The organism is Hymenobacter wooponensis (assembly GCF_004745865.1).
Lineage (GTDB): Bacteria > Bacteroidota > Bacteroidia > Cytophagales > Hymenobacteraceae > Hymenobacter > Hymenobacter wooponensis.
Map to the genome: position 1 here is coordinate 115,344 of NZ_SRKZ01000009.1, position 47,174 is coordinate 162,517.

General features: G+C 59.9%; 51 protein-coding genes. 26 read left to right on the forward strand and 25 right to left on the reverse strand.

What is annotated here, in order from left to right:
• Positions 1-220: 220 nt before the first annotated feature.
• From EU557_RS23805 to EU557_RS23865, 14 genes are all read right to left on the reverse strand, one after another.
• Positions 221-430 carry a heavy-metal-associated domain-containing protein gene (locus EU557_RS23805; protein WP_044019248.1) on the reverse strand — a complete coding sequence of 70 codons (210 nt, stop codon included), beginning with the start codon at positions 428-430 and terminating at the stop codon, positions 221-223.
• Positions 431-685: 255 nt separating this feature from the next.
• Complete coding sequence (locus tag EU557_RS23810) at positions 686-3,523, reverse strand: alpha-amylase family glycosyl hydrolase (protein ID WP_135532964.1); 2,838 nt, start codon at positions 3,521-3,523, stop codon at positions 686-688.
• 634 nt (positions 3,524-4,157) lie between these two features.
• Positions 4,158-4,493, reverse strand: coding sequence for a four-helix bundle copper-binding protein (locus tag EU557_RS23815; RefSeq protein ID WP_071884653.1), 336 nt, complete (start codon positions 4,491-4,493; stop codon positions 4,158-4,160).
• A gap of 176 nt (positions 4,494-4,669) precedes the next feature.
• Positions 4,670-5,266 carry an AraC family transcriptional regulator gene (locus EU557_RS23820; protein ID WP_071884652.1) on the reverse strand — a complete coding sequence of 199 codons (597 nt, stop codon included), beginning with the start codon at positions 5,264-5,266 and terminating at the stop codon, positions 4,670-4,672.
• A 10-nt stretch (positions 5,267-5,276) separates the two neighbouring features.
• On the reverse strand, positions 5,277-8,498 hold the full coding sequence (locus EU557_RS23825; RefSeq protein WP_135532966.1) for an efflux RND transporter permease subunit: 3,222 nt from the start codon (positions 8,496-8,498) through the stop codon (positions 5,277-5,279).
• Positions 8,499-8,600: 102 nt separating this feature from the next.
• The gene (locus EU557_RS23830) at positions 8,601-9,113 is read right to left on the reverse strand and encodes a YybH family protein (protein ID WP_135437009.1); all 513 of its coding nucleotides are present in this window, start codon (positions 9,111-9,113) and stop codon (positions 8,601-8,603) included.
• A gap of 38 nt (positions 9,114-9,151) precedes the next feature.
• Positions 9,152-10,297 (reverse strand): efflux RND transporter periplasmic adaptor subunit, encoded by a 1,146-nt coding sequence (locus EU557_RS23835; RefSeq protein ID WP_135532968.1) that lies wholly within the window; start codon positions 10,295-10,297, stop codon positions 9,152-9,154.
• 11 nt (positions 10,298-10,308) lie between these two features.
• Positions 10,309-10,938 (reverse strand): hypothetical protein, encoded by a 630-nt coding sequence (locus EU557_RS23840; RefSeq protein WP_044019242.1) that lies wholly within the window; start codon positions 10,936-10,938, stop codon positions 10,309-10,311.
• A gap of 12 nt (positions 10,939-10,950) precedes the next feature.
• Entirely contained in the window at positions 10,951-12,192 is a 1,242-nt protein-coding gene (locus EU557_RS23845; protein ID WP_044019241.1) for a TolC family protein, read from the reverse strand.
• 103 nt (positions 12,193-12,295) lie between these two features.
• Positions 12,296-12,853 (reverse strand): heavy metal-binding domain-containing protein, encoded by a 558-nt coding sequence (locus EU557_RS23850; protein ID WP_135532970.1) that lies wholly within the window; start codon positions 12,851-12,853, stop codon positions 12,296-12,298.
• Between the two features lie 86 nt (positions 12,854-12,939).
• A complete protein-coding gene (locus tag EU557_RS23855; RefSeq protein WP_135532972.1) occupies positions 12,940-13,668 on the reverse strand; it encodes a DUF305 domain-containing protein in 729 nt (242 codons plus the stop codon).
• Between the two features lie 42 nt (positions 13,669-13,710).
• Positions 13,711-14,673 carry a heavy metal-binding domain-containing protein gene (locus EU557_RS23860; RefSeq protein ID WP_135532974.1) on the reverse strand — a complete coding sequence of 321 codons (963 nt, stop codon included), beginning with the start codon at positions 14,671-14,673 and terminating at the stop codon, positions 13,711-13,713.
• 69 nt (positions 14,674-14,742) lie between these two features.
• A complete protein-coding gene (locus EU557_RS26005; protein ID WP_262709687.1) occupies positions 14,743-14,874 on the reverse strand; it encodes a hypothetical protein in 132 nt (43 codons plus the stop codon).
• Positions 14,875-15,004: 130 nt separating this feature from the next.
• Positions 15,005-15,502 (reverse strand): hypothetical protein, encoded by a 498-nt coding sequence (locus EU557_RS23865; protein ID WP_135532975.1) that lies wholly within the window; start codon positions 15,500-15,502, stop codon positions 15,005-15,007.
• 396 nt (positions 15,503-15,898) lie between these two features.
• Between EU557_RS23865 and EU557_RS23870 the strand changes: the two genes are divergently transcribed.
• From EU557_RS23870 to EU557_RS23950, 17 genes are all read left to right on the forward strand, one after another.
• Positions 15,899-18,229, forward strand: coding sequence for a heavy metal translocating P-type ATPase (locus EU557_RS23870; RefSeq protein ID WP_342588278.1), 2,331 nt, complete (start codon positions 15,899-15,901; stop codon positions 18,227-18,229).
• Positions 18,230-18,264: 35 nt separating this feature from the next.
• Positions 18,265-18,642, forward strand: coding sequence for a cupredoxin domain-containing protein (locus tag EU557_RS23875; protein WP_135532977.1), 378 nt, complete (start codon positions 18,265-18,267; stop codon positions 18,640-18,642).
• The gene (locus EU557_RS23880) at positions 18,639-19,274 is read left to right on the forward strand and encodes a helix-turn-helix domain-containing protein (protein WP_135532979.1); all 636 of its coding nucleotides are present in this window, start codon (positions 18,639-18,641) and stop codon (positions 19,272-19,274) included. Before EU557_RS23875 ends, EU557_RS23880 begins: the two co-directional genes overlap by 4 nt.
• A 119-nt stretch (positions 19,275-19,393) precedes the next feature.
• Entirely contained in the window at positions 19,394-20,023 is a 630-nt protein-coding gene (locus EU557_RS23885; protein ID WP_135437014.1) for a DUF305 domain-containing protein, read from the forward strand.
• Positions 20,024-20,109: 86 nt separating this feature from the next.
• Positions 20,110-20,424: a DUF6122 family protein gene (locus EU557_RS23890; protein ID WP_135532980.1), complete on the forward strand. Its 315-nt coding sequence runs from the start codon at positions 20,110-20,112 to the stop codon at positions 20,422-20,424.
• A 34-nt stretch (positions 20,425-20,458) separates the two neighbouring features.
• On the forward strand, positions 20,459-20,767 hold the full coding sequence (locus tag EU557_RS23895) for a phosphoribosylpyrophosphate synthetase (protein WP_135532982.1): 309 nt from the start codon (positions 20,459-20,461) through the stop codon (positions 20,765-20,767).
• A gap of 65 nt (positions 20,768-20,832) precedes the next feature.
• On the forward strand, positions 20,833-21,807 hold the full coding sequence (locus EU557_RS23900) for a DUF4396 domain-containing protein (RefSeq protein ID WP_245326374.1): 975 nt from the start codon (positions 20,833-20,835) through the stop codon (positions 21,805-21,807).
• Positions 21,808-21,906: 99 nt separating this feature from the next.
• Positions 21,907-23,157, forward strand: coding sequence for a hypothetical protein (locus EU557_RS23905; RefSeq protein WP_044019232.1), 1,251 nt, complete (start codon positions 21,907-21,909; stop codon positions 23,155-23,157).
• Positions 23,158-23,210: 53 nt separating this feature from the next.
• Entirely contained in the window at positions 23,211-25,067 is a 1,857-nt protein-coding gene (locus tag EU557_RS23910; protein WP_135532983.1) for a DUF4209 domain-containing protein, read from the forward strand.
• 8 nt (positions 25,068-25,075) lie between these two features.
• A complete protein-coding gene (locus EU557_RS23915) occupies positions 25,076-25,660 on the forward strand; it encodes a hypothetical protein (protein ID WP_135532984.1) in 585 nt (194 codons plus the stop codon).
• Positions 25,661-25,731: 71 nt separating this feature from the next.
• Positions 25,732-26,007, forward strand: a complete 276-nt coding sequence (locus EU557_RS23920) for a hypothetical protein (RefSeq protein ID WP_135532985.1) — start codon at positions 25,732-25,734, stop codon at positions 26,005-26,007.
• Positions 26,008-26,236: 229 nt separating this feature from the next.
• Positions 26,237-26,566: a helix-turn-helix transcriptional regulator gene (locus EU557_RS23925; RefSeq protein ID WP_071884651.1), complete on the forward strand. Its 330-nt coding sequence runs from the start codon at positions 26,237-26,239 to the stop codon at positions 26,564-26,566.
• Entirely contained in the window at positions 26,560-27,855 is a 1,296-nt protein-coding gene (locus EU557_RS23930) for a type II toxin-antitoxin system HipA family toxin (RefSeq protein WP_135532986.1), read from the forward strand. Before EU557_RS23925 ends, EU557_RS23930 begins: the two co-directional genes overlap by 7 nt.
• A 231-nt stretch (positions 27,856-28,086) precedes the next feature.
• Complete coding sequence (locus EU557_RS23935; protein ID WP_135532987.1) at positions 28,087-28,455, forward strand: ArsR/SmtB family transcription factor; 369 nt, start codon at positions 28,087-28,089, stop codon at positions 28,453-28,455.
• Positions 28,452-29,075 carry a mercuric transport protein MerTP gene (merTP, locus tag EU557_RS23940; RefSeq protein WP_052381917.1) on the forward strand — a complete coding sequence of 208 codons (624 nt, stop codon included), beginning with the start codon at positions 28,452-28,454 and terminating at the stop codon, positions 29,073-29,075. Before EU557_RS23935 ends, merTP begins: the two co-directional genes overlap by 4 nt.
• A 12-nt stretch (positions 29,076-29,087) precedes the next feature.
• Positions 29,088-29,336, forward strand: a complete 249-nt coding sequence (locus EU557_RS23945) for a GDCCVxC domain-containing (seleno)protein (protein WP_052381937.1) — start codon at positions 29,088-29,090, stop codon at positions 29,334-29,336.
• 42 nt (positions 29,337-29,378) lie between these two features.
• On the forward strand, positions 29,379-29,591 hold the full coding sequence (locus tag EU557_RS23950; protein ID WP_044019220.1) for a hypothetical protein: 213 nt from the start codon (positions 29,379-29,381) through the stop codon (positions 29,589-29,591).
• 96 nt (positions 29,592-29,687) lie between these two features.
• On the opposite strand, the gene arsB is transcribed toward EU557_RS23950, so the two are convergent.
• The 6 genes from arsB to EU557_RS23980 form a co-directional block, all read right to left on the reverse strand.
• Positions 29,688-30,794 carry an ACR3 family arsenite efflux transporter gene (arsB, locus tag EU557_RS23955; RefSeq protein ID WP_135532988.1) on the reverse strand — a complete coding sequence of 369 codons (1,107 nt, stop codon included), beginning with the start codon at positions 30,792-30,794 and terminating at the stop codon, positions 29,688-29,690.
• Positions 30,795-30,808: 14 nt separating this feature from the next.
• Positions 30,809-31,303 carry a GNAT family N-acetyltransferase gene (locus tag EU557_RS23960; protein WP_135532989.1) on the reverse strand — a complete coding sequence of 165 codons (495 nt, stop codon included), beginning with the start codon at positions 31,301-31,303 and terminating at the stop codon, positions 30,809-30,811.
• A 13-nt stretch (positions 31,304-31,316) separates the two neighbouring features.
• On the reverse strand, positions 31,317-32,090 hold the full coding sequence (locus EU557_RS23965) for a metallophosphoesterase family protein (RefSeq protein ID WP_135532990.1): 774 nt from the start codon (positions 32,088-32,090) through the stop codon (positions 31,317-31,319).
• An 81-nt stretch (positions 32,091-32,171) separates the two neighbouring features.
• Complete coding sequence (locus tag EU557_RS23970) at positions 32,172-32,630, reverse strand: DUF6428 family protein (RefSeq protein WP_135532991.1); 459 nt, start codon at positions 32,628-32,630, stop codon at positions 32,172-32,174.
• A 31-nt stretch (positions 32,631-32,661) separates the two neighbouring features.
• Entirely contained in the window at positions 32,662-33,012 is a 351-nt protein-coding gene (locus tag EU557_RS23975) for an ArsR/SmtB family transcription factor (RefSeq protein ID WP_135532992.1), read from the reverse strand.
• 180 nt (positions 33,013-33,192) lie between these two features.
• Entirely contained in the window at positions 33,193-33,465 is a 273-nt protein-coding gene (locus EU557_RS23980) for a DUF4158 domain-containing protein (RefSeq protein WP_135532993.1), read from the reverse strand.
• A gap of 342 nt (positions 33,466-33,807) precedes the next feature.
• On the opposite strand from EU557_RS23980, the gene EU557_RS23985 reads away from it, so the two are divergent.
• From EU557_RS23985 to EU557_RS24000, 4 genes are all read left to right on the forward strand, one after another.
• Positions 33,808-35,886 carry a GNAT family N-acetyltransferase gene (locus EU557_RS23985; protein ID WP_135532994.1) on the forward strand — a complete coding sequence of 693 codons (2,079 nt, stop codon included), beginning with the start codon at positions 33,808-33,810 and terminating at the stop codon, positions 35,884-35,886.
• A 10-nt stretch (positions 35,887-35,896) separates the two neighbouring features.
• Positions 35,897-36,352, forward strand: a complete 456-nt coding sequence (locus EU557_RS23990) for an ASCH domain-containing protein (RefSeq protein WP_167855342.1) — start codon at positions 35,897-35,899, stop codon at positions 36,350-36,352.
• A 481-nt stretch (positions 36,353-36,833) separates the two neighbouring features.
• Positions 36,834-37,709 (forward strand): NAD-dependent epimerase/dehydratase family protein, encoded by an 876-nt coding sequence (locus EU557_RS23995; RefSeq protein ID WP_135532996.1) that lies wholly within the window; start codon positions 36,834-36,836, stop codon positions 37,707-37,709.
• Between the two features lie 117 nt (positions 37,710-37,826).
• On the forward strand, positions 37,827-38,465 hold the full coding sequence (locus EU557_RS24000; RefSeq protein WP_135532997.1) for a recombinase family protein: 639 nt from the start codon (positions 37,827-37,829) through the stop codon (positions 38,463-38,465).
• Between the two features lie 184 nt (positions 38,466-38,649).
• On the opposite strand, the gene EU557_RS24005 is transcribed toward EU557_RS24000, so the two are convergent.
• Entirely contained in the window at positions 38,650-39,531 is an 882-nt protein-coding gene (locus EU557_RS24005) for a helix-turn-helix domain-containing protein (protein WP_135532998.1), read from the reverse strand.
• 96 nt (positions 39,532-39,627) lie between these two features.
• A complete protein-coding gene (locus EU557_RS24010; protein ID WP_019949546.1) occupies positions 39,628-39,921 on the reverse strand; it encodes a putative quinol monooxygenase in 294 nt (97 codons plus the stop codon).
• A gap of 519 nt (positions 39,922-40,440) precedes the next feature.
• Here EU557_RS24010 and EU557_RS24015 point away from each other — a divergent pair.
• From EU557_RS24015 to EU557_RS24025, 3 genes are all read left to right on the forward strand, one after another.
• Entirely contained in the window at positions 40,441-40,848 is a 408-nt protein-coding gene (locus EU557_RS24015) for a GlcG/HbpS family heme-binding protein (protein WP_089334453.1), read from the forward strand.
• 93 nt (positions 40,849-40,941) lie between these two features.
• Positions 40,942-42,171: a formaldehyde dehydrogenase, glutathione-independent gene (gene fdhA, locus EU557_RS24020; RefSeq protein ID WP_089334450.1), complete on the forward strand. Its 1,230-nt coding sequence runs from the start codon at positions 40,942-40,944 to the stop codon at positions 42,169-42,171.
• Positions 42,172-42,462: 291 nt separating this feature from the next.
• Positions 42,463-43,374, forward strand: coding sequence for an AraC family transcriptional regulator (locus tag EU557_RS24025; RefSeq protein ID WP_167855343.1), 912 nt, complete (start codon positions 42,463-42,465; stop codon positions 43,372-43,374).
• A gap of 53 nt (positions 43,375-43,427) precedes the next feature.
• Here EU557_RS24025 and EU557_RS24030 read toward each other — a convergent pair whose 3' ends face one another.
• The gene (locus EU557_RS24030) at positions 43,428-43,583 is read right to left on the reverse strand and encodes a hypothetical protein (protein WP_183405510.1); all 156 of its coding nucleotides are present in this window, start codon (positions 43,581-43,583) and stop codon (positions 43,428-43,430) included.
• A gap of 433 nt (positions 43,584-44,016) precedes the next feature.
• Between EU557_RS24030 and EU557_RS26175 the strand changes: the two genes are divergently transcribed.
• Both EU557_RS26175 and EU557_RS24040 read left to right on the forward strand, forming a co-directional pair.
• Positions 44,017-44,295 (forward strand): helix-turn-helix domain-containing protein, encoded by a 279-nt coding sequence (locus EU557_RS26175; RefSeq protein ID WP_089334549.1) that lies wholly within the window; start codon positions 44,017-44,019, stop codon positions 44,293-44,295.
• The gene (locus EU557_RS24040; RefSeq protein ID WP_125433834.1) at positions 44,196-45,032 is read left to right on the forward strand and encodes an IS630 family transposase; all 837 of its coding nucleotides are present in this window, start codon (positions 44,196-44,198) and stop codon (positions 45,030-45,032) included. Before EU557_RS26175 ends, EU557_RS24040 begins: the two co-directional genes overlap by 100 nt.
• Positions 45,033-45,234: 202 nt before the next feature.
• Here EU557_RS24040 and EU557_RS24045 read toward each other — a convergent pair whose 3' ends face one another.
• Together EU557_RS24045 and EU557_RS24050 are read right to left on the reverse strand one after the other, a co-directional pair.
• Complete coding sequence (locus tag EU557_RS24045) at positions 45,235-45,741, reverse strand: hypothetical protein (protein WP_089334160.1); 507 nt, start codon at positions 45,739-45,741, stop codon at positions 45,235-45,237.
• 10 nt (positions 45,742-45,751) lie between these two features.
• Positions 45,752-46,909 (reverse strand): zinc-dependent alcohol dehydrogenase, encoded by a 1,158-nt coding sequence (locus EU557_RS24050; protein WP_089334159.1) that lies wholly within the window; start codon positions 46,907-46,909, stop codon positions 45,752-45,754.
• Between the last annotated feature and the right edge of the window lie 265 nt (positions 46,910-47,174).

Genomic DNA, 47,174 nt, shown 5'->3' on the forward strand with positions numbered 1-47,174 from the left:
TTTCCCGGCCACGACGAAGCAAATCAGAGAAGTCGTGTTGCTGTGCCAGCAGGCTAGCAGGACGTGACCGGCGGTTCGCTTTACGCAGAGTGGGTGGGGGCGTGTTTGCTGCTATTGCGCGCGCAGCCTACATAATTTCCATGCTTTCCAGTGCTAGGCACCCTGAAAACCAAAAACGCCCGGCAGAACCGGGCGTTTTACGTGCAGACAACGAAGGCGCTTAAGCAGCCGCAATGTTAAAGCCGGCTTTCTCAACGGCCTGAACCACTTGCTCCGCCGTGAGCTGGTCGGAGGTGACGGTGAGAATCTTGTCGGGGCTAGTCGTGTCCACTTGCCAGTTACCCACGCCAGCTTCTTGGTTCAGGGTCGGCGTAACGGCTTTAATGCAGCCGCCGCAGTTAATGTTGGTCTTGAATTGCAGAGTTTTCATGGGAAGAAGAAGTAAGGTCGCCGAGCTAGTCGGTACTGGGTGTACAACGCACAAAAATAGACCCCAGTGCGGCGCCAGGGGTACAGAATTGCGCTTCGGGCTTATATGATTTGCAGGAGAGTTCATACCATGAACTATTTCGTTAGGATCAAGTAGTTGGAGTCTTTTCAGCCCCGTGAGTCTAGTTTAATCCCCTACGAACAGTGCCACCAAATTGTGATGGTCATTCCATAAGGTAGTAGAAAAGCCTGTTTGTTAGGGTTGGATCAAAAGTCGCGTAGTGGCCGTAAGGTTACCGCTTACCACGTTAACTAAGTATACTCCAGCCGACAAACTATCGAGTTTCAGCGGTATTTCCACGACCGTGCCGGCAGGACGCGGGGACAACTGTACCCGGTGTACTTCACCGCCGAGCAGGTTACGTACGCTCACCGTCACCGGGGCCGTAACAGGCGTAGTCAGTCGCACGGTGGCCCGAGTACCGGCCGGGTTCGGGGCGACGCTCAAGTTCAGCGCGGTGCCTTGTTGCGCCCCCCTGGTGCTGAGCACTATACCGGCACGCCGCACCCGCTGCGTGGTGTACACGCGGTACTCCCCGGGCTGCAGGTTTAGTTGGGCATTCACGTTGGCCACGGTAATACTGTCGCCGCTGAGGTAGTTGTACCACTTGCCGGGCCGTTGAAAGGCTGGGTCAATGGTGATACTGGTCACGTCGAAGTTGCCCAGAACGGTCACTTGCTGCGTGGCATCGCCCAGGTGGATGGATTTGCCCGCGCCGGCCAGCTGTTGGGTATAGCTGGTGGGGTTGTCGAACACGGCCTGACTCTTCTTCAGGGCTATCAGCGCCCGGTAGGTGTCGTAGAGCTTACGGCGGGCGGGTTCCTGGTAGTAGTTCCAGCGGATAGGCTTATTGCCGGTGCGCCCGTTGAAGTCGATGCTCACCTCGTAGCCCAGCTCGCCAAACTGCCACAGCATCTTGGGGCCTGGTACGGTGAAGAAAAACGCGGCCGCGGCCTCGTTGCGGGCCAGAGCAGTGGTGAGGTCGCGCACGTTGTGGGCGGGGTTGGATTGGTTGCCAAAGGTGAGGTTGCGGTACATCAGCCGCTCCTCGTCGTGGCTTTCCATGTAGGTCACCAGGCCCGGCTGCGCCCAGCCGCGGCCACCCTGGGCGGTGCTGCCGTAGTAGCCCCCGCTGAAGTTGGAGTTGGGCAGAAAGCCCATGGTAGCCTCGTTGTAGTTGTAGTTAAGGTTGCCCCACAGCAGCATGCCCGCGTTGGCCAGCACCCGTTCTTCGGTATTATCGGCAAAGTGCTCCAGAATAACGAACGCATTCGGGTCCACTGTTTTAATGAAATTGTTGTACTCCATCCAGATGTTCACCCGGGACTGGTCGTACTGGCTCCACTGACCCACGTTGGTGCCGGAAACGGTCTGGGTGAAGCCTTTGGACAGATCGAAGCGGTATCCATCCAGGTGATATTCCTGCAGCCAGAATTCCATCACCCGTTTGGCGTACGTTTTGGTGAAAGCGCTTTCATGGTTGAAGTCGTACCCCACGTTGAAGGGGTGCGTGGCGTCAGCATTAAACCAGGGTGAGTTCGCGGCCGGCTTGCCGGCTGCCCCGTCGAAGTACAGTTGCACCATCGGGTTCTGGCCAAAGGCGTGGTTGAGCACCATATCCAGCGTCACGGCGATGCCGCGGGCGTGGGCGGAATCGATGAAGCGCTTGAGTTCGTTCTTGGGGCCGTAGTACTTGTCGGGGGCCAGGTGAAAGGAGGGGTTGTAGCCCCACGACTCGTTGCCCTCGAACTCGCCCACCGGCAACAACTCGATGACGTTGACCCCGAGGCGCTGCAGGTAGCCTAACGTGTCCACCAGGGTCTGGTAGTCGTGGCGGGCCATGAAGTCGCGTACCAGCAGCTTATAGATGACCAGCTTGCTTTTTGCCGGCTTCTGAAAGGTAGGCACCTGCCAGGTGTACGCCGGCTGATTGGTTTGCAGCACCGACACGATGCCCGAGGTCTGGCCCGTGGGGTAAGCCTTTAGGTTGGGGAAGGTTACGGCCGGAATGAAGCGGTCGTTATTGGGGTCGAGCACTTTCTCAGCGTACGGGTCGGCCACGCGCAGGCTGCCATCCACCAGGTACTGGTAGGCGTATTCGCGCCCCGGCGTCAGGCCGTTGAGCTGCACCCACCACTGGTTGCCGTCGGGCGTCTGGTTCATGTAGGCCGGCTGGTCGGGCTGCCAGTTGTTGAACTCGCCGAGGGCGTACACGAACTGTTTGCCCGGGGCCGTGAGCACCAGCACGGCGGAAGCTCCCCCAGCCAAGTAGTTGATGCCGTCGCGTACGCCGGCGGGCAGGGCGGCCGTGGTTACAACCGGGCGCACGTACACAATGGCCGAGTCCGACACGGACGTGGTGCCCAGGGTAGCTGTGAGGCGGATGACGTTGCGGCCCGCCCGGGTGGGCGTCACGCTGCCGGTAAAGCTCGTGGCATTGGATTGCTGGCCGACCTGGGTGCCATTAAGACGCAGCGTTAGAGTCGCGGCCTGAGAGGCGACACCCGCCACGTTCACCGGTGCCCCCGAGCTGATAAAGATGGGGTTCTGACCCGTTGCTGGGGCAGTAAGGCGCACGGCCAGGGCGCTGCTCTGGCTTACGTCCACGAAGATATCAGCCCCACCGGTGGCCCGGCCGACCTGGGTGCCGGCGGCGTTGCGAAACACCATGGCCAACTTCAGAACCTGCTCGGCGGCCGGCACGTTGAACCAGGCCCGCACGCTGGGCGTGATGCTTAACGCGTAGGTATTAGGGCCGGTGCGGGTAAGCAGCACCGAGGGGTCAGGAGCGGTAAAATTGGTAAATTTCACATACCTCCAATCCGAAGGTGAAGCGCTAAGGTTAGTGATAACCCCGATGTGAGCGTACACGTCACCGGTAAAGTTGTTCAGGCCCTGGTTGCCTTGCGTGGCATCAAAGGACAGAGTAACTGGGTCAGTCGCCGCAAAGAAAGCCGGAGCGGTTGAGACCACCTGGGCCCGCACAACACCAGTCAGCACCAACAGCCAAGCTAAGAGCAGGAAATTTTTCATGTATCGTGGAGAAAGAGTCGGGGAAACCGCTACACTACTTTTTGTAGAATACCCACACGATTGTCGTGATAAGGGTAAGAGGTAAAAGGCAGTCATCGAAAATCAGTAAGCTTTCAGCCAAGCGTGCGCGCCCCGACATTACCACCTATCGGGCAGTGGCAGGTAAGAGAAGGATAATGCACGGGTCACTACTGCCAGGCATGCCACACCCAAACTCCGAATTATGAGCACAAACCATGGGAGAAGTGGCGTTTACATCTGTAGACCATGCTCTAAGTGGCAAAGCGAGCAGATGAAAAGCGAGCAGATGAAAAGCGAGCAGATGAAAAGCGAGCAGATGAAAAGCGAGCAGATAAGAAGCTGAGCCAGTTGCTGATTCTTGGGAGATCGTCCCATTCAAGTCACCGCACTGGTCTCCGTAAAGAGCTAACAGCGGGGCTGCGCAGTATCGGGCAAGTCTGGGAAGGGGGTGAGCCGCTACAGGTATTAGGGCACCGCGTGATTAGTTCAAAGGTAAAATCCCGTCAAATAGTAAGAAATGTACTATCGGGTTTATTGCTTGCAACATTACACTCATACAAATGCAAAAAGCCAGCTCAATTCACATGAGCTGGCTTTTTTGGTGTCAGGTAGTCTAGGCGTTCAAACCTTGACGGCAGGCCTGCTCGCAGCGGCGGCAGGCTTCCGCGCACTCCCGGCAGTGCTGCATATGCGCGCCGTGCTTTTCGCATTCGTCACCACAGGCCTTGCAGATTTCGGCGCACTCGCGCAGCAGGTGCTGGGCGTGCTCAGAGCCGCGGGCCAGCAGACGAGCGGTGAGGGCGCAGATGTCGGCACAGTCCCGGTCCAGGCTAATACAGCGGACCATCATGCGCACATCCTGCTCTTGCAGGCAGGCGGTAGCGCAGTGTTCGCACGAGGCGATGCAGGCATTGAGGGCGTCGAGCAGGTTCTGGTTTTGAGTGTGCATGATACTGGAAGGTTAAGGATGAATAATTTCCAGTATATACTTGCCGTGCAGCCAGTAGTTGTGCACGATTAAAGCCGATTACCTGCATAATTTACTCGGCTCCACTTTTGCAAGCCGCTTTCTCGGCTTACCCCGTCAAGGTGCTATTTTAGCAAGAACCCGAACCCTACAAGGCCTTAGCCGCTTGCACCCGAATCAGAAAGTGTAGCGACGGAAGCCTGCAGAAGGCACTGGCGGCGGTACTCGCTGGGAGAAAGCCCCGTTGCGCGCTGAAACTGCCTGGAGAGGTGGCCCAGATTGCTAAATCCCAGTACTGTAGCAATGCGCCCCACGGGCAGCGTACCATCCCGCAGCAGGCACCGGGCCTCTTCCACGCGCTGCCGGATGACGTACTGTTCCAGGCTCAGTCCTTCGGTGGCCGAAAACACGTCGCTCAGGTAAGCAAAGCGTCGCTGCAGGCGCTCGCTCAGCAGTCGGGAGAAGTGTCCGCTACGTAGCGCGGCGGGCTCCTTACGCAGCAGCTCGGCAATTACTTCCTTGATTTGCACTACGAGGCGCTGCTGGGGGGAGAGCCGGTCGAGCAAGGCAAAGCCTTCCGCTTCCAGACGCTGCTGCAGTCGGGCCCAGTCAATGACCTGCTGGGTGCCCAGCAGTTCCACTTCCCCCAGTTCCACGCGTAACGGCACCAGGCCCAACTCCACGAGGAGTTCGCGCACTACCAGGATGCACTTTGAGCAGACCATATGCCGGACATACAGGAGCGTGGAGGCCATGGGACAAGGGCTACAGGGCCGGGGACAAATCGGTCTGATCGCCCGGGGGCGTGAGCGGCTGCGCATCCAGTTCCTGCGGGTGCTCATCCAGGCCTACTTCCCGATGGGCGGCGAAATACTGGGTCAAGGCCTTCTCCCCTACCAGCCAGAACACCACGGGCGTGACGATGATGTCGAGAAAGGTGGACGAGAGCAGCCCTCCGAGGATGACGGTGGCCACCGGGTAGAGGATTTCCTTGCCCGGGGCGTCCTTGGCCAGCGTGAGCGGCACCAGGGCCAGGGCCGCTACCAGCGCCGTCATCAGCACGGGCACCAGGCGCTCCAGCGAGCCGCGGACGATCATCTTTTTGCCGAAGGTCTCGCCCTCATGCTCCACGAGGTGGATGTAGTGGGAAATCATCATGATGCCGTTGCGCGAGGCAATGCCGGTGAGCGTGATAAAGCCCACGAGCGAGGCAATGCTGAACGTGCTGCCCGTGAGCAGCACCGCCACCACCGAGCCAATCAGGGCCAGGGGGATGTTAAGCATTATCTGCCCTACCATGTACGTGGACTTGAAGTGCGAGTAGAGCACCAGGAAGATGCCGGCCAGCGAAAACAAGCTCAGCCACAGAATCTTTTGCGAGGCCGACTGCTGGCTCTCGAACTGCCCGCCGTAGGTGAGGTAGTAGCCCGCCGGCAGCTTCACCTGCTGGCTGACTTTGGCTTGAATCTCCTTCACCGTGGAGCCCAGGTCGCGCTCGGCTACGTTAAGCGAGATGGTAATGCGGCGCTGGGTATTTTCGTGGTTGACGGTGTTGGGCCCCGGCTCGTAGATGACATCCGCCACCTGGCTCACGGGAATCATGGCGCCCGTGGGCGTCTCAATGCGGGTCTGGCCAATGGCCGCGATGTCGTTGCGCTGCGCTTCCGGCAGTTTTACCACCAGGTCGAAGCGCTTCTGCCCGTCGAGCATCTGCGAGACCACGGCGCCCTGAAACAGGGTTTCCAGGTCACGCACCACTTCGCCCCGGGCCATGCCGTAGGCTCGTAGGGCGTCGTCCTTAGGCCGGATGAGCAGCTGCGGTATCTGCACCTGCTTCTCGACCTGTAGGTCCACCACGCCCGGCACCGTGCCGGCCGCCGTGCGGATTTCATTGGCGTAGCGGCGCAGCTCCAGCAAATCATTGCCGAACACCTTGATGGCCACCTGGGCACGCACGCCCGACAAGAGGTGATCAAGGCGGTGCGAGATGGGCTGGCCGATGTTCACGTTGACGCCCGTGATCAGACTGAGCTTCTGGCGCATATCGGCCAGAATCTCGTCCCGGCTGCGCATGGTCTTGCCCTCCTTCTCTAGCTCTTCCTCCGTTTTGAAGGCTACCTCGATTTCCGAGTTGTTCACCGACTCGGCGTGCTCATCGAGCTCGGCGCGGCCGGTGCGGCGGGCCGTGTAGGCCACTTCCGGAATCTTGAGCATTTGCTCCTCACCCAGCGTGCCCAACCGGTTGCTTTCCGTTAGCGACGTGCCAGCCGGGGCCGAGAAGTTGACCGTCAGCGAGCCTTCGTTGAAAGGCGGCAGAAACTCCGTGCCGAAGAAAGGCACCATGGCCGCGGCCATGACAAAGAGCAAGGCCGTGGAGGTCAGGATGAGTTTAGGGTGGGTCAGGCCCCAAGTAAGCAGGCGAGTATCCTTCTTTTTCAGCCAGCGTACCAGCGGCCCGTCCGTCTCGGCGTGGTCCATTTGCTTCATCTTGGGCAGCAGGTAGTAGCAGAGCACCGGCGTCACGGTCAGCGACACGAACAGCGAGGCCACGATGCTGGTGATGTAGGCAATGCCCAGCGGGGCGAAAATGCGGCCTTCCATGCCTTCCAGCGCAAACAGGGGCAGGAATACCAGCACCACGATGATGGTGGCGTACACGATGGAGTTGCGCACTTCCGAGGAGGCGGCGTAGATGACCTTGAGCACCGGCTGCGGATCAGGGCGCTGCTTGTTTTCGCGCAGGCGCCGGTACACGTTTTCTACGTCCACGATGGCGTCGTCCACGAGCTCCCCGATGGCAATGGCTAGCCCGCCGAGCGTCATGGTGTTGATGCTAATGCCGGCCAGGCGAAACACCAGGGCCGTGACCAGCAGGGACAAGGGAATAGCTACCAGGGAAATAAAGGTGGTGCGCACGTTCAGCAAAAAGGCAAACAGCACGATGACCACGAGAATGGCCCCGTCGCGCAAGGCCTCCTCCACGTTGGTAATTGAGGAATCAATGAACTCCGACTGCTTAAACAGGCGCGTATTTACCTGCACATCCTTGGGCAAAGAGGGCTTGAGCTCGACCAGGGCCTTCTCCACGGCCTGCGTGAGACCCACGGTGGCGGCCCCCGGCTGCTTCTCAATGCTCAGAATGACGGCGGGCTTACCGTTCACGCTGCCGTCGCCGCGCTTGAAGCGGGCCCCGAACTCCACGTTGGCCACGTCCGCCACGCGGACCGGGGACTGGTCGCGGTAGCCGACGATAATGTTTTCAATGTCCTTGACCGAGCGCAGGCGGCCCAGGTTGCGGATGAGCACCTCCGAGCCGTTGCGATCGAAGAAGTTGCCGGTGGTGTTCAAGTTGGACTGGCGCAAGGCTTCCTCCACCTGGTTTACCGTCAGGCCGGTGGCATTCAGGCGGGGCATGTCCAGCAAGACCTGGTACTGCAGATTGTCGCCGCCGATGGGAATGACCTGGGCCACGCCGGGTATGGAGAGCAGGCGTTGGCGCACGGTGTAGTTGGCCAGCGTGCGCAAATCAGCCGCATTAGTTTCTTTTCCGCCCGACAGCCCCACCAGCATAATCTGGCCCATAACCGAGGAAATGGGCCCCAGCACGGGCGTAACGCCCTGGGGCAGCTGCTCGCCAGTGGTCTGGAGCTTTTCACTCACAATCTGGCGGGCCGTGAAAATATCGGTGCCGTAGTCGAACTCCACGAACACCATGCCCAGGCCGATGGCCGAGTTGGAGCGCACCGCCGACACGCCGGTGGCTCCGTTCAGGGCCGTTTCCACCGGCAGTGTCACCAGGGCCTCCACTTCCTCGGGCGCCATGCCCGGGGCTTCTAAGAATACCGTCACGCGAGGACGGTCCAGGTCGGGCAGCACGTCCACGGGCAGCTGGCCCGCGGTGTAGGTGCCGGCAATGAGCAGGCCCAGGGCGAAGGCCAGCATCAGCAGGCGGTTCTGCAGGGCAAAGCGAATTATCTGATCGAGCATCGGTTGTTAGCGCAAAAAAGGAAGAAGCGAGGGGGCCGGAAGGCCCCTCCCCTCCCGGAATCGGCAGCGTCCCGGACAAGTAGCCCAGGCCCACCGGACTGCTTATTTTTTAGGACGGGGGGTGCGAGCCGAGGAGTGGGTGCTCATAATCTGCCACTGGCCGGCGGCGTTTTTGCGCAGCACCGACGTGGCCACCCCGCGGCGGACAACAGGCGCCTTGGCCTGCTTATCCTGGGGGCCGTTCTTGAGACTGATCGTGTAGGTGTAAGTCTCCGTCGCGAAGGCGTAGGGACCGTCGACCTGCACGGCGGCCTTGTAGTCGCTAAAGGTGAAGGCGCTGAACTCTTTCAACTCCGGCCCCAGATGGTGCTCGGCATAGTGGCGGTAAGTGCCTTCCACCCCGCCCGACTCAAACACCTGGGAGTTAGGTGCGAACAGGCGGTGGGTGCCCGTCGTATCGAGTTTTTGCACGGCCTGCTGGTACTTGGTCAGCACCATTTTCACGGCGGCCTCATCGGCAGCGGAGCCGGCGGCGGGGGCCGTCTGGGCCTGTGCCGTGGCGGCGGTAAGGATCAGCAGGGCAAGCAAAGCGGCAAAGGCAAAGCGATTTTTCATGGCAAGCGGACGGAGCGTGAGGCCACCGGGTAGGGGCACTATTGGTTGAGGTAAATGGACTTGAGCTGGTAAGTGCCGGCGGTCACTACCCGGTCATTTTCGTTGACCTGGCCTTGCAGCAGTACCGTTTGCCGCCCGTTGACCGCTCCCGGCTGCACAAAGCGAATCTTAAAGTGCTCGGGCTCCGTGTGCACGAACACGACGGGTTTGCCATTGAGGTCGGTGATAGCAGAAGTGGGTACTACCAGCTGGGACCGGCCCCCACCCGTCTGACCTACGACCTGCACGTTCACCGCTTGGCCCGCGCGGTAGGCACTACTCTCGGTAGCGTCCAGCTCCAGCACCAATTGGCGGGCCTGGTTCACGGGGTTCACCACGTTGGAGAACACCACGAGCCGGGCCGGTACACCGGCCTGCCCCTGCAGGCCTTCCACGCGGAACTGCGCGCCGGGCGTGATCTTAGCCAGGTCCTGGGCAAACACCTGCGCTTCCACCCGCAGCTTACCCGGGTTCAACACCCGGAATAGCTCGTCGCCCTGGTTTACCTGCTGGCCCACGGCCAGGTTGAATACGTCCACCGTGCCGCTCACCGGCGAGGTAATGGATATTCGGCGCTGCTGCCCCTGCCCGTTGTAAATGCTGGCGTTCTGCCGGGCCTGGCGCAGGCGAAGCTCGGCCGCCACCACGTCCTTGCGGGCCGCGATGTCGGCGATGCTCTGCAGCCGGACATAGTCTTGTTGGGCGGCGCGCAATTCGGCCTGGGCATTAGCCCGCTCGGTGCTGAGTCCAATCTGCTGGGTAGCATCCAGGGTTTGCTCGATAACGGCCAGCGTCTGCCCGGCCCGCACGGATTGGCCCACTTGCGCCGAGAGGCTCACGATGCGCCCCCCCTGGGGCACGACGACTCGCCCTTCGCCCCCGGCTGCCGCCGATACCGTGCCGTAGAGCGTGGCCCGGCTATAGGTGGTGGAGTACTCGGCCAGGTTGGTCCGTACCTGAAACAGAAACTGACTTTCTTTGGGCAGCAATACCTCATCGGTCAAGGCCACGCCGGTGCTGGCTTTGGCTTCGCCACCGTGGTCTTCACCCCCGTGGGCCTGTACCGTACCCGGCGGAGGCAACAGCACGGTCAATCCGAAGCCAGCTGCGGCTGTGGCCGCCAGGAATTTATAGTGGGTCTTCATATCCTGAATGATTAAGAAATGGGCGTGCGGTGGCGGGCAGTCAAAGCCGGCTCCGAAGTGTGCAGCACTGAATCCGGGGATTGGCGCCGGCGGCGCAGCAGCAACGCTGTTAGGGCGATGCCGAGCACGAAGGCGCCCACCACGGCCAGGATGGTTTTCCAGGAGGAAAAAAGCGATGGGGTCGCAGTGGGAGTGGCAGCCGCCACCGGGAGCTTCTCCCCTACCTTGATACCTTCCAGCAGCAGCAAGTCCGCTTTGTCGCCAACCACAATGTTGGCCGCAAAGCTGTAGGTCTTGTTGGCGGGGAACTGGCCTTCCACCAGGTACACCCCCGGCTCCTGTTCGGTCACCGCCCACTTCAGGTTGGCATCTTCCGGGTTGGTAAGCGTGAGCTTGGCGCCTTGGAGAGGGACGTTGGTGGCGTAGTCGGAGAGGAACAGGCGCAGGTCGGCCGGCTTGCCCCCTTCCAGCGGCTCGTAGCGCAGCAGCGCCTCAAACTGTTCCGAGAGCGCGGCGACGGAAAACGACGTGGCCCCGGCTGGCGTCGATGCTTTGGCGCCGTCGCCGTGGTCTTCGCCCCCGTGAGCGGAGGCGGAGGCGCTTAGCAGCAGGCCCAGCAGCAGAATCAGGAGTTGTTTCATGAGGATTGACGGTTATTCGCCCCGCAGGTAGTTAAGCTCGACCAAAGCCTGGCGGTAGTCGCGGATGGTGGTCAGGTAGGTATTCTGAATGGCGAACGCCTGGTTCAGGCTCAAAATCAGCTGTAGGTAGCTGACTTCCCCGGCGCGGAACAGGCGCTGGGATTGGCTGATAATGGCCTGTGACTGGGGCAGACCGGTTTGTTCGTAGTAGCCCAGCGAGGCCGCAAACTTGCGCGAGTCAGCTAGGGCCTGCTGGTACTGTCCACTCAACTCCAGCCGCTGGGCCTGGAGCTGATAGTTGGCGGCCTGGGAGCGAGCCGTAGCCGCCTGCAGCTGCGAGCGGTAGGTCCAGAACCAGATGGGAACCGATACCCCAAACTGGAAGCGGTAGCGAGTAGGCGAATAATCGTACCCCTGATTCTGATAGCCCACCGTCAGAGCCGGTGTGCGCCGGGCTCGAACTAAGCTGATGCCCGACTGGCTCAAGGCCACGTTCTGGGTGGCAGCCGCCAGCGTAGGGCTGCGTACCAGGGCGGTGCTGTCTTCGGTGGGCAGACTGCTGAGCAGCGCCCCACCCACCTGCCCCAGTTCGGGGCCGGTGCGGCGCAGGTCGGTGGTAGTGGTCAGGGCCGCAGTGGGTTGGCCCAACAGCAAGCCCAGGCGGCGCTGGGCGGCGCGCTGGTCGGCAGTCGCCTGCTGCAGCTGCACGGTCACCTGCCGCGCCTCGGCGTCGGTGCTGATGCGCTGCAGGGAGGTGACTTCGCCGGCGGCGAACAGGCGCTCGGTGGCCACGCGCAGGGCGCGAAACAGGCTGTCCTGATAGGTAAGCTGTCGCACCTGCGCCTCGGCAAACTGCAGGCTGAGGTAGGCCAGGCGGGTATCGCGCAGCACGCTGGCCCGGCTCACCTCGCGGTTGCGTTCGGCCAGGGTAACACCTGCCTGGGCCACCTGGCGCTGGCGCCGGTAGACGTTAGGCAAGTCGATGGTTTGTACTACGCCGGGGGCCCACATTTCCCCCGTGGGCGCCGAGAACAGAAAGTCCGGGTTGGCGGGTGCGAAGGAGCCCCGTTTGAGCGCGCGCTGCTCCTCGATTTCGCGATCAGACTGCCGCAGCCGTGGGTGCCGCCGCAACGTGAGGGCTTCGGCGCTGTCGAGGCTGATGGCGGTTTGGGCCCGCGCGTCTTCTAGGAGCAACCCAATCAGCGCCAGCACCAGCAGCCCTTGCGCTGCCCATTTCAGGTTTAGAAACTTCATATTGTCAGGTTAGAGCCCGTCATGGGGCCGCCCACCGTTGCAGCGGCGAGCGGCCCGAGACGGAGAGGGTTCGGACGCCGGGCGTCCGAGAAGCAGGCTCCGCCTAGGCCTTTTTCACGAGGGCCATGCCGCACTTTGGGCAGGTGCCAGGCTTCGAGCTGGCGCTGCCTTCGCACTTCATGGGGCACTCGTAAGCGGCGCCAACCGCCTTGCTACCCTGAGCCCCCGCGTCGAGCTTGTCGAAGCGGGTGTTGATGGCTTTGCCATCGGCTTTCAGGCTGACGATGGCCGTGCGCACTTTCGTCCTGGCGGGCAGTTTGGCCACCAGGTGGTCGGTACCACCAGCTACCAGCGTCACGGTCATAGTTTTGTTGTCGGTGGTTTGCACCATCACCGTGCCCGAGAGCGACTTACTGGGCACGGAGGCATTTTTATCGGCCAACAGGTAGATGTGCAACTCACCAGTGTGCTGCACCAGCTCCATGTGGTAGGGGTTGGCCGAGCGTACTACGCCGCCGTGCGGGGCTACGTGGGCGTGGGTTTCGCCAGGTGCGGTGTGGGCATCCGGCTTGCCACCGGCGTGCGAGTGCTGGGCCTGCGAGGCCAGGGGAGCCAGGGCAAACAGAGCGGCGGTCGTCAGGGAAATGCTGAAAAGCTTCATGGAGGAGAAGAATATCGAATGGGCAGTGGGGAGGAGTGAGGTGGTCGGCAACAGGCTTCTTTCGCCAGTGCCGCCGGCCACCCGGATTACATTTTGTCGGCGTTTTTGCCGTGCCAGGCCTTGAATTCGGCGATTTCCTTCTGCTGGGCGTCAATCATCATCTGGGCCATCTCCTTGAGCTTGGTGTCCTTGCCGTGCGCCAGTTCGGCTTTGGCCATGTCCACGGCGCTTTGGTGGTGCACCGTCATCATCATGTTGAAGTTCATGTCCGGGTCGGCCACCATGCTGGGCAGGTTCTGCATCATGCCGTCCATGGAGGCCTTCATCTTGCTGGTGAACGGGTCGGCTGGATCCATCGGCTTATAGTTATTGGGGGCGGAGTCTAGCCGCTCAGCAATGGGCTCCAGCTCACTGATTTCCTTTTGCTGATCAGCCTTGATTTTCTCGGCCATTTGCCGCATGGTGGCGTCCTTGCCGTCGCGCAGCTCGAGGTCAGCCATGGCCAGGGCACCTTTGTGGTGCTCCAGCATCATGTGGGCAAAATCGTGGTCGGTGTTGCCCTTCATCTTCATGGCGTCCATTTTGGCCATCATATCGTTCATGGCCATCAGCATGGGAGATTCACTGGTGGAGGTCTCACTGCTCACCTTTGAATGATCCATGCCTGCCATCGAACCGGAACCCGCCGCAGCATCAGTGGTGGCGGTTTCCATGGTGCTTTCCGTGGCAGTGGTGGCATCAGCTTTCTCATTGTTGCAGCTGCTCAACAGCAACGCGGAACAGAGGGTGGCGAGGAAAAAAGTGGTTTTTTTCATGGGGTTGGATGGTTTGTAAAAAGGGAACTAAACAGGGATGCCTCAGCTAGCGGCCGTGCCCTTCACGTTGATAGTGAAGTCGCCGGTATGGATCTTACCGCCGTGGTTGAACTGCAGGAAAACCCGGTAGAGGCCAGGAGCTTCGAAGTTGGTGTTGAAGCCAATGCGTGGACCTTTATCGGCCTGATCATTAGGATGCACGTGCAGGTAGCGCTCGGTGTCTTCGCTGATGACCACCACGTGGCCCAGGGCGCCGAGATAATTGTCCAGGTCCGTGACGGGCTGGCCGTCCTTCTGAATGGTGATACTCATGCCTAGCAGCTGACCCGTGGTGAGCGGCTTGTCAAAGGAAAGCGTGGCCTGGTAGCCATCCTGCTCCCACTGCATGTCGTCGTTTTTGAACTTTACCGGGGCGTACTTAGGGCCTTGCACCGTGATGGGCTGGCGGCCCAACTGGTGGCCGGCTCCCGTGGGCGTGTAGTCCTGAAACAGCACGTAGTCGCCGCCCTTGGGGAAGGTATAGGTGACCTTATAGTTGCCCTGGGCAGTATAGTCGGGGTGTTCGTGGTAGAACTGGCCCAGGTCCTTGCTGACGATGATCAGGTGAATTTTCTTTTCGTGCACCAGGGCCAGGGGCACGGGCGCGGCCTCGTTGCCGACTTCCTGGGGGGTGAAGACGAGCTGCGAGGGCTGCCCGGCCGTGAGTTGCATGGGCTGCGGCTCAAACTTCATGGCGTAGGCTTTGCCGTTGCCGGCCGCCTGATCGTTGTGTTCGAGCTTCATGCCGCACTTGGGGCAAGTCTCCCCGGCCTTGGTGCTGGTCACCTCGGGGTGCATGGGGCAGGCATAGGTGTGGCCGGCGCCGTGATCCGCCCCGGCGCCGGCTGGCGCATCCGTGGGTGTGGTTACGGTGTTAGTGGCGCTACTCGACTCGGTTTCGGAAGAGCAGCCGGCCACGGTCAGGACGCTGGCCAGGGCCAGCAGCGAAAGGGGTACGCGATGCATGGGGGAGGAAATGAGTGATGAAAAGGGGGGGGGGCGCTTCTCAGGGCGGCCCAGGGCTCCAGCCAGTGCTTAGGCCTGCCACTGCTGCCAGAGCACGAAGCTCAGCGTGGCGGCCAGCACGGCGTAGAGCAAGTAGGAGAGCAGGCGACGGCCCGGCCCTCGGCGGGGCGGCGTACCAGCTTCTTCGCAACAACTCTTCATTGCCGGGAGGAAAAAACCAGGAAGAAAAAGGGGAAGGGGCGCGGCCGGACCACGCGCGACGGGTAAACGAAAAGGCCCGCCCCGGACATAGCACAGCTATGCCGGCGCGAGCCTTAGCGCGTCGGAAAAATCAGACAGTCAGCGACTGGATGAAAATGCGGATATCGGGTATTTTGGGCTTTAATTGCCGCCGCGCCACCAGCAGCACGGGACGCGAACGGTCCCACTGCTGAAAGCGGAACACTACGGTCAGGGGTGCTGGCGGCAGAGCCACCGGCATGAACGCCATTTTCTCAATTCCCGCCTTGGGCGGATGCGCCAGCGAGGCCCATACGGTTGCGGCATCATCCTGGCAGCAGGCACCCTTAGGGCCGTGCTGGTGCGAGGTCCCGGAAGCGGGGGCTTCGCGCTCGTCGTGGTGGTGAGCCGCCTTCGCGTTGAGGCCAGCCCCATGGGAATGGGGCGCTTGGTGCTTGGACGACGCTGACTGCGGGTGCTCATGCGCCGGCGTGCCGGCCGGGTGCTTGTGCGACGTCATGGCTTGAGCCGGGGCCGCTGGCATTACCAACGCACAGAAGACTTGCCCAAAGAACACGTTGAGGAAGACCACCAGTAAGGAGGTCGCCATCGCGCGTCGGGAATGGGTCTGGAGTCGGAACATTGGTACAGGTCAACTGCAAAATTATGGGAAAGGTTTACATAGTATTCTACTGCTACTCTGGCCTCCCTAGCTCGGCGGCTAAGCCCCTTTCCTCCCCTACCGCCCCAGAAATGGCCTTTTCAGCGTCTGCGGGCCTTCCCAGGCCCCGTTCTGGTTTTGACCCGCTGGGAGTACACCCGGGCTATGCTGGAAATCTTATAAGCTCAGCGACTGAATTGTGTACGTGCCAGCACACTGGACGACGGGGTATGCAAATGTTGTAAGCGCAAAGCTCAATTCTGCACATCTATTGGGTACCGAAGCCAGTTTACTTCGTGTTGACCACAACGAGCAACTTACCGCTCCCCACCAACGCTACTACTCGTGGAAACCATACCCGATCATCACCCCACCCCGGCGGCACCCGCCCAGCCGGCGGCGCCCGCTGGCGGCACCGAGACCGCCATGCTTAGCATCGAGGGCATGACCTGCGCGTCCTGCTCCAACTTTGTGGAGAAGGCGCTCAGCCGCACGCCCGGCGTGCAGCGCGCCACCGTAAACCTGGCCAGCGAAAAGGCCACCATCGAGTACCTGCCGGGCCAGATTGACCGCGCCGGCCTGAAGGCGGCCGTGGAGCAGGCCGGCTACGGTGTGCACGAGCCGGTCGCGCCGGCTTCGCCCAACGTGCTGGCTTCCGACCAGGAGCTGGACCAGCGCAAGGCCGAGGCTTACCAGAAGCTCAAACGCCGCTTCCAGGTAGCGGTGGGGCTGGCCGTGGTCATCATGCCGCTGAGCATGCTCATGCTCTGGCCCCGGATGATGAACCTGATCCCGACGCCGGTACTCAACTACGTGCTGCTGGCCCTGACATTGCCCGTGCTGCTCTACAGCGGCCGCGAGTTTTACGTCTCGGCCTGGAACGGCTTCCGGCACCGCACCGCCAGCATGGACACGCTCATCGCCGTGGGCACCGGGGCGGCCTTTCTCTACAGCCTGGCCGCTACGGTGATTCCCCACTGGTTTATGCAGCGCGGCATCATGCCCGAGGTGTACTACGACACCACGGCCACCATCATTGCCTTGATTCTACTGGGCAAGGTGCTCGAAAGCCGGGCCAAGTCCAAGACCTCGGCCGCCATCAAGGCCCTGATGGGGCTGCAGGCCAAAACCGCCCGCGTAGTGCGGGGCGGGCAGGAAGTAGACGTGCCCATCGAGCAGGTCGTGCCCGGCGACGAAGTGGTGGTGCGCCCTGGGGAGAAAGTAGCTACCGACGGCGTGCTGCTCAGCGGCCACTCGGCCGTCGATGAGAGCATGCTCACCGGCGAGAGCCTGCCGGTGGAAAAGAAGCAGGGCGACAACGTGTTCGGGGCCACCCTCAACAAGACCGGCTCCTTTCGCTTTCGCGTCAGCAAAGTGGGCGCCGAAACCATGCTGGCGCAGATTGTGAAGCTGGTGGAGGAAGCGCAGGGCAGCCGCGCCCCCATTCAGCAGCTGGCCGACAAGGTCAGTGCCGTGTTCGTGCCGGTCGTGGTCATGATTGCCATCGTCACCTTCGTGCTCTGGTTTGATTTCGCCCCCGAGGCCACGCGCCTGCCGCTGGCGCTGGTCAACTTTGTGGCCGTGCTCATCATCGCCTGTCCCTGCGCCCTGGGCCTGGCCACGCCCACAGCCATTATGGTGGGCACCGGTAAGGGGGCCGAGCACGGCGTGCTGATTCGCAATGCCGAGGCCCTGGAGAAAGCGGAGAAGGTGACCACCGTGCTGCTCGACAAAACCGGCACTATCACCCGCGGGGAGCCCAGCGTGACGGACTTCTTGCCCGTCAACGGCGAAGCTACTGACCGCCTGCTGCCCCTGCTGGCCGCTGTGGAGCGCCAGTCGGAGCATCCATTGGCCGAAGCTGTGGTGCGCTACGCCGATGCCCAGGGCGCCGCGGCGCTGACGGCCACCGCGTTTCAGGCCTTGGAAGGCCGTGGGGCCAGTGCCACGGTGGACGGGCAGGCCATTTTGCTGGGCAACCGCCGCCTGCTCGACGAGCACCAGGTGCCGATGACGGCCGCGGCCGAGCAGGCTGCCGCGCAGCTGCTGGACCAGGCCAAGACCGTACTGTACGCCGCGATGGGCGGGCAGGTGGTAGCCCTGATTGGGGTAGCCGATACCGTACGCGACACGTCGGTGGCCGCGATTCGCCATTTGCAGCAACAAGGCATTGAGGTGGTGATGATGACCGGCGACAACCCGCAAACCGCCGCCAAGGTAGCCGAACAGGTAGGCATCAAGCGCTACTTTGCCGAGGTGCTGCCCGCCGATAAGGCCGGTAAGGTGAAGGAGCTGCAAGCCGAAGGCCGCGTGGTAGCCATGGTTGGTGACGGTATCAACGACGCGCCCGCGCTGGCCCAGGCCGACATCGGCCTGGCCATGGGTGGCGGCACTGACGTGGCCATGGAAGCGGCTGGTATCACGCTCATGCGCTCGGATTTGCAGGGCGTGGTCACGGCCATTGACCTCTCGCGCCAGACCATGCGCACAATTAAGCAGAACCTGTTCTTTGCCTTCATCTACAACACGCTGGGCATTCCTATTGCTGCCGGCCTGCTCTTCCCGCTCACCGGCTGGCTGCTCTCGCCCATGCTGGCCGCCGGGGCCATGGCCCTGAGCTCGGTATCCGTCCTTACTAACTCACTGCGCCTGCGCGCTTATAAGCGGACCGCATAAGGCGGCCTTTTCTTTCCTTTTATGTACGTCCCCCTATGGATACAACTCAGCTAATCGTAACCCTGGCAGGCGTAGGCCTGCTAGTCTTTGTCGGCTGGTTTTTCTTTCTGGCCCCGCACCGGGTGGCCGCGGCCGTTTCCTCGTCGGCGGGCATCCAGCAGGTCGACATCATGGTGAAGGGCGGCTACTCGCCTGACGTCATTGAGGTGGAACGCGGCAAGCCCGTGCAGCTCAACTTTTACCGCGATGAGGAAAACAGCTGCTCTGAGGAGCTGCTGCTGCCCGACTTTAACATCCGGCGCGACCTGGCCCCGTTTAAAACTACGGCTATTGAGTTTTTGCCCCAGCAAGCCGGTACCTTTGCTTTCACCTGCGGCATGCACATGCTGCGGGGAAGCCTGGTCGTAAAATGAAAATCGTGACACAGTCCGCCACTTCCACCCTACCGCCCCCCGCGGCCGGGGCAGTGCGCCTCTCCATCCGCAACATGGTGTGCCCCCGCTGCCTGCGGGTGGTGCAGCGCGAGCTGGAGAAGGCCGGGCTGGTGGTGGAAGGCGTAGCCCTGGGGGCGGCTAATGTGCGCATGGCTGATGGCAGTCCAATACAGGAGCACGTGGTGCAGGAAGCCCTGCAGGCCTATGGCTTTGCCCTGGTGGAGGATCCCCGCGATCAGCTGGTAGAGCAAGTGAAGGCTCTGGTGGTAGAGCTGATTCACTACACCCCGGTTGAGCTGCAGCCGTTTCACACCTATTCTCACTTCATCAGCCAGCGGATAGGGCGGTCCTACGCCTACTTGTCACACCAGTTCTCGGTGCGCGAGGGCCTGACGCTGGAGAAGTACATCATTCGCCAAAAGGTGGAGCGCGCCAAGGAGTTGCTCAGCTACCAAGATGAAAACGTAGCCAGCGTGGCCAAACTGCTCGGCTATAGCAGCGCCGCCCACCTGACCAATCAGTTCCGGCAGGTAACGGGCATGTCGCCTTCGGACTACCAGCGCTTAGGGCCGGGCAGCGCCGGGCGCGTGAGCCTTTCCAACCTTGTTTAAAGGTTCAGACTGGAAACTTTACAACGTTTTAGGTTCAATTGTGAGCAAACGGAGGCGGTATTCCACCGTTTAGTCAGGGGTGACACTTTCGTTACCTGTGTACCTAAATCCCTCTTACCATGCTCCGTTCTCTTCGACTTCCCCTGCTTGCTTCTATCTTAGCCTTTGGCACGCTGACTGCGTGCAATAAAGATGATTCTGATGGTCTTGAACTCATCAAGCATGATGAGAGCGTTTACATGCGTAATATGCATGAGAGCATGGCCATGATGGAAGCAATGCCCAAAACGCAAGACCCCGATAACGACTATGCCAGCATGATGATTATGCACCATCAGGTGGCTATTAAAAACAGTCAGGAGGAGTTGAAAAGTGGCAAGGACGCCACTATGAAGCAGATGGCCCAGACCATCATCGACAAGCAGCAGGCGGAAATCGCCCAGTTCAATGCCTTTCTGACGGGCCACCCGGCGCATGCCCCGGCCGTGCCAGAGTTCAATGCTTTGCAGATGATGAATATGATGCAAATGATGAAGGCAGTGGACCTTCGCCCGTTAACCGGCGACCCAGACTTTGATTTTGCACAGCTCATGATTGACCACCATCAGGCCGCCGTGGAGAATTCCGATGCGCTGCTCAAGTACGGCCGCGAGAACACGACCAAGGCCCTGGCCCAGCAAATTATCACGGACCAGAAAATGGAAATCAAGATGCTGCAGGACTGGCTGCTGGCCAATAAAAAATACTAGATGGCTGCTCTCCGGCACCGATGAAAAAGAGTGGCCCCGGTGGGGTCGCTCTTTTATTTTCTCCCTCCCCCTCCTTTTCCCCTGCGTTGCTACACATTGTACTGCATGTGCTGGTGCCCGCAATAGTAGCGCTGGTTTTTTACCGGCCGCGTTGGCACCGAGTTTGGCTGGTTCTGGCGGCCGGCCTGCTATTGGATATAGACCATGTGCTGGCCACGCCCATGTTCGACCCCACGCGGTGCCGCATCAACTTTCACCCCCTGCATACTTACTGGGCCATGGGCATTTACGTGCTCTTGCTCTTTTCGCCCCTGACGCGCGTGTGGGCCGTGGGCTTTTTATTGCATATGGCGCTGGATTATGCCGAATGCTGGCAGCTGGGTATCCGCTGGCCACAGTAAGCGGCCTGGTTCTTTACGCTCCACACTGGCTTTTATGAAGCTCTCCGAAACGCTTTCTTTAGCCTTGCAGCAGTTGCGCAGCCGCGGCTATACCGAAGACTTCAGTTTGCAGCCTGATCATTTGTACTGCGCGGCTTACGATTTACCGCTCGGACCCGAGCAGTTTCAGGTCGATGTGATTTTTCGCTTTGAGAGGCATTCCGACCCAGGAGACCAATCCATTCTGTATGCTATCAGGGCAATTGGGTTAGACCTGCGGGGCGTGCTGGTAAATGCCTACGGCGCGTATGCTGACCCACTGACAGCCGCCATGGAGGCTAGGCTGCGCCAGCCGCTCCGCTGAAGATTCTTCTTTTTGGTCTTTTACTTCCTTTCCGTTTTACTTACTCCCCTCCCCTGATGCACCCAATGTCGGAACCACTGTTTCCGCAGTACCTGCTGTGGATTTGGTTTACTTTAACCGCCCTTTCCGTAGCCTACGTGGCCTGGGACCTGTTTACCCGCACCCCGGAAATGAAGGTGATGAAATGGGGCTGGGTGCTGGTGACGCTCTACACCGGGCCGGTGGGCCTGCTCATCTACTGGTTTTCCTGCCGCGAGCCGGCCCCCGGCACCCACGAGCAGTTTGTAGCCCCGCTGTGGAAGCAAACCGTCGGCTCCACTATCCACTGCTTAGCCGGCGACGCCACCGGCATCATTGCGGCAGCCATCATTACCAGCTGGCTGCGCTTGCCCATGGGCATTGACATCTGGGTGGAGTACGCCGCCGGCTTCTTGTTTGGCTTACTTATTTTCCAGGCCTTGTTTATGAAAGACATGCTGGGGGGGAGCTATAGTAAGGCCATACAGGCCTCTTTTTACCCCGAATGGGTGTCCATGAATGCGGTCATGGCTGGCATGATTCCAACTATGGTTATCCTGATGACCCGCGACATGACGGCTATGGAGCCTGCCTCCGTACGCTTCTGGGGGATTATGTCACTGGCCACCCTGGTAGGAGCCCTCACGGCTTACCCCATTAACTGGTGGCTCGTGAAAAAACAGCTTAAGCACGGCATGGGCACCGAGCGTGCTCTTGGCAAAGGTGGCCCGCCACCCGAGCGCGCCACCGACCCCGCCATCACAGCTCACACCGCAGCCCACGCCGCGCACATGCGCGTAGCCGCTGATGCTTCAGCGCCGGGCGGTCAGCACGCTACTGGCCACCACAACATGGGCGGTCAGCATATATCGGCATCCCGCAAGGCTGCGGTAGCCTTGCTCTCCCTGCTCCTGCTGGCCGTGGGATATTACCTGGCAGCGCAGTACGGGGACCTGTCGATGCGGCCGGGTATGCCAATGGATGCAATGCCCGGGATGGACATGCCCGGACACCAGATGTAGCCGCCATTTCGCGAAATGCCGGGACCCGCGCCGGAAGTATGATGATTGGGCCCGGACTTCTGTGCAACTTAGCTACTGTATTGGTTCTACTTCCTTTTTATGTCTGCTGCCCTACCGCCCCTTATTCAATCGTACAAAGCCGATTCCGAATCCGTTTACAATACCTGGTTTATCAACAACGAGGAACGGTTAAAGGCTTTTCGCTCCATCCGGCGCGGGGTACAGCAGGTGGTCAAGGACATTAAGGCCGGTAGCTTCGGCAACGATTTCAAGGGCACGTCGCTTGAATTTGTGCTCAGCGTCATCAGCGAGCAAAAGCAGGTGTTTCAGGGCGCGGCCCACCCCTTCTACTGGAAGCCCAAGCTGCGCATTCCCGACATCTACGAGCACGAGGACAACAAGCGCGCCTTCGGCCAATTTCTGGAAAGCTGTCTGGCCGCCACCACCGAGCAGCAGTTACTACGCGAAATCGATCTGCTGGACCGCCGCAAAATCAAGGGGCTGGGCCCGGCCGTAGCCAGCATCCTGTATTTTTTGCACCCCACCTTGATGCCGCCCTGCAACACGGCCATCGTCAACGGCTTCAACGCCCTGTTCGGGGAGAAAATCAAGCTGGGCTCCTGGGCGGAGTACCTGCGCATGCGCGAGCGGCTACGCGACCTGAACCAGGAGCACCGTCAGCACCTGAGCCTGGACTACGGGGCGCTGGCGGGCTTGCTCTTCGACGTGGGCGTGAAGAAGATGATTGCCGGCGACCAGCAGTTTGCCAGCGACGAGGACCGCGATAAGTACCAGCAGCAAGCCCGCAAGCGCCACCAGGAGGTGCAGACCGAGGCTCAGGAGCAAAACCAGCACACCCAGATGCAGCACCACCTGCTGCGCATCGGCAAGGCCCTGGGCTGCGACGTGACCACGGCCATCAACGACCGCAACCGCTTGTGTCACGGCCAGAAGCTGTCATTTCTCTGCCTCGATCAGCACCCTGAGCTGCCGGTACCGGCCGACGTGGCCACCACTATTCGCCTCATTGATGTGGTGTGGTTCGCACCGGGCACCAACCGGGTGGTGGCTGCTTTCGAGGTGGAGAAGAGTACCAGCATCTACTCGGGCATTTTACGCCTGACGGACTTGGCGTTTTCCATGCCCGAGCACGAAACGGCCCTCTACTTAGTAGTGCCTGACGCCCGCGAGAAGGAAGTGCAGGCCCAACTCTCGCGCCCGGCCATTCGGGCCGCTGGCGCAACCATCCACTACATTCTGTTCTCCGAACTCAGCCAGCACTGTGAGGCTCTGTGCAAGTTTGGCGACACGCCGTCGGCCATGCGCAAGATTGCGCGCAACGTCCTGTAATGGGAGCCAATCTTCCCGCCGCCTTGTTTAGGAAGCACCGGTAAAGCCACTACATGCAAGACCTTCAGAATTACCTGAATTACCTCGATACTGCCAGCGAAGATGTCAAGGACCATCACGCGATTACCTCGCGACTGGGCGAAATGGCTGTGCAGCTTACGGGGGCTGGGGACCTCGAAAACGCCCGGTTAGCCCGAATAGAACAGGAAGTAGTAGCCGCCAGTAAACAACTTGATAAAGGGGTAGGCTATCAGATCAGTGGTACCCGAAAAGACGAGCAGGGCGTGGAGCACGAGTTCGGCTGGCCGGATACAAGCGGGTATGGCGCGGCCGAGTATGCGTATGTGCAGCAGCGGTATCGGGCTTCCCCCAACCTTTATCTGAAGAGCGAATACGGTTTGTTTCTGTATTTGCGCAAGCAACTCCGCACTAATGAGGAAGTTCGGGACTTGGCGGCTACGCTCTTTCGATTAGGAAGCAGTTATATCGACAAACACCGCGTGGCCGGGGAGCGGGCCCATTATGCCCTGCATGCGATTGAGGTGTTGCGGAAAGCCTTTCAACTGGCCAACACGCGAAAAAACGACGCGGGCGTTGCAGAGCTGCTGCGCGCAATCGTCGACTACTTGGTGGACCTGCACACTTCCTGGCCGTTAGAAAGCCGTTCTACCTTGCTGGTCTTGGCCTCCATCACCCGGTTGTTTACCGAGTATTACCGCTCGCTGAACAGTCCGGCGCAGGCCGATGCCTTGCTCGAACAAGATTGGCATGGGGTGCATCAACTGGCGCAAACTTACCGGCATGGCGCCATTGAGCTGGCGGCCGAGGCGGCGGAACTGGCCGTCAAAGCCCGCCGCGAACGGGAGCGGTGGTTGACGTTTCAGGCGCAGCAGCTGGAAGCGCTGGCCCAGGAAGCGGAGGCACAGCACAACATGACAGCCGTCACCTTTACGGAACGAGCCCTGCGCATCTACCGGCAAGTGAAAGACCAGCCTAATAGCCAGCGCCTGGAGCAGGAATATCAGCGCCTGCGGACGCGCTTTGCCTTGACGCAGACCCGCACCCAAATGCCGGACGAGGCCACCCGGGCGTTAATGGAGTACATCGATGAAGTTGTGCGTACCAAGGATGCCGAGGGCATTCTGACGGAATTGTGCCTGACGCCCATGTTCCATAGTTTGGATAAGGTGAGTGAGGCCGCCCAGGCCCAGCGTGACTCTTTCATGGACATGCTGCCCAAGAGCTTAGAAGACAAGCACGGCAACACGGTTCAGACGTTTTACACGGAAGAAGAGAAGGAGCAGTTTCAGTTTTTGAATACCTACAGCCTGCTGGCCCAGCTCTCTACCCAGACGTTGGTTAAACTGATGCTGGAAGCGTTTAAAGCTGGAAAGCTGACGGATACCGCCATTGAAGCGTTCTTGCAGCGCAGTTGGCTGGGTGAGCCCCGTATGGTGGAATCGAGCGGGCAGCAAACCCAGACTTCCCCTTTGCGCCTGATCATGTCGGGCATTCGCCTGCTCTTCCAAGAACTGGAAGCGTGGCGGCAGGACCCTGACTATGAACCCGACTTCATTGCCAGCACGGATTCACTGACGTTGAAAGTCGAGTACCTGCTGCGCTACATCTGCGTACGGTTGAATATGCCGACTTTTAAGATGCGCGAGGGCTCGGAGGTGACCATGGAAAAGCTGTTGGACGAATTGCTGGCCGACTTGAAAGGGAAGCTTGAAGAAGAGGATCGGTTCTTTATCAAGTTTTTCCTCAGTGAGAAAGCCGGCTATAACTTGCGTAACCGCGTGGCCCATGGCTTGATGGACGACGACGAGTACGGCGTAGAAAACGTCTTTCTCGTCCTAACGATGATATTGAAATTAGCCTCGTACGAATTTCGTGCAGTAGTAGTATAAGAAGCGCCATGGAACCACAAGTAATGACGATTCGCAAGTCAATTGCCCGCTCTGACCGCCGGTCGGTGAAAGGCATTGACATGTGGTCGATGGACGCGGACGAATTTGTTCGCAACGAGCAGGCCAGCCGAAAAAATGCGCGGGGTATTAGCAACAAATTCTCCCTGTTCGAGACCCTTGAGTTACTGGCCATCAAGACCAAGCGAAGCCCAGTAACCGGCTTGGGCCTGGTTATCCCGAAGCTCTTGGCGCAGCTGGAGACGTTCCGCAACCTGTCGCCTAATTGGGATTCGTACGGGGCCTTGCCCACCGAGGAGCGCGCCCTGGCCCGTGCCCGCCAGCTCTTAAATTCCCTCTCGCTGCAGTTGGTCTACGCGCCGGCCGTAAGCGTGCATGTATTTCCTATGCGCGATGGTGGCATACAGGTGGAACTGGACCGAGACAATGCCTCGATGGAAATCGAGGTACACCCCGATGGAACCGAGGACTACCTGCTTTTCACGGCGCAAGGCGCTCTCATTGGCACTTACACTAGCCTCTTTGCTGCCTTGCGGCATTTTATTGATCCTCCGCGCCCAGCAAGCAATACATGAGTGTGCATCAGATAACCTCCGAGGATGAATTACTCCGAAGAATCATCTTACAGCCCCAGTTTTTTAAAGTAATGCCGGACGGTGTCCGCCGGCCTACCAGCGCCGCTTTCAAGATGCGCAGCGGAGAAGGCGGCCTATCTGTCGATATCATGGCCCTGACTACATTGGAACAAGCCATTGCCACCCGTAGCACGCACACGGGGGCCTTGCTGGCGGCAAAGGTTCCGCTTGACAATCAGTGTCCTTGCGTCCACGACCCGGTAGCAGGAAATCCTGCCCACGCCCTCATCCGGAATGTAACACCGGCCTTGGCAAAGCTATTCGCCGTTAATGCCCGCCTCCTGTAGCGAACCGGGGCCTAGTTCTCCGTTTCCGTAGGGCCGAAGCCAAACACGCCAGGTATAAAACCAGTGGCAGCCAAGGAACCTATGTGATTTTGTAGTGGCCGCGGTACTAAGCAATTGGGAAGGGCCGGTAAATAAACTACGGATAATTCCGTGCCGCAGACGATTCTTATATGTTGTACAAACGCAACAAACATGGTATATTTGGCCCTGTTTGTTGCGTCTGTACAACATGAATTGGTACTCTCTTTCCGACTTGGCCATCCTGCGCGAACTGGGCAGCAGCCTGCGCCAGATTCGGCTCAATCGCAACCAGTCCCAACAAGCGGTGGCCGAGGCCGCGGGCATCGACCGGGCCACCCTGAGCCAAATTGAGCATGGCCGTCCTACCTCGCTGCTCACCTTTGTGCAGCTGCTACGCACGCTGGAGCAGTTAGACTTGCTGGATACGCTGGTGACCAAAGCGGAAATCAACCCCCTGGCGCTGGCCCGCCTCGCCAAAAAGCAGCGCCGCAACGCCTCGCCGGCTTCATCCACGCCGCCCCCACCCGCTGAATGGTAGACCTCGCTTTTGTTCGCTTGTGGGGCCAGTTGGTCGGCGCCGTGCGCTGGGATGCGGCCCGGTCGCTGGCCACGTTTGCCTATGACCCCGGCTTTGTGAAGTCCGGTCTGAATGTGGCGCCGCTGCAGATGCCGCTGACGGCCCGCGCCGGCCAGGTGTATTCCTTTCCCCGCCTCAACCCCGACACCTACCACGGCCTGCCCGGGCTGCTGGCCGATGCGCTGCCGGACCGGTTCGGCAACCAGCTCATCGACGCCTGGCTGGCCACGCAGGGCCGCGCCGCCGCAGACTTCTCGCCGGTGGAGCGCCTGTGCTACATCGCCAACCGCGGCATGGGCGCCCTGGAATTCGAGCCCCAGGTGGGCAACGTGGCCGGGGCGGGAGCTGAGCCCGTGGAAGTGGCCGACCTGGTCGAGCTGGCGCAGCAGGTCGTGGGCCAGCGCGAGGCCTTCCACGTCAACCTGCGCGACGAGGCCGCCGACAGCCTGGCGGCCCTGCTGGCCGTAGGCACCTCGGCCGGTGGCGCCCGGCCCAAGGCCATCATTGCCTTCAACGAAAACAGCGGCGAGGTACGCTCGGGCCAGGTAAAGGCCCCGCCCGGCTTTGGCTACTGGCTGCTCAAGCTGGATGGCGTGCGCGACCAGGCCCTGGCCGACCCCCAGGATTTCGGGCGGCTGGAGTACGCCTACTACCTCATGGCCACCGCCAGCGGCCTGCAGATGAGCGAGTGCCGCCTCTACGAGGAAGGGCCGCGGGCCCACTTCATGACCCGGCGCTTCGACCGCACGGCCGCGGGCGAAAAACTCCACGCGCAGACCTTGTGCGCGCTGGCCCACTACGACTACAACCAGCCCGCCGCCTACTCCTACGAGCAGGCCTTTCAGGTCATGCGCGACCTGCGCCTGCCCTACACGGCGGCCGAGCAATTCTACCGGCGGATGGTGTTCAACGTGGTGGCCCGCAACCAAGACGACCACACCAAGAACATCTCGTTTTTGATGGACGCCGCCGGGCAGTGGCAGCTCGCCCCGGCCTACGACGTGGCCTACGCCTACCAGCCCGGTAACCGCTGGACCAGCCAGCACCAGATGGCCCTGAACGGCAAGCGGGACGGCTTCACCCGCGCCGACCTGCGGGCCGTGGCCCGGGAGATGAACATCCGCGGGGCCGACGAGCTGATAGACGACGTGCTGCAACAGGTGGCACGGTGGCCAGAGTTTGCCGCCACGGCCGGCATGAGCGAGGACCGTACTGCCGCAATTGCCAGTGCGCACCGGCAAGTAAAGTAGTTGGGAACCGGTCCCTTGTTGGATAAACCAAGGAAGAATTCTGACCCGTAAGGGTAGTCCGGCTTTTCAATGCGGCCGGTTGTGGAAGTAGTCTTGAGTCTTCCTTGCACGCTGAAGCAGCTATTCAATAACGGACGGTGAACTACTCGCTATACCTCGTCTTTGTCTTACGCTAATTATTTAAGCGTTTGCTTAAATAAGAAAACAATAACTTTGTATAAACTCAAAGTTATGGCTGTTTCCTGCATCCGCGTCTTTGCTGACGCTGCCCACATTGAACACAGCAAGCAGCGTCTGGCTGCAGCTGCGCCGGGCATCGAAGCCATGGCGGCCGTGCTCGCGCTGGCCGGCAACGAGGTGCGGTTGAAGATGCTGTTTCTGCTACTCGACCAGCAGCTGTGCGTGTGCGACCTGGCCGATGTGCTGCAGATGAATGTGTCGGCCATCTCCCAGCACCTGCGCAAGCTCAAGGACGGCGGGGTGATTCAGGCCCGCAAAGTGGGCCAGACCGTGTTTTACTCGCTGACCCCCGCGCATCAGCCATTGGTGCAGTCGCTGCTATCATCCGTTTCACCCGCCTTGACTGCCGCTGCCGTATGAACCAGCCCGCTTTCACTTCCTCCAAGTCCCTGGCCAGCACGGGCGTGCTGGCGGCGCTGGCCGCCTCGCTGTGCTGCATCACCCCGCTTCTGGCCATCATTGGTGGGCTGGGCGGCGTCGCCTCCACTTTCTCGTGGCTGGAGCCCCTGCGTCCTTACCTGGTGGCCCTGACGGTGGGCGTGCTCAGTTTTGCTTGGTACCAACAACTCAAGCCCGCGCCCGTGGCAGACGATGACTGTGGCTGCCCCGTGCCGGCTAAACCTTCCTTGATGCAGTCACGCGGCTTTCTGGCCAGCGTGACGGTGCTGGCCGGCCTGCTGTTGACCTTTCCCTACTACAGTGCGCGGTTCTACCCGTCGGCGGCACTCAAACCGGTGACAGCCACCAATACGGCGCCGGTGTGGCAAACGAGCTCCTACCGCATCGGGGGAATGACCTGCGAGGCCTGCGCCCGCCACGTGGAGCACGACGTGCAGCAGCTGCCGGGCGTGCAGAGCGTGCGCGTGTCCTATGACCAGGGCACGGCCCAGGTGCGCTATAATGCCGCCGTGACGCCCGTGGCCCAGATTGAAAAGGCCATCAACGGCACCGGCTATTCGGTGCTGAATCCTTCCCGCTAAATGCTCCCGGCTATGATTTCCCTCACGCCTTCTGCCCCTACCCCCTTGGTCACGCTGACGTCGGTGCTTACCTGTCCGGTTTGCCAGCATGCCCAAGCTGAGCAGATGCCCACCGACGCCTGCCAGTGGTTTTACGAATGCACCAGCTGCCACACCGTGCTCAAGCCCCTGGCCGGCGACTGCTGCGTGTTCTGCTCCTACGGCACGGTGCCTTGCCCGCCCATTCAGGAGCAGGGCACAGGGGCCTGCGGCTGCTGCTAGATGCCTTTCCTTCGCCTACTCACTCCTTTACCTTTCCATCTCATGAAAAATCTCCTGCTTGCCCTGACCCTGTTTGCCACCATCAGCAGCGCCGCGGCCCATGACGGCAAACCCGGCAAAAAGAACAAAAAAGCGGTTAAAGAAGCCACCATGCAGTGCTCGAAGGACGAGAAGCCCGGGGCCAGCTGCTGCGCCAAAAAGCCAACCACGGCCGCCGTGGTGACCCCGGCTGCTGCGGAAGCCGTTAAAAAGTAGGCTTCTTAGGCAGCGGTTACCATGCGGCCGCATGGACGCAAAAAAGCGCCTGACTCGTGAGGTAAGGCGCTTTATTGTTTGGATAGTCTGCCCCCATTACGCCTGCGCAGCCACGCTGTTCCCGTCGTACCAGCGGCGCCGAAACCAGAAGGCTAGGTTGACCAGTGCAATTAGTGCCGGCACTTCAATCAGCGGCCCGATTACGCCCGCAAACGCCTGCCCCGAGTTGAGCCCGAACACGCCAATGGCCACCGCAATGGCCAACTCAAAGTTGTTGCCCGTCGCCGTAAAGGCAATGCTGGCATTCTCGGCGTAATCGGCCCCCAGGTACTTGCCCGCCGCGAAGCTGAGCACGAACATGATGCCGAAGTACAGGGCCAGCGGCAACGCAATGCGCAGCACATCCAGCGGCACCTGCACGATGCTTTCCCCCTTGAGGCTGAACATGACCACGATGGTGAGCAGCAGCGCTACCAGCGTCACGGGACTGATGGCCGGGATGAAGACCTGCTCGTACCACTCATTTCCTTTGAGCCGACGCAACACTAGGCGCGACAGAAAGCCCGCGGCAAACGGAATGCCCAAGTACACCAGCACGCTCTGCGCGATGTTCCCAATGCCAATGTGTACCGCGTACCCTTTCAGCCCGAAGTAAGGCGGCAGCACGGAGATGAACAGCCAGGCCAGCAGGGAGTAAAACAGCACCTGAAAGATGGAGTTGAGTGCTACTAGCCCGGCCGCGTATTCACGTGAGCCGTCGGCCAAATCGTTCCAGACCAAGACCATGGCAATGCAGCGGGCAATGCCAATCAGAATCAGCCCCATCATGTACTCGGGCTTGTCGGGCAGCAGCCAGATGGCCAGAAAGAACATAAGCAGCGGGCCGAGTATCCAATTCAGGAACAGCGAGAGGCCAATGATGCGCGTGTTTTTGAAAACCGTAGGCAGCTGCTCGTACTTGACCTTGGCCAGCGGCGGGTACATCATCAAAATCAGGCCGATGGCCAGCGGTACGTTCACCGTGCCCACCGAGAAGTAGTTGACTGCATCGTTGACGCCGGGCACGAGGTAGCCCAGGGCCACGCCCAGCGCCATGGCTAGGAATATCCACAGGGTCAGGCCCCGGTCGAGACCGGAGAGCTTCTTTTCCGCCAGCGCGGCCGGCGCCGGGGGGGCGGGTGGGGGTTGATTTAGGATGGTCATCAATAGGGGTTGAATTACCCGACGCCGACAGTCAGACTACGACGTTCCATCTGCACCGTGTTGCGCCATACGCCGTGATGCTGGCCAATCCGTTCGCGGTAGCCAATCACCCGGAATCCCGCCTGCGTGTGCAGACCAATGCTGGCCTTGTTCTCTTCAAACGTGCCGGCCTGCAGCGTCCAGATGCCGTGGGCTTCCGACTCGGCAATCAGGGCCTGCAGCAGCTGCCGGCCCACGCCTTGCCCGCGGGCTTCCGCCGCGATGTAGATGCTGATTTCGGCCACCCCGCCATACACGCAGCGCCCCGATACCGGGGAGAGGGCGGCCCAGCCCAGCACCGTGCCGGCCTCGTCCACCGCCACGAGCCGGCTATGGCCCAGGTGGGCTTTATCCCAGGCTTCCCAGGCGGGGGCCTGCGTTTCAAACGTAGCGTTGCCGGTGGCCATGCCGGCTTCGTAAATGGCCTTCACCGCCGGCCAGTGGACTTGGGTGAGCGGAACAATAGTCATGGCAGCAAGTGGGTTAGTAGGCCTTGCGCAGCATGTCGGCGTATTCGTTGGGCAGCGGCGAGGCCTCCACGGCCCGGGCTGCTTTCTCCACATCGTACTCCACGCGAATCAACTCCGAGCGCACGCTGTTGGGGTCCGTCAGTTGGGTGTTCTCGTCCAAGTGTACCAGCTGGTAGGCTGCGCGCGGGTCGCCATCCTTAGGCTTGCCCACCGAGCCGATGTTGAGCGCGTGCCGGTAGCGGGTTTCGCCTTCGTGCTCGTAGGCAAAGGTGCGATGATACGGCTTGTGCGTGTGCCCAAACAGCATAATGTCGGTGTTGGCCTCCTGCAGTACCCGCAGAAAGCTGGTTTCGGGCCGGTCCTCAAACAGGTACTCGTTGATTTTGCGCGGCGAGCCGTGCACCATCAGCAAACTCAGCGTGCAGGGCTCTTCCTGAAAGTCCAGGCGCATGTGCTTGGGCAGGTAGCGCAGGTAGCGCCGCTCCTCCGAGCCTACCACCTGGTTGGTGTAGGCAATGCTTTGCGCGCCCAGGTTTTTCTCCACGTCCGTCTTATAGGCGCAGCCGCAGTTTTCGCTGGCCAGCCCAATGCCCTGGTCGTAGTTGCCGGCCAGCGTGGGGATGCCGCGGCGGCGCACTTCGTTCACCACTTCGTTGGGCCAGGGTGCGTAGCCTACCAAGTCGCCCAGGCAGAAAATCATGTCGGGCCGGCGCTGCTCCATATCGGCCAGCACCGCTTCCAGGGCCGGCAGGTTGCCGTGCACGTCGGAGAAAAAGGCAATCGTCATCAGAAAGAAGTCAGAGAGGGCATCGGGAAAGGGCAATCAGCAAAACGGCGCCACCTGGAAAGGAAGCGCCGCGAAGCGGGGTTAGCAGCAACCGCCGCCGGGGGCGCAGGCGGCCACCTGTAACTGGGGCAGCGCAAACTGGTCGCTGGGAATACCGCAGGCATCCTGGGCCAGGCAGGCCGTCTGTTTCGGCGTCAGCACGAAGTCGGTGCCGTCGAAGGCGAGGCCGAACTTGCCGATGGTGGCCTGCTGGTATTCTACCTCGATGTCCAGGTCGTCACGGCCCAGGATTTTCTCCGAGAGCTTCAGGATGTGCAGGAATTTCTGGGGTGCTAAGCGGTGGTCGTAGTCGCCGGCTTCCCACAGCTGGAAGTTCGCAACCGTCTCGCGGCGCTCGGTGCCGCCGCAATCAATGAAGTGCTTGCTCACCAGGCCCACTTCCGTCACATGGAAGTGCGAAGGCAGGTAGTCGCCCGAGGGCAGGCGGAAATTCACGGCGTCGAGACCCGCGAGGGTCTGCTTCATTTCGGAAATTTTCATCGGTTAGAAAGACTAGGGTTGAAGAGATGAATTAGCAAGCGCAGGCGTCGGCCGGCCCACAGGCCGGGCTGGCAGTTGCTTCGAGAAAGAATCCGGTAAACTGTTGATGCACCTGCTTGAGCAGCTCCGTGTTGAGGCAATAGCAGACCGTCAGCCCGTCAATCTCGCCGCGAATCAAGTCCAGGGCCTTAAGCTCCTGCAGGTGTTGCGAGACAGTCGTGCGAGACAAGGGCAGCTCCGCGGCAATGTCGCCGGAGATGCAGGTTTGCTTGGAGGCCAGAAACTGGATAATGGCCACCCGAGCCGGGTGCGCCAGGGCTTTGGCCACGCGGGCCAGCTGCTGTTGCTCTTCGGTAAACGCGGCGATTTTGGCGTAAGTCATAAGTAATTTTGAAATATGTCGTAAATATACGACATAATATGTCGTATATTTACGACATGAAAATTTTAACTTTTGGGATTCTCTCAGAAAACGGAATAAATAGCACGAAAAAGCCTAGAAGGGGCGGTAGGGGCTGAAATTTGCCGGGTGCGCGCTTACTGCGCCACGAATAGTTGCCCGTCAGAAGGCGAGCAGCGCCGGGCCCGGCACTCGGTCCGGTTCCAGCACAACGCCCGTAAAATGCAGGTAGCCGAGTTGTGCAGCAACGCCCAGGCAGCTGGCTGCGCCCCTGTGCTGTTGAATCAGTGATAGGTCTGCTTTACTGAAGATATACTGTCGGATAAATTCCTTGGGGCTTTCGGGCAGTGCAAGCAGATACTCGCGCTCTGTTGCGGATAAGGTGGAACGACGGGGCCTAGGCAGCGGGGCGTGGAGGCAGTTCAACGTGTTCATTCCACGTCAGTAAAACAAGCCCCCCCAACTGCCCCTGCCTATATATTTATTTGTATAACCCTATTTAGCTCGGAGCTAGCACTCGGCTTGCTACCACTTCATAATAACTCGCTAAATCATGTATAGCTGGCAGAGGCGCTGGCAGCCAATCGCTATCACAGATGCTTTCAAGACCAGTCATTACCTCGACCAAACAGAATGTGTAAGTTTGGTGAGGTGGAAACCCCAAATTGGTTTCCCACTGGCAAGCTAGTCGCTAGCTAACCTCACCTGTTAGCACCGTTACGCAACGCTACCTAATGAGGAAGGCGTTGGCAAGTCCCGTGATTCCAATTATCCATTATGCAAACAGAAGTACGCCTACTTCACGCTAGTGACACCACCCTACTAGACCAAGTTATTGATTTGGCCGATGACAACCGGGGCTCGCTGGGCTTTATGCCCGCGCAGGCGTTTGGCCCGTTTGCCCGCAGCGGCAACATCATCGTGGCCGTGCAAGGGGGTAAGCTTCTGGGCTACCTGCTGTTTCGCCGGGTCAAGACCAAATACAGCGCGGCCATCACGCACCTGTGTGTGCAAGAGGCCGCCAGGGGGCAGCAGGTCCCCCGGCAGCTGTTCGATTTCTTGCGAGAACTGGTGAAGGGCGTCTCCGCCATCACGTTGAAGTGCCGGCGCGACTATACGTTCGCCAATAAGCTCTGGCATCGGCTCGGCTTTATTCCGCGCGACGAAGTCACCGGGCGCAGTCTGGACGGCAAGCCGCTCACCCGCTGGTATTATTTGTTTAACACGCAGTTAGAGTTATTTACTGCCCGGGAAGAGGACGAGAGATTGCGCGTCGTGATTGATGCCAATGTCTTCTACGACCTGTGCGGCGCGCAGGACGCTACTGAGTCGAAGGAGGCCTACTCGTTGCTAGCCGACTGGTTGCAGGATGACATATCGCTCTGCGTTACGGACGAAATCTACCACGAGATTCACCGCAACCAGAACAGGGCAGTGCGGGAAGCGAATAGGAAAGCGCTTCGCAAATTCGAGGAGTTGCGCTACGACAAGCCAAGACGAGATGGCATCTTGGCTGATATAAAAACGATCATTCAGCGCTCCGACTCGGAGCGTAATAAATCGGATTTGACTCACTTAGCCAACGCCATCGCCGCGAAGGCGCGCTATTTCATTACGCAGGATGTGGCTGTTATCGAGCAGGGCGAGTCACTGTTTGATAGGTACGGCCTGCTGGTTAGGAGGCCCGTGGATTTGGTAGTGGATATTGACGAACTAAAAAACAACAACAAATACGTTGAATCCCGCTTCGTTGAACACAAGACATCTTTTGCACCCATCAAATCGAGGGATATTACGGCCCTGACGCAAAACTTCATTTACCATGAGGGCCGCGAGAAGCTCAACGAGCTACGCACTAAGTTGCGCACCTTCGTAGCGAGCCCGGAGCTGTATCAAGCCGAAGTCTGGAAGGCCAATAAAAGCGAGATGGTCCAACACGCCATGACGGTGTGGGGCGTCGAGGGCGGCGGGCTGGACGTGGCGCTGCTGCGGTGTAAGCCGAATCACAGCCGGCTGGTGGAGCGCAAACTCAAGGAACTCATCCTAAATGCCGCCGGCCGGGGCCTAACCTACGTAAAGGTATCCGATCCGTACATCTCGGACACGGTCAGAAAAGCGCTGGCCGAGTACCGCTTTTTCCGCGATCCGAGCGATGACTGCTGGTACCGCTTTCTGGCCTCCGGTATCAGAAGCCTAGACGAACTGACCGCGCACCTCGGCGATCAACTTCAACAGGCAGGCGGTCTGCCAGAACCCTTACGCCAAGCATTCTTGGCGGGCGAGACGGATACGCAGAGCCTTTTCCAGGCTGAGAAGTGCCTATGGCCGGTCAAGCTGGCTGGCGCCAAAGTTCCCTGCTACATCGTGCCTATTCAGCACCGGTGGGCCCGTAATCTCTTCGACGAGCGCATGAGCGAAGCCGATATCTTCGGCTTCGACGCCACGCTGCTATTTAGCCGACGCAACGTGTACTACCGCGGGGCCACTCCGCGCCTGCCCCAAGCAGGCCGGATCCTGTGGTACGTTTCCAAGAGCAAGGGTGGCCAGCAGTACGGCGAGCTACGCGCTGCCTCCTACGTGGAGACAGTGACTATTGCCAGTGCCAAAAGCCTATTTCGCAAGTATGAGGGCCTAGGCGTATACAAGTGGAGCGACATTATCGCGTTAGCTAAAGGTAACGCACATGCCCCCATCCTGTGCTTCGAGTTTGCCGATACGGAGCTGCTACCCACGCCGATGAGCTTCGGCGACCTGCAAAAAAATTTAGTAACCGCCGGCCGAAAACCCAACCAGCTAGTAGGCCCTATCGAAATAAGCCACGAGCTGTACCTAAAGCTCTATGCTCAAACCGGCTAACTTTGTTAGTATGCAAGTCATCCTGATGTCTATCAAGCCCAAGTACGCCGAGCAAATCATCCGGGGTAACAAGACAATTGAGCTGCGCCGCGTGGCCCCCAATCTGGACAAGGCCACGGTTATCCTGATTTATGAAAGCACCCCGGTAAAAGCCATCACCGGCTACGCGTTCATCAGCGAGATAACGAAGTTGAGTCCTTCGGAGGCGTGGGCACAGTATGCGGGCAAGGCCCAGATATCAAAGCGGGATTTTGACGAATATTACCAGGGCACTGACCATGCCTTTGCCATTCACCTCAAAGAGGCGGCCCGGTTGTTAGAGCCGATAAGCCTAGCTAACCTGCGAAGCGAGCAAATTCTATTTAATCCACCGCAATCCTACCGCTATCTGCATTTACAAGCGTTCGGCGAGGAAATCGGCCAAGAAATACACGCAGTCAAGCAACGAGCAACTGCTGCTTGCTAGAGCCTTGTATGGTCTGTGGGGGTATGGCAGAGTGAAGTGGCTACCCTAGCGACGTCATAGATATCGGGTGGACGTTTGTCGCCCCATATTTGGCCTTGGTACGGGGAAACGTGCCGCAGTGGCGGCGCACACTACTGGCTCTGTTCAAATTCCTTTGCTATTTGGTCAAAACCGGCTGCGGCTAGCGCTACCTACCCCACGACCTGCCGGCCTGGCCCGCCGTCTATTAGTAGTGGGCCCGCTGGCGCAATAAAATAATGGGTGTTATTAAATAAATAAGGGAAAACCTGCGACTCAGTTCGCCAAAACTTCTGGCAACGGGGCGAAGGATTCTGGAAAGTATCTTGGGAGGCGCTTTACTCATTGGCCCGTGTACAGCCGGATACAGTCCTGATGCCTGGAATCACGCTGCTGCGGGGCTCGGCAGCTTGCGTTAAAGCAGTTCACGCTATCTTGTGCCAACCACCTATGGTTGCTTCTAATGCGATCTTCCTCGTCAGTGCTGGTTACGGGTTCCTCTGGCCGTTTGGGTCGGGAACTGGTCTTCTTACTGCGGGCCCGCGGGTACTCGGTAGTTGGCGTGGACGTCGTAGCGGGCCCCACCACGGACCAGCTGCTTGATATTCGGGATGGGGGAGCGGTGCTCGCCGCAACGCGTGGCGTGGGCGCCATCCTGCACACGGCCGCCCTGCACGGCAAGCACTACGACCTGCACTACCCGCGCCTCGACTTTGTGCGCACCAACGTCGAAGGCACGCTTCACCTGCTCAACGCCTGCGTTACCCACGGCATTTCCAAGTTTCTCTATACCAGCACCACCTCCATCTACGGTCAAGCCATGGTACACCCTGACCAGGCCGTGTGGGTGGATGAAGACTTGGTACCGCAACCACGAGACATATACGACATCACCAAACAAGCCGCCGAGGCCCTGTGCCGGGACTTCTTTGAGAAGGAGGGCGTGCAGGCCACTGTACTACGGGTATCGCGCTTCTTGCCGGAGCCAGACAACCTAGCGCTTAATCACCGCCTCTACCGCGGGCTGGACGAGCGCGACGGGGCCCTGGGGCTTGTGCTGGCCCTGGAACACGACTTGGCCACGTTTGAGGTGTTCAACATCTCGGCCGGCAGCCCCTTTGAGCGCGACGATCTGGTGCAGCTCAAGCGCGACCCCGCCGCCGCCATCCACCGGCGGATGCCAGAAGCAGCGGCCGTGTATGCCCAGCGGGGATGGGCGTTGCCGACCAGCATTGACCGGGTCTACAGCATCGAGAAGGCCCGACGGGTGTTGGGGTACCAGCCCCGCTACACGGCGCAGGCCCTCTTGCAGCAGGCAACCCACTCCCTTAAACAATAGCGTAGACGTTCGTTATCCCCATCCGCCAGCGGTAGCGTTAACGTGCGTGTAAAGGTATCGATTGCCGCTACCTTTACGAGGTCCATTCACCTTTTCGCTAAACAGCCTATTTTGCCTATGATTTTTGGCTACGTCCGCGTCTCCACGAGCGCCCAATCGGCCGAGAGCCAAAAGAGCCTCATCGCCCGCTACCTGGTCGAGCACCGCTGGACCCTGGACGAGTGGATCGAAGTCGAGATGTCCTCCCGCCGGACCGCCGGGCAGCGCCGCCTGCCCGAGTTGCTGGCCAAGGTTGCTGCCGGCGACACGGTCATCGTCTCCGAGCTCTCCCGGCTGGGCCGCTCGCTGCGCGAAGTGCTGGGCCTGATTGAGGAGCTGATTCACCAGAAGCGGTGCCGGCTGATTCTGGTCAAGCAGGGCCTGGACCTGGACCCGCAGAATCACCGCGACATGACCCACAAAATCCTGCTCACCATTTTCGCCATGCTGGCCGAGCTGGAGCGGGACTTCGTTTCCGAGCGCACGAAGGAAGGCTTGCGGGCGCGGCGCGAGCAGGGCATCGTGCTGGGCAAGCCCAAGGGTGTGGTGCAGCCCTCCATGTACGACGCCGACCGCGAGCGGATTCTGCACCTGCATGCGCTGGGCGTACCGCTCACCACCATCGTGGACGTGCACCTGAAGTACGGCAAGTACCTCTCCCTGAAAAACTACCTGGCCAAACTGCAGCGGCAACCGAGCCGAAATGCCGCCCCCTAACCGGACGACTCGGAGGTTTTCCCCTATTTGTTCAAAAACACCTAAATTACCTATATAATTATAATTTTTTTATATACGATGCGCCGTATGGGCACTCTTTGGGAGCCAGCAGCCTACAGAAGGAAGCCCGCGGTCTGGTTGGGAAAAACGATTTCTCCAGCCAACCGCTGGCAGCTCAACAGCGCTAGCTTTCTTCTGCTTTTGCGAACCCAACTGATTCACGAAAAAACTGCGGCGATACGGCCGTATTCTTCTTGAAGAAGCGGCTGAAATAGTGTTCATCCCCGAAGCCCAGCGCGAAGGCGATAGCCTTGACGGATTGACTGGTTAGGTACAGTTCGCGCTTGGCCTCCATAATGATTCGCTCCGTGATGAGTTGGCTGAGCGTCTTCTGATAATGGGACTTGACCAGGCGCGTTAGGCTTCGGGCGGGAACTCGTAACAGGTCGGCATACTCCCCGGCCGTGTGCAGGTGGCGGTAGTGCGTATTAATGGCCTCTTGAAGTTGCTGCAGGAGCCAGGGCTCCCGGCCAGACGGGTTCTGCTCGGTGCCTAACGCGGGCTGTGCCGTACGAATACGGATAGCTTTCAGCAAAAAGAGCTTCAGATATAATACGATGGACTCTTGTTGTGCTACCTCTTGACGCCGTACTTCCTCTTGCATCACAGCTGCCAGGGCGGCAAATTCACGCACCGCCTCTGCTGTAACCGGGAAGAAGGGCGGCTCAAAAATGGTGTTGAACAAGATGCCATTGCTAGCTACCTCCTGCTGATGCCGGTAGATGCAGAAAAAGTCGGCATGAAAATCTAGGACTAGGCCCGCTACAGCGGTGCTGGCTTGGATAGTGTAGGGTTGGTACGGGCCAAAACAACACAGCGTACTGCCAGCAAACCGGTAGGTGGCAAAGTTGGCGCGTAGCTCGCCGCTGCCCTGCGTAAGCAGAATGAGGGAGTAATAATTATTGCGTTGTAAGTAATTAAACGGGGTGTCGTCGCTAAAGGAGTAGCTTCGAAACGCTAGTTCACCCGTGTGCGGATGAGTTAGCAGGAGACAGTCAATCGCCATCGCGTGAGGAGAATAGCAGCTAGCCAACTGGACTACCTGCCCGCCAGCCCCTAAAGCGACCTATGCCCAGGCATAGGTCGCTTTAGGGGCTGGTAATTATTTGGCAGCCAAGATAGCTACTTGTTCAATGACAGGCGGCACGGCCAGCAAGTCGGCCGCATGGGCCATCAACGCAGCGGCAATAGGGCCGTTAAGATGCGCCTGCCGGCCTGCTTCATCCGGAAAGGTATCAAAGATACCGAAGGTGGCCGGCGCCAGCTGAATAGCATACCAGGTTATGGTAGCCGGCTCTTGCTGAGCCAGGGGCAGAGCGCCCGTCAAAAAATCGAGTACTGCCTGCTCTTTACCGGGCTTCGCTTCGAGCCGGACCAGCAATCCTACATTCTTCATGGAAGTGGGGGTTAGGTGAATTGATATAACAAAGGTGCTGCCTCTCCGAAAGGATTAACATGGACGGACGCAACTAGTGGCTGGACAAAAAGACCATATCCTCAGGATTCTCTACTAGCGAGAGAACATGACAAAGGTCCCTCGGCGGCCTACCCCCGTGCATTATCATAGGGGAAGAAGTGCGGGCGGTGAGGCCTGAAAACAAGGTGTTGCCCCAGGGGCTAGCGCTTTATAGCCAGCCAAATGAAATGAGGAGGCCGCCCCTAAACAACTCGGCGAGGTGCCTGCGAATGCCGGGCCAGGGTACGCCACGGCTGCCGCCGCACCCGTCGGCCTCAGCGCCCGGTAACAACCAGCCCCAGACTAGGCGGAGGGGACTAGCACTATCCTCGCAAAGTACTGCATAATCCTAGCAATCTTATGATTTGGCGCAACCGTCCAGTAGGGAGCCTGGTTCATACGGCAGCCTGCTACCCCGGCTGGCCTTGCTACATTCCCACCTTATTCCCCTCCACACCCATGGGTATTTCCCTCGAACAGGCGCAGGCTGCCGTGCAGGCAGCCTACCAAAAATCGCTCGAAATAGGCGTCAAGATGAACATTGCCATCGTCGATGCCGGCGCCAACCTCGTGGCGTTTGCCCGCATGGACGACGCCTGGCTCGGCTCACTCGACATTTCGATTAAGAAGGCTAAGACGGCCCGCTTCTTCGATATGCCCACCGGTGACCTTGGCCAGGCCAGCCAGCCCGGCGGCCCGCTCTTCAATATTGAGGTCTCGAACGGCGGCCTCATCACCTTCCCCGGTGGCCTGCCCATCAAGGACGGCAGCGGCAAAATCATCGGCGCCATTGGCGTCTCGGGCGACACGGTCGAGAACGACCATACCGTAGCCGAAGCGGGCTCAAACGCCGTGGCCGGCCAGTAAGGCAGCGTTCTCCATGTTCAGGAAAAAGCGGCGGGCCTGGCTGGCTGGGCCCGCCGCTTTTTCCTTTTATTCTCTAAAACCACCCAACTCAATATGGCTAGCAACAGAGGCGTTGTTTACCTGGGCCCCGGCAAAGTCGAGGTGCAAAGCATTGATTTTCCTGAGCTGAAAAACCCCAAGGGCAAGAAGATAGTCCACGGCGTGATTCTGAAGGTCGTATCCACCAACATCTGCGGCTCCGACCAGCACATGGTGCGCGGGCGGACCACGGCCCCCGCCGGCCTGGTGCTGGGTCACGAAATCACGGGCGAAGTCATTGAGGTAGGGGCCGACGTGGAATTCCTCCAGGTGGGCGACCTCGTATCGGTACCCTTCAACGTGGCTTGCGGCCGTTGCCGCACCTGCAAAGAGCAGCAAACCGGTATCTGCCTGACCGTGAACGAGGGCCGCGCTGGTGGTGCCTACGGCTACGTGGACATGGGCGGCTGGGTAGGCGGCCAGGCCGAATACGTCATGGTGCCTTACGCCGATTTCAACCTGCTCAAGTTTCCCAATAAGGACCAGGCGATGGAAAAAATCCGCGACCTGACCATGCTAAGCGACATTTTTCCCACCGGCTTCCACGGCGCCGTAAAGGCGGGCGTGGGCCCTGGCCGCACGGTGTACGTGGCCGGCGCGGGCCCGGTGGGCCTGGCTGCCGCCGCGTCGGCGCAGCTGCTAGGGGCCGCAGTGGTGATAGTAGGCGACATGAACAAAGCGCGCCTAGCGCACGCCCGCTCGTTTGGCTGCGAAACGGTAGACCTGAACGAAGACGCCAGTCTGGCCGAGCAAATCACCCAGATTTTGGGCGTGCCCGAAATCGACTGCTCTATCGACTGCGTGGGCTTTGAGGCCAGCGGCCACGGCGCGCAGGCCAAGGTAGAGGTGCCGGCTGCCGTGCTCAACTCGCTCATGGAAATCACCCGCGCGGGCGGTGCCATCGGCATCCCCGGCCTGTACGTCACTGACGACCCCGGCGCCAAGGAAGCCGCTGCCAAAACCGGCAACCTGAGCATTCGCTTCGGCCTAGGCTGGGCCAAGAGCCACTCCTTCCACACTGGCCAAACGCCCGTGATGAGCTATAACCGCCAGCTCATGCAGGCCATTCTCTACGATAAAATCCAGATTGCCAAGGCCGTGAATGTGGAAATTATCAGCCTTGACGACGCGCCGAAAGGCTACGCGGAATTTGATAAAGGCGTGGCGCGCAAGTTTGTGATTAACCCCCACAACCTGATTCCGAGCACCAAACCAAAAGTCAAAACCGAAACGGCCGCTGCCTAGGTAGCTCACCTGCTCAGCTCTCAGCCGGACTGTCTCTAGGGGTGGTCCGGCTGTTTTGGTAAGGCAAAGGACGTTTTTTGGCTGGCGCGGATGGGGGAGGCGTTTGCCAATGGCCGCCCCCGGCCGGCCCAAAAAGCAGGGGCTTGCACAAGGCGCGCAATCGGTGGCAGTCTCCTCGCCAAGAACATTTTTGGCCTGCCGACAGGTTATTAGGGCGCCCGCCGTTGCGTAAGCTTCGCATTGGTCGCTGCCATCCGCCTTCTTTTCCACCTGCTTTTCGCCCCTGGTCCCTTGCTGCCTTCCATCCCGCTCACTGCCCCCCACGAGTTCACCACGCTCATCGACCACCGCCGGGTGCAGACGCTGGAGAAGTACGAGCTGAGCATCCTCGAAACGCTGGCCCCCGGTGACCAGGTAGCGCAGTCGTACAGCGACCTGGTGCTGACCAACATGCTGCGCGGCAAAAAAGTAATGCACCTGCGCGACCAGCAGGCCTTTGCCTACCTGCCCGGCCATACCATGGTCGTGCCCCCAAACCTAAAAATGCTGATTGACTTCCCCGAGGCCTCTGACGAAACGCCAACTCAGTGCGTAGCCCTGGCCATCGACCGGCTGCAAGTCATCGACACGGTCAATTACCTCAACGCGTTTTACCCGCGCACCGACGGCGAGCCGTGGCACCTCAGCCTCAGCCAGCACGCTTTTTATAACAACGAAGAGATTACAGCCCTCATCATCAAGCTAGTACGCATTGGCTTCGATGGTTCCCAGAACAAGGACATGCTGGCTGACTTTGCGGTGAAGGAGCTGCTGCTGCGCCTCATGCAGCTGCAGCGCCTGCACCTGACCGAGCACAACACGGCCGTGCTGGCCTCCTCCAACCGCTTTGCCCACACCCTGCAGTACATCAAGGAGAACCTGGCCCAGAAAATCAGTGTCGAGGAGCTGAGCACGCAGGCCTGCATGAGCCAAGCCAATTTCTTCCGCGCCTTCAAGCAGGAGTTCGGCCTCTCGCCCATCGACTACATCATCAAGGCCCGGATGCGGCTGGCCAAGCGCTGCCTGCAAAACCCTGCCATCAGCATTACCGAGATTTGCTTCAAGGCAGGCTTTAGCAACCTGGCCTACTTCACCCGCATGTTTCGACGGTTGGAGCACATGACGCCCACTGAATACCGGGCAATTAGCCAGGGCCACGCGTAAGGGCAGCCGAGCAGGCGGCGCTGCCAGGGCGAAGCTCAGCCGCTTGGCAATGCTTATAGCTGCCGCCCCACACGGCTCAGCCATTCGGGCGTGCTACCCAGGTAAGAGGCAATAAAATGCTGCGGCACTTGCTGCGCGATACCGAGGTACTTGCGCAAAAAGTGCTGGTAAGGCTGGAAATTCGCAAAGCACTCATCGGTAAGCGGCATGTGAGCCTGCAAGTGTGCCCGCAGAAAGTGATAATCAGCCGGAGAATCCAGGCGCTGGAGGTAGTGAAAGCCATGAGTTTGCCACACTATAAGCCATGCACCACAGAACTACCGCCGTGTCAATGAAGGTGCAAAAAGCTAAAGCTTGGGCGTTGCAAACGAGTCGGAGTAGGTATGGTATTTTAAGATATTATATAGTCATAAATAATTATTAAAAATCGAACTCAAACAGTCAATGAGATTCTGTATTAACTCACCCCAAATAGGTTGCAATGAGTAAACAACGTCGCTACTTTGACCAGTAAAGACCTGATAAGATTCAGTTATCAGGTCCTAATCAAAACAGGGCCAAGGCTCTGTATTCATTACTTATCGCATTGGTTAAGTAGCCATACAGAAGTAAGCGTATAGTGCGCAATTGGTAGCTTGCGGCATGCGACGACCTGCCACCGAGTTGAGTTCGGAAGAAGTGACGTGTTTGGAAGCGTGCAGTCAGCACGGACCGCACCCGCGCATGCGGCGGCGGGCGCTGGCCGTGCTGGGCCACCACCGGGGCCAGACGTTGCCGCAACTGGCCGCGCTGTTTGCCGTGCGTTACGCGACGGTACACGGGTGGGTGCAGGCCTGGCACCGGGCCGGCCTGGCGGGGCTAGCCGAGGGCCGGCGCGCCGGACGGCCGCCCAAACTGGCCCCGGCGGCGCAAAAAAAATAGTCGCCTGGCTCGGGTCGGCCACCCAGCAGCTACGCCGGCTCGTGCCCCGCGTGGCAGCCGACCTGCAGGTGCGCGTAAGCGTGGGCACGCTGCGCCGGCTGGCGCGGCGGGCGGGCTATAGCTGGAAGCGCACCCGGCGTAGTCTCAAGGCGCGGCGCGACGCGGTGCTGTTCGGTTTTTTTCAGCAGGAGGTCCAGGCCCTGCACGCGCTGGAAGCGGCCGGCGCGCTGCGGGTCGTGTACGTAGACGAGTGCCGCTTCTCACGCCTGGCGCCGGTGCCCTATGCCTGGCAGGTGCGCGGGCAGGCGCCGGTCGCGCTGCCGGCCGAGCGCGGCGGCGGGGGCCACACCGTGCTGGGCTTGTGGCAGGCCAAGGCCCCGGGCCAGCCGCTGACCAGCTACGTGCTGCCCGGCGCGCTGACGGCCGACCTATTCGTGGCCGCGCTGGACGAGTACAGCCAAGCGCTGTCCGGTCCGACCGTGCTCGTGCTCGACAACGCCTCGGTGCACCGCGCCGCCTGCGTGCAGGCCCGCCACGGAGTGTGGGCCGCGCGCGGCTTGCGCTTACAATTCCTGCCTGCCTACTGCCCCGAGCTGAACCTGATCGAAATCCTCTGGCACCGCTGCAAGCACTACTGGCTCACCCCGGACGACTATCGCACCGAGCAAACCCTACGCGACAAGCTCGACTACCTCATGCCCAGAGTCGGAACTGAGTATACGGTTACTTTTAGCTGACCACTTAACCCCATTGCCCCACACTTTTTGATGCTCTCCCAAGAGTTCTGCAACAGCCACCCTCGTTTTACTAAACGGATAAACCTGACTTCATGAAAACAGAAGCGCCGGTCCTTTGGGGCCGGCGCTTCTGTTTTCTCACCAATCGCAAGGATTACTATCCACGGTTTCGGTTGTGGTGGTCGCCCGAGCGGACCACGCGCTAGCCCCGCTTTGGCTTTGAACCCTTGTTATTTGAGGTCATTAAGTACACCACGCCGGCCGTCAGGGCGGCCACGGTACCGAGCTTAATGAAAAGACTCTTCTTGTCGTGTTTCCATTCGGAGTTGTACCCCTTCTCGGCCCAGATGTTGGGCACCGTGCCATGCGCCAGGTCATCCAGTAGGCCTTCCACCACATTCACCTTGTCGGCCATTACCAGGGGCAGCCAGTGGAGGTAGCTGTTTTCGCTGTACTTGAAGGCGAAGCGCCGAATCATGCCGCTCAGGCCCGAAGGGGGCACTGAGTTGCCGACCACGGCCGTGTAATCGGGCCGCTCGATGGAGTGCAGCACTTCCCGGTCGAGGACCTGTTGGGTGGGCCGCTCCCAGGAGCGGCCGTCGTGTTCCTCGCCGGTGCGGTGCCGGTTTGGATACGTGGGGTCGTTTTTGGGGTCGGCATCGATGCCCCAGCCGGGGATGTGGGCAAAATCTTGTGCGGTCTTTTTCATGAGGCGCGGCTTAGCGATTAGCAGTGGGGGGGATGAGGACCGTCTTGATGCAATTGTCAAGCCTAGCCGAAAAAATGTGGTAGCCTTCGGCGACTTCCTCCAAGGGAATGCGGTGGGTTATTAACAAGCTGGGCTTGAGGATGCCGTTCATCACGTGGTCAATCATGCGGGGCAGGTGGCGCTTCACCGAGGCCTGGTTAGCCCGAATGGTCAGGCCCTTGTTGAGCACGTTGCCGATGGGGATGAGATTGTCGGTCGGGCCGTACACGCCCACAATGGAAATTACGCCGCCTTTCCGCACCGCGTTGATGGCCCAGTGCAGCGCCGTAGCCGAGCCGCCCTGGAGCAGCAACTTGCGCCCGGTGATGGTTTGCATGACGTTGCCTTCGGCCTCGGCCCCCACGGCATCGATGCAGGCATCGGGGCCAATCCAATCGGTGATTTTCTTCAGGAACATGACCGGGTCGTCCATGTCGGTCCGGAAGTTGTAGGCTTCGCACTTGGCGAAATTCTTGGCAAATTCCAGCCGGTAGTCGTACTGGTCGATGATGATGACGCGGCCTGCGCCGAACAGCCAGCAGCACCGCGCCGCCATAATGCCCACCGGCCCCGCGCCAAACACCACCACCGTATCGCCGGGCTGAATGCCGGCCATTTCGGCGGCCTGGTAGCCGGTTGGCGTGATGTCGGTGAGCAGCACGGCGTCGTCGAGGTCCATGCCCGCCGGAATCACCGTGGGGCCGAAATTGGCGTAGGGTACCCGGGCGTATTCGGCCTGGCCGCCGTTGTGGCCGCCCCCGGTATGCGAATACCCCAAAAAGCCGCCACCGGCCGTAGACTCGGAATTAGATTCGTAGCAGTTGCCGTACATGCCCTGCTTGCAGCAGATACACCGCCCGCAGGCAATGTTGAACGGCACCATCACCCGGTCGCCCACTTTCACCTCGGTCACCTCGGAGCCAATCTCCACGATTTCCCCAATGAATTCATGGCCAAACGTCATGCCGACGCGGGTGTCCGGCACATTGCCGTTGTACAAGTGCAGGTCGGACCCGCAAATGCACGTGCGCAAAACCTTCACAATCGCATCCTCGGGATGCAAAATTTCGGGCATGGGTTTTTGAACGGCGCGGACCCTTCTGGGGCCCCGGAAATCCATTGCTAACATGGGAAGACGCTTTAAAAAGTGGAAAGAATGACTGGTCAGTAGTACTCCCATCGCGTTCTTAAGTTGCCTCCACCGCCCAAATCCGTGGAAAATATCGCGCGTGACGGCTGGACTACTGGCCTTGGTTAAAAGTTTGGTCGACAGGGCGTACGCATCAAAACTAAGACGCTGTCTTGAGGGCTGACCTTTGTCTTGTTAGACATCGTTAAGCACTTCATGCTCAGCCAACTCCTTGTCTCATTCGCTACGCTACCGGACCCACGTT

What these genes read in the sequence shown, in the direction of transcription:
- EU557_RS23845 (WP_044019241.1), bottom strand. Translation starts at nt 12,192, where the DNA reads ATGAAGTTTCTAAACCTGAAATGGGCAGCGCAAGGGCTGCTGGTGCTG.
- EU557_RS23945 (WP_052381937.1), top strand. Translation starts at nt 29,088, where the DNA reads ATGATTTCCCTCACGCCTTCTGCCCCTACCCCCTTGGTCACGCTGACG.
- EU557_RS23860 (WP_135532974.1), bottom strand. Translation starts at nt 14,673, where the DNA reads ATGCATCGCGTACCCCTTTCGCTGCTGGCCCTGGCCAGCGTCCTGACC.
- EU557_RS23855 (WP_135532972.1), bottom strand. Translation starts at nt 13,668, where the DNA reads ATGAAAAAAACCACTTTTTTCCTCGCCACCCTCTGTTCCGCGTTGCTG.
- EU557_RS26005 (WP_262709687.1), bottom strand. Translation starts at nt 14,874, where the DNA reads ATGAAGAGTTGTTGCGAAGAAGCTGGTACGCCGCCCCGCCGAGGGCCG.
- EU557_RS23875 (WP_135532977.1), top strand. Translation starts at nt 18,265, where the DNA reads ATGGATACAACTCAGCTAATCGTAACCCTGGCAGGCGTAGGCCTGCTA.
- fdhA (WP_089334450.1), top strand. Translation starts at nt 40,942, where the DNA reads ATGGCTAGCAACAGAGGCGTTGTTTACCTGGGCCCCGGCAAAGTCGAG.
- EU557_RS23915 (WP_135532984.1), top strand. Translation starts at nt 25,076, where the DNA reads ATGGAACCACAAGTAATGACGATTCGCAAGTCAATTGCCCGCTCTGAC.
- EU557_RS23830 (WP_135437009.1), bottom strand. Translation starts at nt 9,113, where the DNA reads ATGAAAAATCGCTTTGCCTTTGCCGCTTTGCTTGCCCTGCTGATCCTT.
- EU557_RS23930 (WP_135532986.1), top strand. Translation starts at nt 26,560, where the DNA reads ATGGTAGACCTCGCTTTTGTTCGCTTGTGGGGCCAGTTGGTCGGCGCC.
- EU557_RS23970 (WP_135532991.1), bottom strand. Translation starts at nt 32,630, where the DNA reads ATGAAAATTTCCGAAATGAAGCAGACCCTCGCGGGTCTCGACGCCGTG.
- EU557_RS23820 (WP_071884652.1), bottom strand. Translation starts at nt 5,266, where the DNA reads ATGGCCTCCACGCTCCTGTATGTCCGGCATATGGTCTGCTCAAAGTGC.
- EU557_RS23950 (WP_044019220.1), top strand. Translation starts at nt 29,379, where the DNA reads ATGAAAAATCTCCTGCTTGCCCTGACCCTGTTTGCCACCATCAGCAGC.
- EU557_RS23880 (WP_135532979.1), top strand. Translation starts at nt 18,639, where the DNA reads ATGAAAATCGTGACACAGTCCGCCACTTCCACCCTACCGCCCCCCGCG.
- EU557_RS24000 (WP_135532997.1), top strand. Translation starts at nt 37,827, where the DNA reads ATGATTTTTGGCTACGTCCGCGTCTCCACGAGCGCCCAATCGGCCGAG.
- EU557_RS23920 (WP_135532985.1), top strand. Translation starts at nt 25,732, where the DNA reads ATGCCGGACGGTGTCCGCCGGCCTACCAGCGCCGCTTTCAAGATGCGC.
- EU557_RS24015 (WP_089334453.1), top strand. Translation starts at nt 40,441, where the DNA reads ATGGGTATTTCCCTCGAACAGGCGCAGGCTGCCGTGCAGGCAGCCTAC.
- EU557_RS24005 (WP_135532998.1), bottom strand. Translation starts at nt 39,531, where the DNA reads ATGGCGATTGACTGTCTCCTGCTAACTCATCCGCACACGGGTGAACTA.
- EU557_RS23935 (WP_135532987.1), top strand. Translation starts at nt 28,087, where the DNA reads ATGGCTGTTTCCTGCATCCGCGTCTTTGCTGACGCTGCCCACATTGAA.
- EU557_RS24050 (WP_089334159.1), bottom strand. Translation starts at nt 46,909, where the DNA reads ATGTTAGCAATGGATTTCCGGGGCCCCAGAAGGGTCCGCGCCGTTCAA.
- EU557_RS23985 (WP_135532994.1), top strand. Translation starts at nt 33,808, where the DNA reads ATGCAAACAGAAGTACGCCTACTTCACGCTAGTGACACCACCCTACTA.
- merTP (WP_052381917.1), top strand. Translation starts at nt 28,452, where the DNA reads ATGAACCAGCCCGCTTTCACTTCCTCCAAGTCCCTGGCCAGCACGGGC.
- EU557_RS23835 (WP_135532968.1), bottom strand. Translation starts at nt 10,297, where the DNA reads ATGAAGACCCACTATAAATTCCTGGCGGCCACAGCCGCAGCTGGCTTC.
- EU557_RS23975 (WP_135532992.1), bottom strand. Translation starts at nt 33,012, where the DNA reads ATGACTTACGCCAAAATCGCCGCGTTTACCGAAGAGCAACAGCAGCTG.
- EU557_RS23965 (WP_135532990.1), bottom strand. Translation starts at nt 32,090, where the DNA reads ATGACGATTGCCTTTTTCTCCGACGTGCACGGCAACCTGCCGGCCCTG.
- arsB (WP_135532988.1), bottom strand. Translation starts at nt 30,794, where the DNA reads ATGACCATCCTAAATCAACCCCCACCCGCCCCCCCGGCGCCGGCCGCG.
- EU557_RS23980 (WP_135532993.1), bottom strand. Translation starts at nt 33,465, where the DNA reads ATGAACACGTTGAACTGCCTCCACGCCCCGCTGCCTAGGCCCCGTCGT.
- EU557_RS23905 (WP_044019232.1), top strand. Translation starts at nt 21,907, where the DNA reads ATGTCTGCTGCCCTACCGCCCCTTATTCAATCGTACAAAGCCGATTCC.
- EU557_RS24030 (WP_183405510.1), bottom strand. Translation starts at nt 43,583, where the DNA reads ATGCCGCTTACCGATGAGTGCTTTGCGAATTTCCAGCCTTACCAGCAC.
- EU557_RS23900 (WP_245326374.1), top strand. Translation starts at nt 20,833, where the DNA reads ATGTCGGAACCACTGTTTCCGCAGTACCTGCTGTGGATTTGGTTTACT.
- EU557_RS23815 (WP_071884653.1), bottom strand. Translation starts at nt 4,493, where the DNA reads ATGCACACTCAAAACCAGAACCTGCTCGACGCCCTCAATGCCTGCATC.
- EU557_RS23995 (WP_135532996.1), top strand. Translation starts at nt 36,834, where the DNA reads ATGCGATCTTCCTCGTCAGTGCTGGTTACGGGTTCCTCTGGCCGTTTG.
- EU557_RS23840 (WP_044019242.1), bottom strand. Translation starts at nt 10,938, where the DNA reads ATGAAACAACTCCTGATTCTGCTGCTGGGCCTGCTGCTAAGCGCCTCC.
- EU557_RS23805 (WP_044019248.1), bottom strand. Translation starts at nt 430, where the DNA reads ATGAAAACTCTGCAATTCAAGACCAACATTAACTGCGGCGGCTGCATT.
- EU557_RS23910 (WP_135532983.1), top strand. Translation starts at nt 23,211, where the DNA reads ATGCAAGACCTTCAGAATTACCTGAATTACCTCGATACTGCCAGCGAA.
- EU557_RS23885 (WP_135437014.1), top strand. Translation starts at nt 19,394, where the DNA reads ATGCTCCGTTCTCTTCGACTTCCCCTGCTTGCTTCTATCTTAGCCTTT.
- EU557_RS26175 (WP_089334549.1), top strand. Translation starts at nt 44,017, where the DNA reads ATGCGACGACCTGCCACCGAGTTGAGTTCGGAAGAAGTGACGTGTTTG.
- EU557_RS23865 (WP_135532975.1), bottom strand. Translation starts at nt 15,502, where the DNA reads ATGGCGACCTCCTTACTGGTGGTCTTCCTCAACGTGTTCTTTGGGCAA.
- EU557_RS23810 (WP_135532964.1), bottom strand. Translation starts at nt 3,523, where the DNA reads ATGAAAAATTTCCTGCTCTTAGCTTGGCTGTTGGTGCTGACTGGTGTT.
- EU557_RS24010 (WP_019949546.1), bottom strand. Translation starts at nt 39,921, where the DNA reads ATGAAGAATGTAGGATTGCTGGTCCGGCTCGAAGCGAAGCCCGGTAAA.
- EU557_RS23990 (WP_167855342.1), top strand. Translation starts at nt 35,897, where the DNA reads ATGCAAGTCATCCTGATGTCTATCAAGCCCAAGTACGCCGAGCAAATC.
- EU557_RS23825 (WP_135532966.1), bottom strand. Translation starts at nt 8,498, where the DNA reads ATGCTCGATCAGATAATTCGCTTTGCCCTGCAGAACCGCCTGCTGATG.
- EU557_RS24045 (WP_089334160.1), bottom strand. Translation starts at nt 45,741, where the DNA reads ATGAAAAAGACCGCACAAGATTTTGCCCACATCCCCGGCTGGGGCATC.
- EU557_RS23850 (WP_135532970.1), bottom strand. Translation starts at nt 12,853, where the DNA reads ATGAAGCTTTTCAGCATTTCCCTGACGACCGCCGCTCTGTTTGCCCTG.
- EU557_RS23960 (WP_135532989.1), bottom strand. Translation starts at nt 31,303, where the DNA reads ATGACTATTGTTCCGCTCACCCAAGTCCACTGGCCGGCGGTGAAGGCC.
- EU557_RS23895 (WP_135532982.1), top strand. Translation starts at nt 20,459, where the DNA reads ATGAAGCTCTCCGAAACGCTTTCTTTAGCCTTGCAGCAGTTGCGCAGC.
- EU557_RS23925 (WP_071884651.1), top strand. Translation starts at nt 26,237, where the DNA reads ATGAATTGGTACTCTCTTTCCGACTTGGCCATCCTGCGCGAACTGGGC.